This is a genomic window from Desulfuromonas soudanensis (assembly GCF_001278055.1).
GTDB lineage: Bacteria > Desulfobacterota > Desulfuromonadia > Desulfuromonadales > WTL > Deferrimonas > Deferrimonas soudanensis.
This window is the reverse complement of record NZ_CP010802.1, coordinates 396,686-453,763: the sequence shown is the minus strand read 5'-3', so window position 1 is coordinate 453,763 and position 57,078 is coordinate 396,686. Positions and strand designations below refer to the sequence as shown.

Below are 57,078 nucleotides of genomic sequence, written 5' to 3'. Positions count from 1 at the left end.
GTCGGTCTCCAGGGCCCTGACCCCGGCCTTCTCGAGGGCCTTGTTGAGATGGATCTCCTCGCTGGCCATGCTCTTGCTCTTCACCGCAAGCTTCACGCCCCGCGCTGCGGCAAGGTCGGCGATGTAGTCGTTGGCCTCGGCCGCGGTGCGGGCCAGGTGGACTCTGGCGCCGGACGCCTCGGCCTTGCCGATGAACTCTGCGAGGTAGCTCTGGCGATTTTGCCGGACATCGTCCTTCATCGCCGCGATTTCGGTGCGCAGTTCCTCGAAGTCGAGACCGGCAAAGGCGTTCTGGCGCGAGACGACGAAGGCGTCGCCGAACTTGTGCAGGGCGTCCTGCAGGCGGGGGGTGGCAATCGCCTCGCTGACACGGGTCTTGTATTTGCGGCTTCTCTCTTTGTTCATGTTGTTTCCCCTTGAATATCGGACCGATCGGTCGGATCGGACCGATCGGTCGGATCCTTTATTCCTACATCTCGAAGAAATCGCCGGAAATCCCTTCGACGAGCAGGATGTGCAGCTCGCAGGGGCCGTGGACGCCGATGGTCAAAACCCGCTCGATGTCGGCGGTGCGACTCGGACCACTGATATAAGCCAGGTAATTACGGGGCGCCAGCTGGTGAAAGCGCCGCAGGATCGGCACGGCGGCCAGGCCGTCGGCGACGATGGTCGCCGGGTCGAGAAGGACGAAGTGGCGCTCGGGGAGGGTGGTGGCGAGGCGGATCGCCTCGGCGGTACTCTCGAGAACGACGCTGCCGGTGTCGGCGAGGGCGAAGTTGGCACCGGTAACCCCGGCGGCGGCGGAGGCCGCCTGAGGGCGCAGATCCCCTTCGATCACCTGGCAGCCGGCGAGGCGAAGTTTCTCCCCCAAGTCCTCCCGCTGGCTGCTGGCAAAGGGGGGGAGAAGGAGGGGGCCGCCGGCCCGTTCGGCAATATAGGCGACCGCTCCGGCGATATCGGAGAAGGCGACCACCTCGGCGCCGATTCTGCCGGCGACCTGAACAAACTGCTGTCGTAACGCGTCCTGGGACATGGGACCTCTCTTCCGACGAAGGGCACCGCCCTCCGCCTATTGTCAATTGGTCTTACCACTTTTGAGATATCCTAGCCAATTGCCCTTTTCAGGTCAAGTCTAAAAAACCGTTATTTTCACATCCGACCCCCGAAAGAGCCCCCTTACGCCGCGGCGGGCCGTGCAATCCGCCCCTGCGCTCCAGCCGGACATCGCCGGCAAAAGTTCCGCATCCCTTGCAAATCGGCTGAATTGTGCTTCAAGGAAGAGAGGTGGAACGGTTTGAGTCAACCATGACAAATTTGACTTCTTTTTGAATCAGAAGCTATATTGTTGTTTTATTTCATTTTATTTCCCAATCAGGAACCGTTTGACTCGATATTAAGTCAGAACCCTACTTCTCTTTGCAGCCAGAATCGACTAAACAGCAGTTTTAAAACAGCTTTCCCAATTGGAACGACCCTTGCTCTTATAAGTTACCATCTTTCCCCACCGCAAGCCGGAGGTCCCTTATGTCCGAAGTTTTCTTGTTAAACGCTCTGCGTACCCCGTTCGGCTCCTTCGGCGGCGCCCTGGCCGATGTGCCGGCACCGACCCTGGCCGCCGGGGTGATCGGCGCCCTGCTCAAGGATCAGCCCTTTGCCTTCGACCGGATCGACGAGGTGATTCTCGGCCAGGTCCTGCAGGGCGGGAGCGGCCAGGCCCCGGCCCGCCAGGCGATGCGCCAGGCCGGACTCCCCGACAGGGTTCACGCCATGACCATCAACAAGGTCTGCGGCAGCGGACTCAAATCGATCATGCTCGCCGCCGACGGCATCCGCCTCGGCGAGTCGCAGCTGGCTCTGGCCGGCGGCATGGAGAGCATGTCCCTTGCTCCCTACGCCCTGCAAAAGGCCCGCTTCGGCCAGCGCATGGGGCACGGCGAAATCCTCGACCTGATGATCTACGACGCCCTGCAGGACCCCGACTCGGGGCGGCACATGGGGGAGATCACCGAAGCCTGGGTCGCCGGCTACGGCCTCACCCGCCAGGAGCAGGATGCCTTTGCCGCCCGCTCCTACCGGCGGGCCCGCGCCGCCGTGGTAGACGGCCGCTTCGAGAGGGAAATCGTCCCGGTGGTGAAGAGCGGCCGCAAGGGGGAGGTCACCGTCGATCGCGACGAGGAACCGTTCCGGGGGGACCCGGAGAAACTTTCGACCCTGCGTCCGGCCTTCAGCAAGACCGGCACCCTCACCGCCGGCAACGCCTCGACCATCAACGACGGCGCCGCCCTCGCCCTCCTCGCCGGAACCGATGCCGTCCGGGAGTACGGCCTCAATCCCCTGGCGAAAATCGCCGCCGCGGCCACCAACAGCCTTGCTCCCGAGCTCTTCGGCGAGGCGCCCGTCGAGGCGATCCGCCGGGTCGTCGCCAGAGGCGGGATCTCTCTGGATCAGGTCGGTCTCTTCGAAATCAACGAGGCCTTTGCGGCCGTGCCGCTCATCGCCATCCGCCAGCTCGGCCTCGACCCCGAGCGGGTCAACGTCAACGGCGGGGCCTGCGCCATCGGCCACCCCGTCGGCGCCAGCGGGGCCCGTCTGCTGACCACGTTGCTGCATGAGATGCAGCTGCGCCGGGAGCGCTACGGCATCGCCACCCTCTGTATCGGCGGCGGCGAGGCCGTGGCCGTCCTCATCGAACTTCTCTAGATTCCAGGAGCTCCGAGCCACCATGAAACCGATCTACACCGAGGCAAAAGAGGCCCTCAAAGGGCTGGTGCACGACAACATGACAATCGCCGCCGGCGGCTTCGGCCTCTGCGGCATCCCGGAGAACCTCATCGTCGCCCTGCGCGATTCGGGGGTCAAGGGTCTGACCGTGGTGAGCAACAATGCCGGAGTCGACCAGTTCGGGCTCGGCCTCCTCCTGCAGACCCGCCAGATCAAAAAGATGATCTCCTCCTACGTCGGCGAAAACGCCATCTTCGAGAAACAGTATCTCAGCGGCGAACTCGAGCTCGAACTGACCCCGCAGGGGACGCTGGCCGAGAAGCTACGCGCCGGCGGCGCCGGCATCCCGGCCTTCTTCACCCGGACCGGCTACGGGACGGTCCTCGCCGAGGGGAAACCGGTGCAGAGCTTCGGCGGCAAGGAGTACGTGCTCGAAGAGAGCATCGTCGCCGACCTCTCCATCGTCAAGGCCTGGAAGGCCGACCGGGCCGGCAACCTGATCTTCCGCTACACCGCCAGCAACTTCAACCCGGCCTGTGCCAAGGCCGGCCGCCTCTGCGTCGCCGAGGTCGAGGAAGTAGTGGAAATCGGCGAAATCGACCCGCACCAGGTCCACGTTCCGGGGAACTACGTCGATCGCATCCTCATCGGCGCCCGGCACGAAAAGCCCATCGAACAGCGCACCCTGGCCGGCCAGGTATCGGTCAAGGGGTTTTCGCCGATCCGGCAATGGCAGGCCCAGCGCATCAGCCGGGAGTTTACCGACGGCATGTACGCCAACCTCGGCATCGGCATGCCGACCCTGGTCGCCAACTACATCCCGGAGGGAATCAACATCACCCTCCACGCCGAAAACGGCCTCCTCGGCGTCGGCCCCTTCCCCAGGGAGGGAGAGGAGGACGCCGATCTGATCAACGCCGGAAAGCAGACCGTCACCTGGCTCCCCGGGGCGGCCTTCTTCGACAGCTCCGAGTCCTTCGCCATGGTGCGCGGCGGGCACATCGACCTTTCGGTCCTCGGCGCCATGCAGGTCTCGGGAAGAGGCGACCTGGCCAACTGGATGATCCCCGGGAGCATGGTCAAGGGCCCGGGGGGAGCGATGGATCTGGTTTCGGGGGTGAAAAAAATCATCATCATGATGGATCACTGCGCCAAGGACGGCTCGGCCAAAATCCTCGACGAATGCACCCTGCCCCTGACCGGCAAAGAGGTGGTCGACATGATCGTCACCGACCTGGCGGTCTTCAGCGTCGCCCGTGGCCGGGGCCTGACCCTCCTCGAACTCCCCCCCGGGGCAACCCTCGAGATGGTGCGGGAAAAGACCGGCTGTCCCTTCGAAATCGCCGCCAACCTCAAGCATTGGTAAGGAGAGAGACCATGCCCAAAAAAATTGCCATCGTCACCGGCGCGGCCAGCGGCATCGGCCTGGCCGTTGCCCAGTCGCTGGCGGCCACCGGCCACCAGGTCGTCATGGCCGACATCAACCAGGAGACGGGGAGCCGCGAGGCGGCAGCGATCGGCGCCCTCTTCGTCCGCACCGATCTCTCTTTGCGGGCCGACTGCAAGAAACTGGTCCAGACGGCCCTCGACAACTTCGGACGCGTCGACATCCTGATCAGCAACGCCGGCATTCAGCACGTCAGCCCCATCGAGGAGTTCCCCGAAGACAAATGGGACTTCATGATCGCCCTGATGCTCACCGCCCCCTTCCTCCTCACCCGTTATTGCTGGCCGTCGATGAAGGAGAACGGATGGGGACGGATCATCCACATCAACTCGGTGCACGGCCTCATTGCCTCCCCCTTCAAGAGCGCCTACATCTCCGCCAAGCACGGCGTTTCCGGGCTGACCAAGACCACGGCCCTCGAAGGGGGTCCCTTCGGCATCACCGTCAACTCCATCTGTCCGGCCTACGTCCGCACCCCCCTGGTCGACGGGCAGATCGCCGACCAGGCCAAACTCCACAACCTCTCTCCCGAGGAGGTGATCGAAACGATCATGCTGAAAAACGCCGCCGTCAAGCGCCTCATCGAGCCGAGCGAAATCGGCGATCTCGTCCTCTATCTCTGTGCCGACAAGGCCGCCTGCTTTACCGGCTCGATGCTGACCATGGACTGCGGCTGGACCGCCACCTGAGATCGACCCCCTTCCGAGGCGAGGATCCATGGACAAGGAACTGCTCGAAATCGTCTTCGACAACCTCTACAACGGCATCTACCTGGTCGACGGCCAGGGTGTGACGATTGCCGTCAACCGCACCTTCGAGGAGATGTCGGGCTTTACCAACGCCGAACTGGCGGGAAAAAGCCTCTACGATCTGGTCGGCCCGGACAACTACTTCACCGGGTCGGCCAGTCTGCTGGTGCTCGAGCGCAAAAGCCCGGTCACCGCCACCTACTCGACCAAGACCGGCCGCAAGCTGCTGGTCAAGGGGCGGCCGATCTTCGACGACCGGGGGAAAATCAGGCTGATCGTCAATACCATCTGGGACCTCACGGTGGTCCAGTACAGCCAGAAAATCGATGCCGATACGGCCCGCAGCCAGTTCCTCTCCGAAGAGGACATCATCACCTGCAGCGAGCGGATGAACGAGGTCATCGACCTCGCCCTGCAGGTGGCGATTACCGATTCGACCATCCTCCTCTCCGGGGAGTCGGGGGTCGGCAAAAGCCTCCTCGCCAAACTGATTCACCGCTCCAGCGAACGCAAGGGCAAGCCCCTGATCCAGGTCAACTGCGCCGCCATCCCCGAATCCCTCATCGAATCGGAGCTCTTCGGCTACGAAGCCGGCGCCTTCACCGGGGCCGACCGCCGGGGGAAGCCGGGCTTTTTCGAGCTGGCCGACGGCGGGACAGTCTTTCTCGACGAGATCTCCGAACTGCCGATCCACATCCAGTCCAAGCTCCTCTGGGTCCTGCAGGACCGCAGCTTCTTCAAGGTCGGCGGGCGGGAGGCGACGACCGTCGATGTCCGGATCATCGCCGCCAGCAACAAGGATCTGGCCAAACTGGTGGCGACGGGGGGCTTTCGCGAAGACCTCTATTACCGGCTCAACGTGGTGCCGATCCCCCTCCCCCCCCTGCGGGAGAGGCGGGAGGACATTCCGGTGCTGATCCGCTACTTTCTCGGCAAATTCAACCGCAAGCACCGTTGCTACAAGGAATTCTCCCCGGCCCTGGTCCGCCAGCTCGCCGCCGGCCAATGGCCGGGAAACATCCGCGAACTGGAAAATGCCGTGGAGCGCCTGGTGGTGACGTCGCGCAGCGACCGGATCGAACCGACCCGGGCCTTCGGCCTGGCCAGCGACCCGCTTCTTCACCCCGGCCAGACCCTCAAGGAGATGGTCGCCGGCTATGAAGCCGAGATCCTGCTCAAGGCGCAGCAGGAATACGGCACGACCCGCAACATCGCCGCCGCCCTGGGGATCAGCCAGGCCACCGCTTCGCGCAAACTGCAGCAGGCGCTCGAGGACAAGGAGAGGTCGGCAAAAGCCGAAAAATAAAAAGACAGCGTTTTATTTTTTGCTTGACCGGTTAAAACCCTTCGCTTATGGTAAGGGAAATAATTGGCCTTACCAATCACCACTTTTTACGGCACCCCCGATCCCGAGGTGCCCTGAGGTCGCGGCAGACCCCCCTGCCGGCGCTTATTCAACCCTGACAAAAGGAGTCGCACGATGAAAAGATCTGGCCTGATCCTCAGCTTGATGGTGGCCCTCTCCCTGGTCCTGGCGCCAGGCGCCTTTGCCGCCAAGCGCGAAAAGTTCGGCGCCGACAAGCGTCACGAGGAAGTCAAGAAGGAGCTGCGCACCATCAAGACGAGCAAGGAAGAGTTCAAATGGAAGATGGTCATGCCCTGGTCCAAGGGACTCCTCTTCTACGACATGGCCCAGCACTTCGCCGACAGCGTCGCCCTCGCCTCCGGCGGCCGCCTCGAAATCAAGCTCTTCTCCGCCGGCGAACTGGTCGGCGCCATGGAAAGCTTCGACGCGGTGAGCAAGGGCTCCGCCGAAGTCGGCCACGACTGGCCCGGCTACTGGAAAGGGAAGAACGAAAACTTCGTTTCCTTCGCCTCCGTCCCCTTCGGACTCGACACCGAAGGCTACAATATCTGGCTCTACGAGCGCGGCGGCCTCGAGCAGATGCAGGAGCTTTACGGCCGCTACAACCTCTACGCCTTGCCGGGGGGTAACGGCGGGCAGGAGATGGGCTTTTTCTCCAACAAGAAGGCGACCAAGATGGCCGACTTCAAGGGGATGCGCGTCCGCACCCCGGGGTGGTACATGGATATCATGAACAGCCTCGGCGCCTCCGTCACCCCCCTCCCCGGCGGCGAGGTTTACCTGGCCCTGGAGCGCGGCGTCATCGACGCCGCCGAGTTCAGCTCCCCGGCCATCAACTTCCCGATGGGTTTTGACGAAATCACCAAATACGTCATCGAGCCCGGCGTTCATCAGCCTTCGGTGCAGTGCGCCCTCTTCTTCAACAAGGATGCCTACAACAAACTCCCCGCCGACCTGAAGTGGATCGTCGACATCGCCGCCAAGGAGACCCAGCTCTGGTCCACCGCCTGGCAGGAAAACCTGAACATCGATGCGATCAAGCTCTTCAAGGAGAAGGTGGAATTCGTGCGCATGGACGACGAGGCCATCACGGCCTTTGCCAAAAAAACCAAGGAATACCTGGACGATCTCAAGACCAAACATCCCGACGTGAAGAAAACCCTCGACTCCCAGGAGAAGTTCAAAGAGGATTTCTCCCAGTGGCGGGAAGTTCGCAGCGGCCTGACCCCCTGGCCCCTGGAGGATTTCATCAAGGGCAAAAGGCTCCAGTAATCAGCGTTGAACAAGGGCGGGGGCAGAGCGCCCCCGCCCTCTTCCCAAAAGAGGAAGCGTACCATTAAACCAATGCGAGGCTCTCATGCTCCAGATTGCCAAATGGATAGATTCTCTCAACGAGAAGATCGGATTCTGGTCTTCGTTCCTGATTCTCCCCCTCATCGGCGTGGTCGCCTACGAGGTGGTGATGCGCTACGGATTCAACGCCCCGACCGCCTGGGCCTTTGAATTGACCGTATTTATCTACGGCGTCCATTTCATGCTCGCCCTGGCCTATGCCCACAAGCACGATGGCCATGTTTCCATCGATATTTTCGAAGCGCGACTCTCGCCCCGCCCCCGGACCATCCTGCGCATCGTCGCCAACCTGGCGTACTTCATCCCGACGGTCGGTCTGCTGGCCGTGTGGTCGATCATCTATGCCAACACCTCCTGGCAAGGGCGGGAACTTGCGTCCTCCTCCTGGGCGCCGGCCATCTATCCCTATAAAATACTCATGGCCATCGGCTTTGTCCTCCTGCTTTTGCAGGGAATCTCGAAGTTGATCCAGGATTTCCGTTCCCTCCGCAACTAATGGATCAGCAGCAGGTCCGCCTCTGGAGACGTCTTTTATGACCCCCGAAATTCTTACCATTCTCATGTTCCTTACGCTGGTCGCCTCAATCGCCATGGGGCACCCCCTGGCGATCACCCTGGCGGCCGTGGCCACCATTTTCGGCTTGATCGACTACGGCTTCAACGTCCCGGCGCTCCTCGACCTCTTCGTCAACAACGCCTGGGGAATTTTCCTCAACTACACCCTTGTCGCCGTCCCCCTCTTCATTTTCATGGCCCAGGTCCTCGACCGGTCCAAGGTCTCCGAGGGGCTCTTCGATGCTCTCTATATCGTCCTCGGCGGTCTTCGCGGCGGTCTCGGCATCGCCGTCGTCGTCGTGTCCACCGTCTTTGCCGCCACCACCGGGATCATCGGCGCCTCCGTCGTCGCCATGGGACTGATGGCCGGCCCGGCGCTGCTGCGGCGCGGCTATGACCGCAGCCTGTCGGCGGGGATCATCTGCTCCTCGGGGACGCTGGGGATTCTCATTCCGCCGAGCATCATGCTCGTCGTCTACGGGGGCCTGACGGGGATGAAGGAAACCTCCGTCGGCAACCTTTTCGCCGCAGCCATCCTTCCGGGACTCTTTCTCTCCGGCCTCTACCTGCTCTACGTCGCCGTTCGCTGCGGAATCAATCCGAAGCTCGGACCGCCGATCCCCCTGGAAGAGCGCACCTTTTCCGCCGCCCAGAAAATCACCATGACCATGAAAAATTTCGTCCCCCCCTTCGGCCTGATCCTGATCGTCATGGGGACCATTCTGGCCGGCGTCGCCACTCCGACCGAGGCCGCCGCCCTCGGATGCGTCGGCGCCCTGATCCTCGCCGCCTTCAGCCGCAAGCTCAACTGGGACGTCATCACCCAGGCGTCCCTGTCGACCGCCCGGACGACCGCCATGATCATGGCCCTCTTCATCGGCGGCAAACTCTTCAGCGTCGTTTTTCTCAGCATGGGGGGGGGCGATGTCGTCGCCGACACCCTGCTCGGCATGGACGTCAGCCCCTACGTGGTCCTGGCCATCATGATGGCCGTCGTCTTCTTTCTGGGGATGTTCATCGACTGGGCCGCTATTCTTCTGGTGGTGGTGCCGATCTTCACCCCCATCGCCATGGACCTCAACTTCGACCCCCTGTGGTTCGCCATGCTGATCTGCATCAACCTGCAGACGTCCTTTCTCACCCCCCCCTTCGGCTACGCCCTCTTTTATTTCAAGGGGGTCGCCCCGCCGGAATACACCATGGGGGACATCTACCGCGGGATCGTCCCCTTTGTCGGCATTCAACTCGCCGGCCTGGCGGTGATGGTCGTTTTTCCCGAGATCGTCACCTGGCTCCCCGGCGTCTTCTTCGGCGGAAACTAGAGTCCCGGACGAAGACGGGACAGGTCCCCAAACGACATCTATGACTGCGGAGTGAACTCATGTTGCCGAAAATCAGAAAAATCGTTTACGCCACCGGCCTCGGCCCCGCCGCCCCGTACGTCTTTCGCTACGCCCTGGCCCTGGCCCGCCTGCACAAGGCGGAAATCGTCGCCGTCAGCGGCATCGAACCGCTCTCTCCCTTCGCCCAGAGCCTGGTGGAGCTGCACATCTCCCACGCCATGTCGGAAGAAATGCACAAAAAGGGACGGGAAGCGGTGAAGGAGAACCTGCGCCGCCGTATCCGCGCCCTCTGCGAAAAGGAGGAGAACGGCGATGGGCCCGAGGGGTGCGGAGTGAGCGATATCCGTATCGTCGAGGGGCAGCCGGCCCAGGTCGTTCTCGCCGTGGCCGAGGAGATCGACGCCGACCTCATCGTCATGGGATCGCACCGCCACACGGTCCTCGGCGAAGCCGTTCTCGGCAACACCACCAGCAAGGTCCTCCACGGCACCGGACGGCCGGTGCTGGTAGTGCGCATTCCCGAAGGGTACAGGGAAGAAGGTTTTTAAGCCCTCTTGCCCCTCACCCCATGCCGTAGCCCCCGAACATATTCAGGAAGCCAAGGACGCCATGATTTCACAGACCGCCATCGAGCACCTGATCGAAAGGTTGGGGAAGGAAAACGTCTACCACGAAAAGGAAGACCTTCTCGTCTACGGCTACGATGCCACCCCGGGGGTCCACCACCTCCCGGAGGTCGCCGTCTTCCCCACCAGCACCGAAGGGGTGCAGGCGGCCATCGAGATCGCCCGCCGCGAAGGGCTCCCCATCGTCCCCCGCGGCACCGGCACCGGCCTCTCGGGAGGGTCCGTCCCCGCCGAAGGGGGGATGGTCCTGTGCATCTCGCGCATGGACAAAATCCTCGAAATCGACGAGGAGAACCTCACCGCCACGGTCCAGGCCGGGGTCGTCACCCTCGATCTCTTCAACGCCGTCGCCGCCAAGGGGCTCTTCTACCCCCCCGATCCCGGATCGCAGAAGACCTCGACCCTCGCCGGCAACGTCGCCGAAAACGCCGGCGGCCTGCGCGGGCTCAAGTACGGCGTCACCCGCGACTACGTCATGGCGCTGACGGCCATTCTCGCCGACGGCTCGATCATCAGGACCGGCGGCAAGGCGGTCAAGGACGTGGCCGGCTACTCCTTCCGCGACCTCCTCGTCGGCAGCGAGGGGACCCTGGCCTTCATCACCGAGGTCACCGTCAAACTCATCCCGCCGCCGCAGGACAAACGCACCCTCCTCGCCTACTTCGACGACATTCGCACCGCCGGAGAGGCGGTGTCGAAAATCATCGCCGCCAAGATCATCCCGGCGACGCTGGAAATCATGGACAAAATGACCATCAACTGCGTCGAGGACTACGCCGCCATCGGCCTCCCCCGGTCCATGGCCGCCCTCCTCCTCATCGAGGTCGACGGCCATCCTGTCGTCGTCGCCGAAGAAGCCGCCGCCGTCGAGGCGATTCTCAGGGAGGTCAGGGCCGCCGAGATTCACGTCGCCAAGGACGCCGCCGAGGCCGCCAATCTCGCCGCCGCCCGCCGCACGGCGCTGTCGGCCCTGGCCCGGGTTTCCCCCACCACCCTTCTCGAAGACGCCACCGTCCCCCGCTCGCGCCTCGCCGAAACCTTTGCCGAAATCGAGCGCCTCACCGAAAAGTACCGCCTCAAGGTCGGCACCTTCGGCCACGCCGGCGACGGCAACCTGCACCCGACGGTCCTCTGCGACGAGCGCGACCACGACGAGATGGAGCGGGCCCACGCCTTCTTCGCCGAACTCTACGACATGGTTCTTTCCATCGGCGGCACCGTCTCCGGCGAGCACGGCATCGGCCTGGCCAAGAAGGGGTACCTCAGGCAGCAGGTCGGCGACGGCGGCATCGCCGTCATGAAACGGATCAAGGCCGCCTTCGACCCCGAAGGGATCTTCAACCCCGGCAAGATCTTCGACGACGAGGGGCCCGGCGCCAGGGTCAACGTAGAGGAGGGCTTCCGTGTCTCCCGATAAGCCCCTGGGCAATTTCGCACCGAAAGATGCGCCGAGCTACGAATCGATCATCCAGTGCATGCGCTGCGGCTTCTGCCTGCCGACCTGTCCGACCTACGCCCTCACCGGGCGGGAACGCTCCAGCCCCCGCGGCCGCGTCGCCCTGGCCCGGGCGGTGGCCGAGCAGAAACTCGAGTTCACCCCGGCGATAAAAGAAGAGGCCTTTTTCTGCCTCGACTGTCGCGCCTGCACCACCGCCTGCCCCTCGGGTGTGCACGCCGGGGAGATCATGGAGACCTGTCGCGCCCAGGTTCAGAGCATCTACCCCCTGGAGGGGATGCAGAAGGCCTTCCGTTCCTTCATTCTCGAAAAGATGCTCCCCTCTCCCGAGCTCCTCGAGACGGCGATGATCCCGGCCCGCATCTACCAGAAACTCGGCATCCAGTGGCTCCTCCGCCACAGCGGCGCCCTCAAACTCGCGCCGAAGTGGATGGAGAAGGCCGAGGGGATGATCCCCGAGCTGCACAAGCCGCTGCGCCTGCAACTCCCCGAGGTCATCCCCGCCGGCGGCGCCAGGCGCGGCCGGGTCGGCTACTTTCTCGGCTGCGTCATGAGCCTGATGTACGCCGAGGTCGCCCGGCAGACGGTGAAGGTGTTGGCCCACCAGGGGTTCGAAGTCGTCACCCCCAGGGACCAGAAGTGCTGCGGCGCCCCCCACCTCACCGAGGGGGACCGCGACACCGCCCGCGCCCTCATGCTGCACAATCTCGAGCTTTTTCTGGCGCAGGACTTCGACTACATCGTCACCGACTGCGCCGGCTGCGGCAGCGCCCTCAAGGAATACGAGGAGATGCTCGAGGGGCGCGCTGACCACGGCAAACTTGCCGCCTTCCGCGCCAAGATCCGCGACGTCTCCGAACTCCTGGCCGAAGTCGGGGTGCGCAGCGAGGGGCTCAAGCCGGTCAACGCCTCGGTCACCTACCACGAGCCCTGCCACCTCTGCCACGCCCAGGGGATCAGCGCCCAGCCGCGAAAGGTGATTCGGGCGATTCCCGGAATCGACTTCCGCGAAATGAAGGAAGCGAGCTGGTGCTGCGGCTCGGCGGCGACCTTCGGCCTCAAGTTCACCGAAGAGAGCCAGAAGATACTCGACCGCAAGCTCTCCAACGTCGTCGAGACTGGCGCTGAAATCCTCGTCAGCGGCAACCCCGGCTGCCAGCTGCAGCTCGCCTGGGGGGTCAAAAAGGCCGGCCTCGACACGAAGGTCATGCACATCATTGAACTTCTCGGCGAGGCGACCCCCGACTAGAGTTCTTCTGCCCTAAAAGCGTTGCGTCGTCGCGGCGTCGCGTGAGGCAAAGGTCCTGATTTTTTGGTGAGCGGTCACCCCCTGAAAGGGTCGCCTGCCATGACCTTGGGAAAAACCAAGGGCGGGTTTCACGCGACGACGCGACGACGCGACGAAAATCTTTTTCTGTAAAGATGAAAAGCCCGGCTTCCCTTTGTGGAACCGGGCTCTTGGCTTCGTCCCCCTTGACTTTTCCGGTGCTCGGCGTGACACTTGTCCGCCTGTGAACATTCATTTTCAACGGAGAGACTTGAGAGAGCTGAGAGCCGGAGAGGACTCCTGATTTTGAAGACTTTTCTGGTGTCATCTTCCTTCTTCCTTCTTCCTTCTCCCCCCGAAAAACAATAATTCCCTGGAACCGGCCCCCACCGACCGCCCTGGAGTGTTATGACCAATTTGATCCTGATCGGAGTTTTTGTCGGGCTCGGCCTCCTCTTTCGAAGGCTGGAGGCGTTCCCCAAGGAATCGGCGCAGGTGCTCAACATGTTCGCCCTCTACGTTTCACTGCCGGCGCTGATCCTCCTCAAGATGCCCCAACTCGAACTGGGGAAGGAGGCGCTCGTGGCGGCAGTCGTCCCCTGGGGGATGCTCCTTCTTTCCGTGGTCCTGATCCTGTTGGCATCGCGGCAGTTCGGCTGGAGTCGCGCCAAGACCGGTGTGCTGCTCCTCGTCGTGCCGGTCGGCAACACCTCCTTCATGGGGGTGCCGATGGTCAATGCCTTTTTCGGGTCGGCCGGCATTCCCTACCTGATCGTCTACGACCAGATCGGCACCATGCTGATCTTCTCCCTCTACGGCTCGCTGATCCTCGCCATGTACGGCAGGGAGGGGACCCTTAAAATCTCCTCCGTCGCCCGCCGGGCGCTGACCTTCCCGCCGACCATTGCCGCGGTGGTCGGCCTGGCGCTGCGCCCCTGGCCCTATCCCGAAGCGATCGCTTCGGCCCTCCACGGCGTCTCCCTGAGCCTGACGCCCCTGGTTATGACCGCCATCGGCCTGCAGTTGCGCTGGCGGCTCAATCCCAGCGTCTTTGCCCCCTTGAGCTATGGGCTCTTTATCAAATTGCTCATCGCCCCCCTGGCGGCGCTGGTCGTCTGCCGCCTGCTGGGGATGAACGGCCTGGCCGTCGACATTGCCGTCTTCGAGGCCGGCATGCCGCCGATGGTGACCGCCGGCGCCCTGGCGGTGGTGGCGGGAATGGAGAGCGAGCTGGCCATCGCCCTGGTGGGGGTCGGGATCATCGCCTCCTTTGCGACCCTGCCGATCCTTTATCTCTTGCTGTAGCGCCCGCCCCAAGGACTGTCTCCAGAAGACTGGCTACGAAAAAAAAGGCCGCCTCTCCATCGGGAGAGGCGGCTGTTTTTTCGACATAAACCGGAGGTGGTTCTGGCGGCCAGTGTCCTAAATGAGGAGGCCGGCGACGATTCCGGCGGTTTCTTCGGTGATGCGCCGACAATTGGTCAGATGTTCGCGGCTCTTCCACTTGAAATCACGGGAGAGGGCGCTGCAGCAGGTCGCCCGGTTGCGCTCCTTGAAGGCTGCCACCAGGGCGGCGCTCTTTTTACCTTCTCCCCGCAGCCCGAGAGCCATGACGCCGCCGGAGATGGCGCCGCACAGGCACTTGCTGCCGCCGATGCCGCCGCCGAAGGCTTCGGCAACCGCCATCAGCTGCGGATCGTCGATCCCCGTGGTCGCCTGCAGCACCGCCTGGGTGCAGTTCTTCCCGCCGGCAAAGAGCCGTCCGGCCTTTTCTGCCGCCGATTCGTCGAACGCTTCGGCGCGCTTGATTCTGAATATCCTGGCCAGCATGATTTCTCGCGGAGGAAAATGGAGTTCGGGGTGGGAATCTAATGAAATGTCCAGGGGCCATGGTAACCGCTCCCAGCCCAGGCGTCAAGAGCCTTCCCGGTACTGGACGCACCTCAGCTCATATTGCCGCACTCGAGGCAAACCAGCTCGTTTTGCATCACAAGCCCCCTCTGGGTGCAGTTTCCCCCCGAGCCGCGGGCGAATCGGCGAGGCTTTGTCGCTTCGATCCATTCCGGCAGAAAGAGGGCGTATTCGTGCCTCTTCCGTCTTCTCGTCGGCAGATCCTCGGCGTTTTCACACCGGCGGCAACGGATTTCGATGAGACCCGTTTCCCTGTTGTACCGCTCGGTGATCTCCTCCTCTTCCATCGCCTCTCCTATCAGGTCCGGCACCCGGACAAAGGCTTCCTCCCTCGGATCGCCAGTCAGGGCGCGGCGGGTTTTTCATGCCTTGCCCAGGTCTCGTCGGGATCAAAGACGGTCAGGGCGCCGGCTGCTTCGGCTGTCCCTTCCCCGAGATCTTTTTCATAGATCACCCCGGCCTGGTTAACGATGAAGGTCATAATCCCCGAAGCCCCGTACTTGGCCGGATAGGCGACCAGGGCGAAGCCGAGGACCATCTTGCCGTCGGCGACATAATCGAAAGCCCCCCCGTCGGCATGCGGCCCCTGCCCCTGGAGAATCTTGAAATAGTAGCCCTGAAAGGGTTCCGGAGGGTCTTTTTCCAGAACGCCCTCATACCCCTTGGCAATCGCCCTGGCGATGAGGGGGCCGAAAGGACTCTCTTTTTCCCCCTCCGCGGCCGGCCAATAGAGCCCATCCTTCTTCCCCTGGCTGCTGGAGAGCTTCTGGGCGAACTCCTGGGTGCCGCCGTTGAGCTTCATGCAGGCATACTCCCGCTGGGCGTCTGTATAGGCCTGCATCACCTCGAGGGTGTGCAGCTCGTTTCTGCCGATCCGCCGGTTGAGGATTTCCTCCTTTCCGGCCTCGGTATCAAAAAGCCAGGCCTCCCCCCGAGCAACAACGGGGATCGGGAAAGGATAATCCTTGCTGCCGACGAAAAGCACCGCCTTCCCTTCCGCCACCGTTTCGAGCCTGTGCTTCTCCGTGTATGCCTGCAAAAAACGTGATCGGCCGTATTGATCGGCGACCGGGTCGCCGGAGGAAACAAGATCCTCGGCTTCGGGGCCGAAAAGAGCCAGCAATTCGGCATCGTCATTGTTCCGGGTCGCCGCAGCCAGGGCATCCGCCGCCTGCTGCGGAGAGTCAAAACGTTTCTGACCCGCACCCTCGCCGGCCAGAGCGGGAGCGATCATGAGCATGAGCAGGATCGAGAGCAAGGGGATCCACCCTAACGTTTTGAAAAGGGATGCTTGCCGTCCTATCATTTGCGCCTCCTTCGGCTGAAAGGGAGTGAGGTTTATGGTTTTTTCGGATCACCGACCCCTGCGTCCCTAGTCGTCACTGCCGCTTCTCTTCCCACGACCATCCCGGTCATCGGCAGTCCGGCCTTGTCGGCTGGTCCGTCCGCGTTCGCTCGAGTCTCGTTCCCTCCTCCCCTCCCCGACGCGGTCGAAAACGTTGTCGCGGCGGGGCGTTTGCCGTTCGACCCTGGTCCGTTCGACCTCCTGGCGGTCGCCAGTGACCTTTTTTGTTCGTTCCTGCACCTTGCTCTGATCACGGTCGCGCTCAGAGCGGTCACGGTCAGTCTTGACGGCCCGCTCCTGACGCTCGACCTTGACTGCCGGAGACCGTTTAGACGGCGGATTCTGCACCCGTGGCCCTTCCTGCCGGTCACGCTCGACTCTCGCCCGATCATTCCCCCCCCTTTCCCGCTCGGACCTCGCCCGGTCGAGCCCTCCGTCCCTGCTTCTCACCCGATCGCCTTGTTCGGGAAAACCACGGCGGTCGCGGCCGAAATCCCTCGAATGTCCGGGGTACTGACCATATTTTCGGGCGGTGCTCTTATCGCGGTAGGCGACACCGCGCCGATGATCGGGGGCATGGTGCCAGCGGTCGGTCCTGGTAATCCACCGGTCGTGCCTGACATATCTTGGCCGCTTGTGCACATCGACATAAATAATGCGGCGGGGCCAATCGAAATAGCTCCAGGAGCCGAAGGTGAAACTGAAGTAGGTGCCGGGCCAGTAATTGATCCCGACTCCGAGGCTCACGCCTGTGGGCCCCCAGTAATAGGGGGGGTAGTCGGGATACCACCAGGAACCATAGACATAATAGGGATCATAGTACGGCACGTAGATCACCCTGGGGGCGGCCGGCTCGATGATGATCGTCTCCCTTTCGACGATGACCTTCTGCTCCGAGGTCGTCGCCAGATGCCCCTGGGCCAGGGCCTGACCCCGCAGTTCCTGGACCATCCCCATGACCTCCCCCTCCTGGGCGAGAAAGGCGTTGCCGAGATGGGTGGTCTCGGTGATATGTTCGCTCATCAGTGCCAGAACGGAGGGGAAATGACAGAGCGCCTTGACGCTGGGATCCCAGTCCCGGCTCAGGAGCGCATCGTCCAGAGCCTCCCCTTTGAGTCCCTGATTCCGGTTGACCCAGCGGTCAGCCTCGATGACTTCAATGGGGTAGGTCGAGGCCATCAGGATCTGAGAGAGAAGAGCGTCCGGATAGAGGGCGATGGGCGCCAGCATCTGGGCAAGCTCCTCGCGGCTGTACTGTCCGGACGGCTCCTGGTCGCCGTATTCCTGAACATAACCGTCCTGGGCCAGCGCTTGCGGCGCCGGAAAGAAGAGGCAGAGAGCGAGAAGAGGGCTGACGAAAAGTCCGATGATCCGTTTGAAGAGGGTGTTTTTCCTCATGACGACCTCCTGAATGCCGGTGCTGCTCCCCATGTTTTCGATCCCCGATTTCAGTGGCGGAAGAAAAGTCACTGCTGTTGCTGAAAACAACAATAACCCCGAAATAAGGATGAAATGGGGAAGAAATAGGGAAATCGCTTCCCGTTCATGGAGGACCTGCCGATTCCGAAAAAAACAGTGGTGACTCTTCAGCGGCGGGACGAAGGCTTGCCCTTCTCCTGTTGCGCCGCCAGCCGGTCGGAAAGCGTCCCGACCGCAACGGCAAAGGCCTTGGAACGGTTCCAGGCCAGAAGGGCCCGGAAATTGGCATATACAAGGTACGCCGGTCCGCCGGGACCCTCGGGGAGGATCAGCGAGGCGTCGAGATCGCGCCGCGGCAGGGCCTTTCCGTTTTGGCGCCGCACCCCGAGGGCCTGCCAACCCCTAAGGGGGAGACTTTTTTCCAGCCCGGTCAGGTTAAGGTCGAATCTCTCCGGCACGAGAACGGGACGCCCCCAGGTCAGGCCGTCCTGCCACCCGACCCGGGCGAGATAATTGGCCGTCGAGGCCAGTACGTCCGGAACAGAACTCCAGATGTCGATGCGACCGTCGCCGTCGGCATCGACGGCATAGCGAAGAAAAGAAGAAGGCATGAACTGGCATTGTCCCATGGCCCCGGCCCAGGAGCCCTTCAGATCCTTGAGGGAGATATGTCCGGCATCGAGAATGCGCAGGGCATCGAGGAGTTCCCGGCGGAAATAGGCGCTGCGCCGCCCGTCGTGGGCCAGGGTGACCAGGGAACGGATCACAGGATAGCCTCCGGCGTGTTCGCCGTAGCTGCTCTCGATCCCCCACAAGGCGACGATGAAGCGCCTCCTGACGCCGTACTTTCGTTCCACCCGGCCGAGCCAGGTCGGATAGCGGCTCAACATCCTGGACCCGTTGACGATCCGCTTCTCGTTGACCCGGTCGGCGACATAGTCTTCCAGAGTCTGCGTCGACTCCGGCTGGGTGCGATCGAGTTCGATGACTCGCGGCAGCGGTTCTTCGATATCGGTTAGCGCCGCCTCCACGGTTTCTGGCGAGATTCCGGAGGAAATGGCTTCCGTCCGGAGCTCGTCCAGCCAGACGGCAAAACTGCTTTCCGCCCCCAAAGCCGGAGCGCCGCTGGCCGACAGGAGGCAAATACAGGTGATGATCGGACCGAGAATACTCATGGGATGGGCCCTCCGATTCCGGCGCGGGGAGATTGATGAAAGGCTAAGGGCGGGGTGCGATCGCAGACCTTCTCCTTAGTGTAACTAATTTCTGTCAACTGTCAGAGTTGACGCAACTTTTCGGCTCCGGAGAACCGTGGAATACGCTGAGGGTGCGGTGAATTCCCTATTATTGGAGTATTTTGTTTTCGTCCGTTCAACCCACCTTCCCCCGGGATTCCCAATTTCCTTGGTCATTAAAAACAACATAAACACCTTTATATGAGATAACTATTTGATAAAACGCCTTTTTTAATCGAATAATAATATCCAGATAGAGTAATTATAAAACAATGTTATTATTTTCTTGACAGGGCGATTCCCTTCTGTTTAATTTGGATTACAGTAATTCATAATTATGAATTACGCCATCAAACCATTCACTTCATCCGGGATCTCCTATGAGTAAAAACATTCAGATTGCCTCGCCAGCTCTTTACCAGGAAGTTGCCGCACGCCTCAGGGAGCGAATCTATACCCAGGACCTGAAACCTGGCGATGCGATCGACGAACAGGCTTTGGCTGCCGAATACGGGATCAGCCGCACGCCGATGCGCGAAGCCCTCAAGGTTCTCCATGCAGAGCGCCTCGTTGTTCTCGAACCGCGACGTGGCTGCTTTGTCGCCGAGCTCAAGGAACAGGACATCGATGAACTTTTTCCCTTAATGGCTTTGCTGGAGGGGCGCTGTGCCTATGAAGCGGTCAAAAAGGCCAAACCAGCAGACATAAGGCGGGTGGAGGAATTACACAAGAAGCTTGAAAAATACGCGGCGGCGAACGATGTCGATAAATATTTCGAGCAAAACTGTCTGTGCCACGAACTGGTGCAAAAGCTCGCGGGCAATTACTGGCTGGAGCGAGTCATCAATGATTTGCGGAAATTTCTGAAATTACTCCGAGGGCGGCAGCTGCAACTGCCGGGACGGTTACAGGAGTCTCTCTCCGAGCACCGCATGCTGCTGGCCGCCTTTCAGAACCGCAACCCTGCGGCGGCTGAAAAAATCATGCACGATCATCTGGTGAATCAGCATGCCGCCCTGATCATTTTTGACAGGGAGAAAAAGAACAAGGCCGTATAGGTGCCGGTATCGCCGATGCCGGTTTTTGCGATCACACAAAACAGAAAGGGATGATGTCATGGGCTACAGATATTTAGTACTTGGATTTCTGCTGGCGGCGTTCACGGTGATGGGCCTCAATGTTACGACTCCGGCCTTTGCTGAAACCAAGACGATCAAGATTTCCCACCAGTTCCCGGGCGGAACCATCGATGAGGGGGATTTTCGCGATCGCCTCTGCCGGAAATTCGCCCAGGAGGTTGAGAAGCGGACCAACGGCGAATTGAAGTTTGAAATTTACCCCTCAGGTTCGCTGGTGAAATCCAAGCAACAGTTCAATGCCATGTCCATGGGATCGCTGGATATGTCCCTGTACCCGCTGGCCTATTCCGGTGGTCAGATTCCGGAAACCAACATCACCCTCATGCCGGCCCTCATTACCAGCTACGAACAAGGTGCGGCCTGGAAGACTGCCCCGATCGGCAAGGAACTGACCCGGATCGTTGAAGAAAAAGGCGTGAAGATCCTGACCTGGGTCTGGCAGGCCGGCGGAATCGTTTCGAAGGACAAGCCGATCATCGTCCCGGACGATGTCAAGGGACTTAAAACCCGTGGCGCGGGCAAGGCGATGGACGAGATGCTTGCCGCCGCCGGCGGGGCGATCACCAGCATCCCCTCGAACGAGGTCTACAACGGCCTGCAGCAGGGAGTGCTGGATTCCGCCGTCACCTCGAGCGGATCGTTGGTCAGCTTCCGTTTGTATGAGCAGGCCAAACATGTCACCACAGCACGGGACAAGAGCTTCTGGTACATGTTCGAGCCGCTGCTGATTTCGACGGCCACCTTCAACAGCCTGACGCCGGAACAACAGAAGATCGTAATCGAGGTCGGGGCCTCCATGGAATCCTTCGCCATCGCCGAGGCCAAAAAGGACGACGAAGAAGTCGCCAAGGCCTATGCCGCCGGAGGCGCGACCGTGCACGACATGGACGAAGCGGCCTTCCAACAATGGCGCAAAATAGCCAAAGCCAGCGCCTGGAAATCCTTCGAGGAAAAAGTCAAGAACGGCAAACAGCTCATAGAAATGGCGGAATCCGTCAAATAGAATAATGACAGCGCCGCCCCGCAGTCGGGGCGGCGCTTTTTTCGGGAGAAGGCGAAATGAAGACATGCTGGCGTGGTTTCAGCCGCGCGGTGGGGCAGGTCAATACCCTGATGGGATACCTCTCCGCGGTCATGATTATCATCTGTACTATGGCTCTGACCTACGAAGTCGTCGTCCGTTACTTTTTCAATGCACCGACGAGTTGGAGCCTCGAATTCAACATCTTTATGCTGGTGGCCTCGACCTTCCTCGCTGCGGCTTATACTCAGATCAAGCGCGGCCACGTCGGCATCGGGATGTTGGACAGCATCATGTCGGCACGCTGGAACCGCTGGCGCTACCTGGTCGCTGACCTGGCCTCTCTGATTTTTTGCAGCTTCGTCAGTTATTACACCTGGAAATTCTTCTATATGGTCTGGGATCAAGGGTGGGTCACCGAATCGCCCTGGGCCCCGAAGCTCTGGATTCCCTACTTCTTCATGGCCTTTGGCCTGACATCTCTTAGCGTCCAGTGCCTGATCCAGATCATTGACGAGCACCTGGTTTCGCTGGAAAAGGGAGAATGAGCATGGGTGTTTTCGAACAAGGCCTCTTGTATGCGGCGACAACGTTGATCCTGCTGTTCAGCGGCATGCCGATCGCTTTCGCCCTCGGCGGGGTAGCCGTAGCGTTCATGCTGATCTTCATGCCTGCCATGAATATCCAGATGATCCCGGAAATCCTCTTTTCGGAACTGGACAATTTCACCCTGCTGGCCATCCCCCTGTTCATCCTGATGGGGGCCGCCATCGGCAAGACCCGCGCCGCCGAAGACCTATACGGATCGGCGCATCGCTGGATGTACAAACTCCCCGGGGGCCTCGGCGTCGCCAATGTCATCGGTTGTTCGGTCTTCGCCGCCATGTGCGGTTCGAGCCCGGCGACCTGCGCCGCCATCGGCGGCATGGGGATCCCGGAGATGCGCAAACGCGGGTATTCGTCGGGGCTGGCTTCGGGACTGATTGCCGCCGGCGGCACCCTCGGCATCCTGATCCCGCCGAGCGTCACGCTGATCATCTACGGCGTCATTGTCGAGGTCTCCATCGGCCAGTTATTCATTGCCGGGATCATCCCCGGGGTCCTGCTGACGCTCTTCTTCGGCTTTTACGTCATCTACGCCATCCAGAAAGAGAAAAAGTTCGCCTTGACCTCTGACGAAGGGAGCATAAGCCGCGAATTGCTGCAGGAGGAGAGTTTCACCTGGAAGCAGCGCTGGGAAACCCTGCCGCGTCTGGCGCCGTTTCTGATTCTTATCGTTCTGGTGATGGTGGCCATGTACGGCGGCTTCGCCACCCCTTCGGAAGTGGCCGGAGTCGGCGCCTTGGCGGCCCTGGTCATGGTCGTGGCGATCTACGGCGTCTACCGCTGGGAGGATATCAAGGTGATCCTCAGCGGGACGGCCCGCGAGAGCTGCATGATCATGGTGATCATTGCCATGGCTTTTTTGTTCACCTATGTCATGAGCTACCTGCACATCACTCAGAGTGCCGCCGAATGGATGGTCTCGCTGGACATGTCCAAGTGGGTCTTCCTCTTCTGGGTGAACATCCTGCTGCTGGTGCTCGGATTTTTCCTGCCGCCTGTGGCGATCATTCTGATGGTGACGCCGGTCATCATGCCGGGGATTCTGGCCCACGGGTTCGACCCCATCTGGTTTGGGATCATGCTGACCATCAACATGGAACTCGGCCTCATCACCCCGCCGGTCGGACTCAACCTCTTTGTCATCAACGGCATCGCTCCGGACATCACCTTCAAGGAGATCACCTGGGGTGTCCTGCCTTTCATTATCATCATGGGTCTGTTCATCGTCGTGCTCGCCGTCTTTCCGGACGTCGCGATGTGGCTCCCCAAGCTGCTGTATAAGGGAGGATAGATGAACCCGCGATCATGGACCACGCAGGCCGACAGCCGCCGCCGACGTCTGAAGCGGGCCGGCGAAATATGCCGCGGCAAAGTGGTGCCGGCCGATGCCGTGACGGCGCTGCTCGAAGCCATACTCGAGCCGGGAGACCGGGTCTGTTTGGAGGGAGACAACCAGAAGCAGGCGGATTTCCTGGCGCGGTGTCTGTCCCGGGTGAATCCGGAGCGAGTGCATGACCTGCACATGGTGCAATCGGTCATCGCCCTGCCGGAACATATCGAACTCTTCGAGCGGGGCATTGCCCGGCAGGTCGACTTCAGTTTTTCCGGGCCGGTCGGGACGCGCATGGCGCAGCTGGTGGCGGAGGGGAAGATCCAGATCGGCGCCATCCACACCTATCTCGAGCTCTTCGGACGCTACTTCATCGACCTGACGCCGCAGGTTGCGCTCATCGTCGCCCACAGCGCCGACCGCGAGGGGAATCTCTACACCGGGCCCAACACCGAGGACACCCCGACCATCGTCGAAGCGACGGCGTTCAAAAGCGGCATCGTCATCGCCCAGGTCAACCAGATCGTCGACAAGTTGCCGCGCGTCGACATCCCGGCGGACTGGATCGATTATATCGTCGAGGCACCCACCCCCCACTTCATCGAGCCCCTCTTCACCCGCGATCCGGCCCAGATCGGCGAGATCAAGATCCTGATGGCGATGATGGCCATCAAGGGGATCTACGCCGAATACGGGATCAATCGCCTGAACCATGGCGTCGGCTTCGATGCGGCGGCCATCGAACTCCTGCTGCCGACCTATGCGGAGAGTCTGGGTCTGAAGGGGAAAATCTGCCGGCACTGGATGCTCAATCCCCATCCGACCCTGATCCCGGCCATCGAAGCGGGTTTCGTGCAGAGCGTCTATTCGCCCGGTTCCGAGTTGGGGATGGAAGCTTACGTCAGCGCGCGTCCCGACGTCTTCTTCACCGGTTCCGACGGCAGCCAGCGGACCAACCGCGGCCTGAGTCATGTGGCAGGCCACTATGCCTGCGACCTGTTCATCGGCTCGACTCTGCAGATGGATCTCGACGGCAACAGTTCGACGGTGACCCTCGACAGAATTACCGGTTTCGGCGGCGCGCCCAACCTCGGCTCCGATGCCCGCGGCCGAAGGCATGGCCAGCCGGCCTGGCTCAAGGCTGGCCGACAGGCCCAGGAGCGGCCGGCAGCGATGCCGCGGGGTCGGAAACTGGTTGTACAGATGGTGGAAACCTTCCGCGAGCAGATGCAGCCGACCTTTGTCGAACGGCTCGATGCCTGGGAGGTCATGGAGAAAACCGGCATGGACCTCCCGCCGGTGATGGTCTATGGCGACGATGTCAGCCACATTGTCACCGAGGAGGGGATTGCCAACCTCCTCCTCTGCCGGACTCTCGAAGAGCGCAATGAAGCGATCCGCGGGGTGGCCGGATATACTCCCGTCGGCCAGAAACGGTCGCGCGGCATGGTCGAAAATCTGCGGGACCGGGGGATTATCCAACGCCCGGAGGACCTCGGAATCGATAAACGCCTGGCCACCCGCGACCTCCTGGCCGCCCGATCCATCAAGGAACTTGTCCACTGGTCCGGTGGGCTTTACCAGCCACCGCAACGTTTTCGCAACTGGTAGGCGGACAAGCCGGTGATTGCTTAAAAAAGGACTCGCAATGGAACATCTGAAGTTCGAATTTCAAGCCTCGGCGCAGGGGAGAATCGGGCGTCCCGTAGTCCTGGTCGGGGTTGTCTCCTCGGGGAATCTCGAAGTCATGGTTGAACACGCTGACTTCAACGGCTGCTGCCAGATCACGGTGAGCACCTCCGCCCGGGGTTTTGGCACGATCTGGCAGGCCGTCCTGGAGGATTTTGCGGCCCGCCATGATCTGGCCAACCTGAGGATCTCCATCAATGACGGAGGAGCTTCACCGGCGGTGGTCAGCCTGCGCCTGGATCAGGCCGTGGAAGAGTACCAGGGGAGGACGTCATGAGCGACCTGTCCGGCCTGAGACGGGGCCACAGCTATTATGAAGCCAACGCCCGGGGTCGTATCGCCCGATTGCTGGACGCCGACAGCTTTGTGGAAATTCTCGGCCCGGCCGAGCGCCTCACCAGCCCTCACCTCGAGTCCCTCGGACAGCCCTGCGCCTTTGATGACGGTATCGTCATCGGCCGCGGCCGTTTGAACGGCAACCCGGTCCTGATCGCCAGCCAGGAAGGCGGCTTCATGGGCGGGTCGGTCGGAGAGGTCCATGGCGCCAAGCTGACCGGCCTGCTGGAACTGGCGGCCAAGGAAAAACCGTCGGCCGTTCTGCTGCTTCTTGAATCCGGCGGGGTGCGCCTCCACGAGGCCAATGCCGGACTGATCGCTATTTCCGAGATCATCCGCGCTCTGCTTGCCGCCCGGGGGGCCGGGATTGCGGTCATCGGCCTGATCGGCGGAGTCTACGGCTGCTTCGGAGGCATGGGGATCGTGGCGCGATGCTGTGACAGCCTGATCATTAATGAAGAAGGTCGTCTCGGGTTGTCCGGACCGGATGTGATCGAAACCACCATGGGTGTCGAGGAATTCGATGCCAGCGACCGCGCCCTGGTCTGGCGCACGATGGGCGGCAAACACCGTTACCTGCTCGGGGAGGTGCAACGCCTGGTGGAGGACGATATTGCCGCCTACCGCCAGGCGGTGACGGAGACCCTCGCCCAACCGGTGCAGGCCTTGTCATTGCCGGGACTGGAAGAGGAACACCGGACCCTCAAGCACCGTCTGACACGTTATGGCGCCTGCCAGGACAGCACTGAAATCTGGGGCGACCTCGGGTTTGACGACCCGCCGCAATTACCCCTGCTGGATATCGAGAGTTTTCTGCAGGCGGCCAACCGGGTCTGTCGGAGGGAATCATGACCATCACGGCATTGCTCAACGAACTTTTCCCCTCAGGCCATGCGGTCACGGCCGCGGACGGAGTGATCACCGGCCTGGCCACAACCCCCAAAGGCGAAATGGCCGTGCTGGGGACCACCGACCATCTTGCGGTGGGCGTGGAGACCGCCTTGGCCCTCGCCGACTTCGTCCTGGAAATTGTCAGGGACCGGCCTGGCCTCCCCATTCTGATGCTGGTCGACACTCAAGGCCAGCGCCTGAGCAAAAAAGATGAACTGCTCGGCATCAATGGTTACCTGGCCCATCTGGTGAAATGCCTCGAATTGGCCAGAATGAACGGTCACCGGCTTCTGACCCTGGTTTATGCCGAGGCGGTCAGCGGGGGCTTTCTCTCCTTCGGACTGATGGCCGATGAAATTCATGCCCTTCCCGAGGCCAGGGTGCGGGTGATGAACCTGCCGGCTATGGCTCGGATTACCAAACTCCCCCTGGAACTTTTGCAGGAGTTGAGCGGGTCTTCGCCGGCCTTTGCTCCGGGAGTTGAAAGTTTTTTTCGCCTCGGAGGAGTCCAGGAAATCTGGACCCGACCCTTGGCCGAACAGTTGAACAAGGCGCTCGATCGGCCCCCTGGCGGCGACAGCCGACGGGAGGAAGGACTGGCCCGCCAGGGGAGAAAATTGGCCGGACCGGTCTCTCGCCTGGTGACCGCGGCCTAGAAATTGTCCCGAATCGTCCGGGGGAGAAATGACCCACCCCTGCGACTTAACCGACAATCGACTTATTTCAGGAGGTGCCTGTGATTCCACAGATCAAAACGATTGCTTATGCCACCGGACTGGGCACTGGAGCCCCCTATGTCTTTCGTTACGCCCTGAGTCTTGCCCGGCAGTACGATGCCAAAATCGAAATCGTCTGCGGCATGGCACCCCTCAACACCCAGGCGCAAAGAATTGCCGACACCTACCTGGGGGATAAAAAGTCCGATGAATTTCACCGCCAGGCCCGCGAACGGGTCAAGGGGGAGATTAAAAATCAGGTGGAAGCGATGTGCCGATCGGCAATTATCGATGACCCCGACGGATTCAAGTATGTCGGCACCATCAACGTGATTGAGGCCACACCCGACCAGGCCGTTCTGCAGTGCGCTCAGCGCGTGGGCGCCGATGTCATTGTCATGGGGACCCACCGCAGAACCATGGATCAGGGGGCGCTCCTCGGATCTTGTGCGGTCAAGGTCCTGCACAAATCCACCATCCCCGTCTTTCTGGTCAGGATTCCCGAAGGGTACGCGGATCTGCCGAGCAAGTCGGGAGCCCCGGAGATCATTGAATTTTGACCGGAGTCCGTTGACGTCCATTGGTCGGGTGGCCTGACAAGCCAGCCCTCCTCGGAGAAACTAACGGAAATCCCGAGAATTCAACCGGCAGAGAGGAAGGAGCGAAGGAAATTTCCCTGGGCGATATTTGTTGTATACAAGAATAACTTTTTGGTATACAAAGACTGGGCGATATTCAGAAACCGGAATGACGGCAGTGTCCGCGGGTATCGTTTGACATCCCTGGCCGAAAATCTGCAACTCAATGGGTGAATCGAATGAACAGCATCGCTTACGCTTTAATGGCCTACGGGCTCACCGCCCTGATATCGCTGGCAGTGGTGGGGCTGATCGTCGTCATCAACCGCCTGATGGGGAAATCCGATTCCGGCAACGAGCAGGAGGCTGACTGATCATGGACCAACTCATCCATCTTTTCCCGGGCATTGGCTCCTTCTTTGTCGATGAACCGCTCGTTGCCATCTCCCGAGTCGTTTTGATTGTTTTCGGCATGGTCCTGGCCTACTACGGTTTCAAACGCACTCTGGAACCTCTGATCATGGTCCCCATGGGTCTCGGCATGATTGCCGTCAATTGCGGCGTCCTTTTTCTCGACGGCGGTGCCACGGGAAACATCATTCTCAATCCGCTGGCAAGCGACCCCGACACCCTGATCAACCTCCTGCAGGTCAACTTTCTTCAGCCGGTCTACAATTTCACCTTCAGCAACGGACTGGTGGCCTGCCTGGTCTTTATGGGCATCGGTGCCATGAGCGACATCAGCTTTCTCCTCATGCGTCCCTGGGCCTGCATCATCGTGGCCATCTTCGCCGAAATGGGAACATTCGCCACCCTGGTTATCGGGCTCAAGCTCGGGCTGCAGCCCGGAGAGGCGGCCGCTGTGGCCACCATCGGCGGGGCTGACGGACCCATGGTCCTCTTCACGTCCCTGATGCTCGCCAAGGACCTCTTCGTTCCGATTTCCATCATCGCCTACCTTTACCTGAGTCTGACCTATGTCGGCTATCCCTACCTGGTCAAGCTCCTTATCCCCGCCAGATATCGCGGCATTGAAACCGATTTTGAAATGGGCTTCGTCTCCAAAAAGAAGAAATTCATCTCCATCCTGGTGATCAACACGGTCCTCTGCCTGCTCCTCCCCGTTGCGGCACCGTTGATCATGTCCTTTTTCATCGGCATGGCGATCAAGGAGGCGGAAATCGAGCCTTTGCACGCCCTGCTGGAAAGCACCATCCTCTATGGCGGGACCTTCTTTCTCGGGCTCCTTCTCGGTGTCCTTTGCGATGCCAAAACCATTCTCAACCCCAAGGTGGGCATCCTCGTCGTCCTCGGCATTGTCGCCCTGACGATCTCGGCTCTGGGCGCCATCCTTGGCGGTTGGATCATGTACCTGGTCACCAAACGCAATTTCAACCCGGTCATCGGCATTGCCGGAGTGTCCTGCATGCCCACGACCGCCAAGATCGCCCAGAAGATTGCCATGGAAGAGAATCCCTACTGCATGATCATGCCCTTAGCGATGGGCTCCAGCCTCAGCGGACTCATCGTATCGGCCATCGCCGCCGGGGTTTTCATCTCCACCATCGGCATGCTGACCCCCTGAGGTTCTGTCCGTCGGTTTCATAATTCGATCCCGTTTTAGTGCCCGAGTCGGTCTTGATCCTTTGTCTCAAACAAGGAAAGCGGCAATGAAAGAAACAAAAAGGTGGGACACGCGGAAGACCGATTATCTGGAACGGATGAGCGGTGCGACGCCCTATATCCACAACGGCAAGGTGGTGGCGGCCGCAGAGACCACCCGGGTCCTTGAAGCCGTCATCCGCCCCTTCGATCGGGTCAATATTGAAGGGAATAATCAGAAGCAGGCGGATTTTCTCGCCGAAGCGCTGAGTAAATGCGATACCCGGCGCATCCATGATCTGCATATGGTGCAGTCGGCCGTGCCGCTGCCGGTGCACCTCGACCTGTTCGAGATCGGCATCGCCAAAAAACTGGATTTCGCCTACAGCGGACCGATGGGAGGGCGCCTGGCCGAGGCCATCAAACAGGGGAAACTCGAACTTGGCGCCATCCATACCTATCTGGAACTCTTCGCCCGTTACTTTATCGACCTGACGCCTCGCGTCTCCCTGATCTGCGCCTATGAGGGGGATGCCGACGGCAACCTTTACACCGGGTTCAACACCGAAGATACGCCCGCCATCGTCGAGGCCACCAAATTCAGCCAGGGGATCGTCATCGCCCAGGTCAACAAACTGGTGGACAAAGTCACGCGGGTGGATATCCCCGGCGAATGGGTGGACATCGTCATCGAATCGCCGAAACCCTTCTTCCTCGAGCCCCTCTTTACCCGCGATCCGGCCAATATCACCGATACTCAGGTGCTTATGGCGATGATGGCGATCAAGGGAATTTACGGTGAGTACGGCGTCAAGCGCCTCAATCACGGCATCGGCTTCAACACGGCGGCGATCGAACTGATCCTCCCCACCTACGGAGAAGAACTGGGCCTTAAGGGGAAAATCTGTACGCAGTTTGCCCTGAATCCGCACCCCACCCTGATTCCGGCCATTGAGAGCGGCTGGGTGGAATCGATCCATAGTTTCGGCGGCGAACTCGGCATGCAGAAATATTGCGAGGCCCGCGGAGACGTCTTTTTCCTCGGTCCCGACGGCACTATGCGTTCCAACCGGGCCTTCAGCCAGACCGCCGGTCATTATGCCTGCGACCTGTTCATCGGCGGGACCCTGCAGATCGACAAGTACGGCAACAGCAGCACGGCCACGGCGACGCGTGTGGCCGGTTTCGGGGGCGCCCCCAATATGGGTTGTGACGCCAAGGGTCGTCGCCACCCGAGCGACGCCTGGCTCAAATGCGGTGCGGAGTTCACTTCCCAGCAGGAGTACCTCGGACCCATGCCTCGCGGCAAGCGCCTGGTGGTTCAGATGCTGGAGAGTTTCGGGGAGAAGATGGTCCCCTCCTTCGTCGACGAACTCGATGCCTGGAAACTGGCCAAAAACGCCAAACTGGCGCTGCCGCCGGTGATGATTTACGCCGATGACCTGACCCACATCCTCACCGAAGAGGGGATTGCCTTTCTGCACAAATGCCGCAATCTCGAAGAGCGGATGGCGGCCATCCGTGCTGTCGCCGGCTATACGGAAGTGGGCCTGGCGGCCAAACCGGCACAAACCCAGGCGTTGCGGGACAGGGGGATCATCCGGACTCCCGAAGACCTGGGCATCGACCGGAGCCGGGCCAATCGTTCGCTTCTGGCCGCCAAGAACATCAGAGAACTCGTGGATTGGTCCGGCGGGCTTTACGATCCACCCGCCCGGTTCAGAAATTGGTAGCAACCGGAGGTCCTGCATTATGGCAAAACAGCTGCATGAACTCATCTTTGAGTTGAAAGCGGAAAAACCCCGGGACTTTCCCGCGGATTTCCTCCATTTCGGCGTGGTCGGTTCCGGTGACATGGAAGTCATCATGGAGCCCCGGGACCTCTGCGGTGCGGTCAGGGTGAAAATCGTCACCCCGGTCACCGGCTATGCCGAAGTGTGGCGGCGCGTCCTGGAGCGATTTGTCAACGACACCGGAGTGGCCAACGCCGTCCTTGAGATCAATGACAACAACGCGACTCCGGTCGTCGTCTCGCTGCGACTGCGCCAGGCGCTGTCGGAAATATCCGGGGAGGATCGGGATGTCTAGCCGATGGGACAGCCTTCAGCAACGCAGTTTCCTCGAGTGCAGCGCGCGCACCCGCGCCCTCGGCCTGGTGGATGCCGGCACCTTCACCGAACTGGCCGGACCCAGGCACCGGTTTTCCAGTCCGCATCTCCCCCTGCTCGGCGAGGCGGTGGAATTCGATGACGGCATCGTCACCGGCGTCGGCCTGCTCGGCACAAAACCCCTGTTCGTGGCTTCCCAGGAAGGGCGCTTTATCGGCGGATCCGTCGGCGAAGTGCACGGAGCGAAGCTGGTCAACATTGTGCGCCTGGCCCGCAAGGCCTACGACAGGATGCTGGCCGCCAACCCGGAGCTCCCCGAGGCAAAGCGCCCGGCGGTGGTCATCTCCTTCGAAACCGGCGGCGTCCGGCTGCATGAAGCCAATGCGGGTCTGCTGGCGCACGCGGAACTGATGGATCAGTTTCAAGACTGCAAGGGGAAGGTGCCCATCGTCTCCTTGATCGGCAGCCGGGTCGGTTGTTTTGGCGGCATGGGTTTCGTGGCGGCGGCCACCGACGCGATTATCATGAGCCAGTTCGGACGTCTCGGGCTGACCGGCCCCGAGGTCATCGAAGAAGAATTGGGGAAAGACGAGTTCGATGCCTCGGACCGGGCCCTGGTTTACCGGACCACCGGCGGCAGGCATAAATACATCATGGGCGACTGCAATTTCCTGGTGGCCGACTCCATCGCCGCCTTCCGCGCCGCCCTGCAGAAAGTCCTGGCCAAACCCTATGCGGAGATAGCGGCCCTGAGCTGTATCGGCAGCCTGGAAAAGATCCGGGCTCAGCTCAGGTGGGTTGACCTTTGTGTCGCCACCGCCCCGAAAGACGCCAGGGATGTCTGGAGAGCCGCGGGGAATGAAAATCCCGACGACCTGACGGATATGCCACTCGACGAGTTTCTGCAAACGGTCAAACGCCTCACGAACCTCTGCTAGGGGGATAACATGGAAGATCTGATCGGCCAGGGGCGTGCCGCCCTAGAGATGATCGTGGATCCCGAAAGTTTCCGGGAGGGGGAAGTCGGTGACCTGCGGGTGACCGACGAGGATTTCGGCGCCAGCGCCGTCATCGGCACCGCCGCGCTCAACGGCGAGGCCTGCACGGTCATTGCCAGCGACGCCATGACCGCCAATCCCAAATTCCCCGTGGTCTACGCCGGCATCATCGGCCTGGAAGAGGGGTATAAAATGGCCCTTGCTGTCTACCACAGCATCAGGGCCGATCGCGACCGGCCCCTGGCCGAAAAACGCCCCCTCCTTCTGATCGTCGACACCCCCGGCAACGGCCCCGGCAAGCAGGAGGAGATCTTCGGCATGAACAAGGCCACCGGTGCCTACCAGCTGGCGCTGGCCGAAGCCCGCAAAGCGGGGCATCCGATCGTGGCGATCGTCGTCGGGCGGGCCATCTCCGGCGGATTCCTCTGCCATGGCCTGCAGGCCGACCATGTCTTGTCCCTCGGCCCCCAGTTCCATACCATGATCCACGTGATGCCGATCACCAGCATTTCCCGCATCACCAAGCTCGATATCGAGTGGCTGCAGGAACTGGCCAGGGACAACCCGGTCTTTGCCGCCGGCCCGGACTTCTTTTATCAGCTTGGCGGTGTGGAGGAGCTCATCGACAGCATCGAAGCCATGCGTGAGCGGGTCATTGCCCATGTCGCTGAAGTGCGGGGGAAAAAACTCGCCGGCAGGGACGAGGAGCTCGGTCCCTGGGGACGGGGTCTCCTGGCCGCCGAAAGAGGGAGCCGTCTGACCCGGCGCAAGGTTATGCAGACAATGGATGACGAGTTTGCCGCAGTATCCGGAAGATATCTGTCTTAACCTGCTGGGGCTCGGTTCCTCTAACGGGACGCTGGGAAAGGATGGGGCATGTCGGACCTGTTGAAAAATCTTGCGGACATGGTGGATGAATTCGCTACGGCGCCGACCCTGGAAACGGTGGACCGGCGCACCCTCGCCGACAAGGGGATTGCCGGCGCGACGGCCGCGCACGTCATCGAGGAGATTCATACTCCCTACAATCTGGCCTTCGTGAGTTTCACCACCGGGTCCACCGCCTTCCAGAATATCGTCGGCGTCACCCATGCCGAACTCCCCGAAAGAGCCAGGGCGTCCCTCAAGGCCTTCCGGCTGGCGGGGGTCTCCCCCGGCAGTCATCTCCTGGTCTCCTACGCGCCGTTGGTGAATGTCTTTCCGACGGCGGCCCTGACCGAATTCGGCCTGACCTGGAACTTTCCCCAACGCTCCAGCCGCGATGCCTTCATCCTGACGTTGTGCAGGGACAAGCCGGCCGTTGTCCTGGGTGAATCCAGTTTTATACGCGCCTCGCTGGAAGAAGCCCGCACCCTCGGGCTGGCAGACCGGATCCCCCGCGACCTGATCCTCTTCACGGCCGGCACGACCCTCGACCTGGAACTCCTGCCGATCGCTGAAACCTTTGGCTGGCAGGTGCACGATCTCTACGGCTGCCAGGAATTCGGCTGGCTGACCCTGGACGGCATCCCGCTGCGCGACGATATCGGCCTCATCCCCTCGTCCCACCAGGAGCATTTCAGCGAACTTGTGGTGGGCGGACTGCCGATGGGGGACAGCTTTCCCATCAGCGCCTCCGGCCATGTCTGCCGGGTGGCCGGACAGCCCGCAGGAGAAATCATCACCTATCGCCGCCAGCGCACCCATCCGGAATATGAAGTCTATGTCAGTGCCACCACTCTCGGTTCGGCAGAAACGGTGGGCCGCGTTGCCAGGACGATCCTGCGCATCAAGGGGCGGGTCGTGAAGGTCCGGCCCGATCTGAAGCTCGGTGCACCGGAGAGCGTCCTGGAGCTGGTGCCGGCCCTTGGCGCGCGGGGCTGTTGCCCGGAGGTGGCGGCCGTCTTCACCGGACCCGGGAAGACCCGGATGTTTGATCTCATGGTCCAGGCCCAGCTCGAACTGCAACAGACGGCCAAAACAGACCCGACCTGGCACAAGACCCGCTGAACGCCACGGCTTAAAAACTCACGATCGAGGGAGAGCATGAACCTGAAGCGGCACACCCTGCTGGACATCACCGACAGCGGACGAGACGCCATTCTCGCCGATTTGGCGGGAAGCGCCCCCGACGGACCGCTGCTCAGGGAACGCTATGCACCCGTTCTGCTGCCGGAAATGGCGGGGGCACGGGTCCCGGGCGTGGTCCGCCGGGAAGAGGGGCCCCTGCGCCCCGGTTGGATCCCGGTCGGCTTCAGTGCCCCTCTCCCCGGTCGAGACGGGCGTCTGCGGGTCGCCGCCTTTGTCCGTCGGGAGGATATCGCGACGACAACGAGTCCCTACGAACTCCTGTTATGGCCCGGTCCCCCACCCCGCAATCCATGCACCGGGGCCCTTGCGGCGGCCAGGAGAGAGGCCCGGGCCTTAGGTCTTTGTCTCGGAGTCTGGGGTTCGGCCGCATCGGAGCTTTATACGGGATTGCCCTGCACCCACCAGGACTCGGACCTGGACCTCCTGGTGGCGCCTGCCCCCCGGGAGGCGCTCTTTGAATTTCTCTGCAAAATCGCCGACATCGAAAGGGACTTTGCCCTGCGCATCGACATCGAACTCGACCTGCCCAATGGCTACGGGGTGCACCTGAAGGAACTCTTCGGCGAGGGACAGACGGTTCTCGGCAAAAGCCTCGCCGATGTCGCCCTCTTTCCCCGGGAAAGGCTATGGACGGAACTGCCGCAGGAGGAGTTGCCAACCAGCCTGCCCATGACAGGGGGTGGCCATGGCTGAGCAGATCCAGGAAGAATTCGGCCGTCAGGCCACCCGTATGGCTTCGGCGCCGGCGTTTCAGGATGCCCGGACCCTGCGAAGCATCGGCGCCGCCCTCGGTCCGGCCCCGGCCGGTCGGGTTCTGGAGATCGCCTGCGGACCCGGCATCGTCGCCGAAGCCATCGCTCCGCTCGCCTCCGAACTGGTCTGCCTGGACGCCACCCCCGAAATGCTGGCCCTGGCCCGGGCGCGTCTGGAGAAATCCGGCCGGTCCAACGTGACCTTTTGCGAGGCTTTCGCCGAGGCCCTCCCCTTTTGCGCCGCCGAGTTCGACGTCATCGTCACCCGCCTGTCCTTTCACCATTTTACCGATATCCAGGCGGTTCTTGCCGAGTGCCGCCGTGTCCTGCGCCCGCAGGGGAGGTTGATCGCGGCGGATATCCTCTCCTCCCCGGACCCGACGGAATCGAGGCTGCATAACGCCCTTGAACAGTTGCGCGATCCGACGCATGTGCACATGTTCTCAAGGGAGGAATTTCTGGCCGCCCTGCGTTTCGGCGGCTTCGAATCGACGGCGGAGGAAGATTGGCAACAGCCGCGCAACTTTTCCGAATGGGCGCGAATCGTCTCGGTGCCGGGACGCACCGAACCGATCCGCGAGGTCATGGGGGCCTTGTCCCGAGCCGGTCTCCAGGCGGGAATTCAATTGCACGAAGCCGATGGCGACCTCCGATTCACCCACAGCTGGATCCTTGTCACCGCCGTATCCGGTATAACGGAGAACGGATAACAGGGAGGATTTTTATGCCTGTCCTTCGTCCTTGAACTGACTCGAATAATAACTCACAGGAGGTTAATTGTGGAAATCAAAGCAAGAATGCCGGGTAAAGTGGAAGCGATAAACGTCAATGTCGGCGATAAGGTGGAGAAGGGGCAGAAAGTCATCGTCTGCGAAGCGATGAAGATGAAGAATCCAATTCCCAGCCCCTGCGACGGTACGGTTACGGCGATCAAGGTCGTGGCCGGTGCCCGCATCAATGCAGGGGACGTCCTTCTGATCATCGAATAACAGGCCCGAGCCTCTACGGCCGGTTCAACATCGGCTCCACGGGGCCATGCCGAGAAACCTTAAAACGTGAGGTCACCCATGGTGAAGGGGCCAATCCCGTTACGTCGTTCAGAGCGACTGCGGGAAATAATCGAGGAGCGCATTGCCACCGGTATCTACCTGCCGGGCATGCCGCTTGACGAGACGGAACTGGCGACGGAATTCAAGGTATCAAGGACGCCGGTTCGCGAAGCGCTGATGCAACTGGCTTTTTCAGGGCTGATCGTCATGCAGCCGCGGCGCAGTGCCGTCGTCGCCGAAGTCAGCCCGCAGCGCATCTGCGAAATGTTCGAGGTGATGGCCGAACTCGAAGCGATGTGCGGGCGGCTTGCTGCCCGGCGCATGACCGATGCTGACCAGCATGCCTTGCTTGAAGCCCATCAGGCCTGCAAGGAGGCCGGAGAAAAGAACGACCCGGATGAATATTACCGGCGGAACGAAGAGTTTCATTCCGCCCTCTATGCGGCCAGCCATAACGGCTTCCTGATCGACGAATGCAAAAACCTCAAACGTCGGGTGAGTGCCTACCGGCGCCTTCAGCTGCGGGTAAGGGACCGGATGAGAACCTCCCATGAGGAGCATACCGAAGTCTATATGGCGATCGTCACCGGTGACGGCGAACTGGCGGCAAACCTCCTTAAAGATCATATTATCGTGCAGGGCGAACGTTTCGCCGATCTGATCTCAACCCTGTAGTGGGTTGGATTCAGTTTAGGCCTGTCGTTTCCCGGGGAGGACCACCATGAACAAACAGCCGAAAACACATCCCGGCCCAAGGTTTTTCCCCCGGCCGATCGATCGTCCTTCCCCCCGGTCCATCGGCCTGGCCGCCCTGCAGTCCCTCCATCAGGAGCTGAGCGCCTACCCCAAACCCGGGCTGGTCAGCCCTGTCGACAGCGGCAGCCACAGTGACATGGACGCCGCCACCTTTTTCCGCAGTCTCTTTTCCCTGCGCGGGTATTTCCGCGAGATTGCCCTGGCCGGCATGGGCAACGCCCCTTTTGCCGCCTTAAAGGAGCTCGGCATCGCTGCCGAAGAGCGGATGCTCAAAGCAACGCGGGGGGTCAACACCCATCGCGGGGCGATCTTCAACCTCGGGCTTTTGGCCGCCGCCGCAGGGCACCTTCGGAACGCCGACCTGTCGCTGCAAAACGAGGCACTGGCGGTAGTCGTCCGTGAGCGCTGGGGGGAGGCCATCCGCCTGCATGGCACCCGGTTGCCCAGGATCAGTCACGGCAGTCAGGTCGCCGCAAATCACGGCGTCGGGGGTGCCCTCCTCGAGGCATCCTCCGGTTTCCCCCACGTGTTCAAGGTCGGCCTGCCGGCGCTGCAAAAAAGTCTCCATCAAGGTGCCGACCCGAACAGCGCCGCGGTCCAATGCCTGTTCGCTCTGATGGAGGTCCTCCCCGATACGAACCTTCTCTATCGGGGGGGAGAGCAGGGGTTGACCTTCGCTCAGGAGTCGGCCCGGGCCTTTCTCGCCGCCGGCGGGGTTCATCGTCCCGGCTGGCAGCTTCATGCCGGCGCCATCCATCGCGAGTTCGTCGCACTCAATCTCAGCCCGGGGGGGAGTGCCGACCTTCTCGCCGCGACGCTGTTCGTTTACCGCCTGCAATCTTAGGCTCTGGCAAAACGGCGGCGAGCCCGCAGCCGTTTTGAAACACCCCTGAAAAGGATGAAGCATGAAAGGGCTTGGCATTCTCTGCTCCGGACAGGGGAACCAGCATCCGGAGATGTTCGACCTGTTGGACGGGGACGAAGCGGCCGGCAAGGTTCTCCATCTTTCCGCCAATCTCCTGGGGAGCCCTCCCGATGCTCTGGCCAGGAAAGCGGATCCCCGGGAGCTCTTCCGGAACGCGCTGGCCCAGCCGCTGATCTCCTCCCTGCAACTGGCCACCTGGGCAGCACTGCGGAACCGCCTGCCGACGCCCCGCGTCTTCGGCGGCTACAGCCTCGGCGAGCTCCCCGCCTATGGCTGTGCCGGAGCCCTGAGCACAGAGGAAACCCTGTCCCTGGCAACCCGGCGGGCGGCCCTGATGGATGCGGCCTCTCCTCCGGCCTCCGGCCTCTCCGCCCTGCGCGGGCTGGGACGTGCCCAGATCGAGGGACTCTGCCGTGAAACCGGGGCCGAGATGGCCATCGTCAACGGGCCAGACCATTTCATCGTCGGCGGATCCGAGGAGATCCTGACCCTTCTCGAGTCCCTCGCCCTGGAAACGGGCGCCCAAACCGTGCGACGCCTGCAGGTCGGCGTCCCCTCCCATACCTCGGTCCTCGCCGAAGCCGGCCGGGGCTTTCACTCCCTGCTGGAAGCCTCCGCCCTGACCAACCCGCCGGTTCCCATTCTGGCAGGGATCAGCGGCGCGGTGGTTCGGCGCCGCGAGGAGGGCATCGCTGCCCTGACGCAGCAGATCTCCCAGACGCTCAACTGGGCGGCGTGCATGGCCGCGGCCTGGGAGATGGGCTGCAGGGTCTTTCTCGAATTGGGCCCGGGGACGGCCCTGACAAAAATGGTTCAGGACGTCTACCCGGAGGCCAAGGCGCGCTCGGTGGATGAATTTCGTTCGCTTAAAGGGGTGACAAGCTGGGTTCTGAAACATTGCGGATAGAAGGCGGGGTGGACAGATGTCCTTGATGACGATCATGGCGATTCTTCTCGGCGGCGTCTTCGCCGGCTTTCTCACCGGGCTGCTCGGAGTGGGCGGGGGAGTCGTGATGGTGCCGACTCTCTATCAAATTTTTCTCGCCCAGGGCGTAACCACGCGCACAGCCTTTATGACCGCCGTCGCCACCAGCCTCTTTGTCATGATTTTCAGCGGCGCCTATGCCGCCTACATCCATCGCCAGAATGGTCTGCTCGACCGAAATCTTGTTTTGTGGACCGGCTTGGGGACGATCTTCGGCGCCATATTCGGTGCCCATTTACTGATCGTCAGCGACGACCGATGGGTGCGTTTCGGTTTCGGCATTTTCCTCTGGGCGGTGGCGGCGTCGATGTATCTCCCCACGGCCAAGGAGCGCCTTAAGGGTCACATCCCCTCCACCGGCTATAAAGCTGGATTGGTTTTGACCGGCATTTTGATGGGGATCGTTTCCGGACTCTTCGGGATTGGCGGCACGACGCTGGTCGTCCCGGCGCTGGTGGTTTTTTTCGGCGTCACGATCCATCAGGCCATCGCCACGGCCACGGCCTTGATCGTGGTCACCGCCCTCTCGGGGGCGAGTTCCTACCTGCTGGCCGGTTTCAATGACCCGCAAACCATGATTCCCGGCGCCGGGTGGGTGCATCCGCTGGCGGCATTGGTCATGATCCTGGGCGCCTTTACGGCCAGCCGCCTGGGCATTCGCATCGCGATGCGCATTCCCCGTCCCCAGCTCAAGGGCCTCATGGTCGTCTTCCAGTTGATTGTCGGCGCCCGGTTTATTTTTTTCTGATTCTTCGACCCTCAGGGAGGTGACACCATGGCAAAAGCGATGCGGATTCATGAAACCGGCGGGCCGGACGTCTTGCGCTGGGAAGAGGTCAGCATAGCGCCTCCGGGCCCCGGCGAAGTGCATTTGCGCCACAGGGCGGTGGGACTGAACTTTATCGATGTCTATCATCGTACCGGGCTCTACCCCCTGCCCTTGCCGGCAATTTTAGGCCTTGAGGGAGCGGGCGAAGTCCTGGCGGTGGGCGCAGATGTCAGTGATGTGCAGCCTGGCGACCGGGTGGCCTATGCCGGCGTACCGCACGGGGCCTACGCCACCGAGCGGCTGATCCCGGCCCATCGCCTGGTCAAACTGCCGCCGCAGATCAGCGACGAGCAGGCGGCGGCCATGATGCTGCAGGGGATGACCGCCCAGTACCTGCTGCGGCGGACCTATCCCGTGCGTGCCGGGGACACTATTCTCCTGCATGCCGCGGCGGGGGGCGTCGGGCTGATCGTCTGCCAGTGGGCCAGGGCTCTCGGGGCCACCGTTATCGGAACGGTGGGGAGCCGGGAAAAAGCGGCCTTGGCGCAGGCCCATGGCTGTACCCATACCATCCTCTATCATGAAGAGGATTTTGTCGCCCGGGTCAAGGAGCTCACCGAGGGGCGGGGAGTGTCGGTCGTCTACGATTCCGTGGGCAAGGATACGTTCTTAAAATCCCTGGACTGTCTGCGGCCGCTCGGCATGCTCGTCTACTTCGGCCAGTCTTCCGGGAAGGCCGAAGCGCTCGATCCCGGACTTCTCGGCGCCAAAGGTTCGCTCTTTCTGACCCGCCCCTCGCTGATGGCCTATACCGCCAACCGGGAGGATCTCCTCGCCAGTGCTGCCGAATTGTTCAGCATCGTCATTTCGGGAGCAGTCAAAATCGAGATCAACCAGACCTATGCCCTTCGCGATGCGGCGCAGGCTCACTCCGACCTGGAATCACGGAAAACGACGGGATCGACCTTGCTGATTCCCTGAACCGGCGATCCCTGACCTGCAATTCAGCAATGAAAAAAGAGCCTCCGAATCGTCAAGATTTGGAGGCTCTTTGTCTTCCTGCCCGATTTTTCCAATCATCCGTCAACCCCGGCACGCAGAAGCCAGGGGTCTAATATCCGGCTATTCCCCGGAGCTGAATCCCGTCTGAATCTCCGCCAGTTTGCGATAGAGATCGAAACGGCTGGCGGTGAGCCGGTTCCCCTGCTCCATGAGCTCGCCGGAAACCTCGGGATCGGCCTTCTGCAGGACCTTGTAGCGGTTCTGCTTGAGGGCGTAGTCGGAGAAGGAGATGGTCGGCTCCGGACTGTCGAACTGCAGGGGGTTCTGCCCCGCCGCGGCCAGCGCCGGATTGTAGCGGAAGAGGGGCCAGTGGCCGGAGGCGACGGCCTGCCGGCAGGTGTCGACGGCGGTGGTCATGTCGATACCGTGGGCGATGCAGTGGCTGTAGGCGAGGATCAGCGACGGCCCGTCGTAGGCGTCGGCTTCGAGGAAGGCCTTGACAGTCTGGGCGGGGTTGGAGAGGGAGACCTTGGCGACGTAGATGTTGCCGTAGGTCATGGCGATGAGCCCCAGGTCCTTCTTCGGCATGCGCTTGCCGCCGGCGGCGAACTGGGCCACGGCGCCGAGTGGGGTCGCCTTGGAGGCCTGGCCGCCGGTGTTGGAGTAGACCTCGGTGTCGAGGACGAGGACGTTGACGTTCTCCCCGCTGGCCAGGACGTGGTCGAGGCCGCCGTAGCCGATGTCGTAGGCCCAGCCGTCGCCGCCGTGGATCCAGACGGACTTCTTCACCAAATAGTCGGCCAGGGAGAGGAGCTGTTTCGAGTCGGCATCGTCCTTTTTTGCCAGCGCCTTCTTGAGGTCGGCGACGAGGGCGCGCTGGTCAACGATCCCCTCCGGGGTGCTCTGGTCGGCGCCGGCGATACCAGCCGCCAGGGAGGAATCGACGCCGGCCCGGCCGAGGAGCTCGAGGGCGTACTGGTTGAACTTGTCGATGGTCAGGCGGTAGCCGAAGCCGAACTCGGCGTTGTCCTCGAAGAGGGAGTTGCACCAGGCCGGGCCGAGGCCGTCCTTGCGGGTCGTCCAGGGGGTAGTGGGGAGGTTGCCGCCGTAGATCGACGAGCAGCCGGTGGCGTTGGCGACGAGCATCCGCTCGCCGAAGAGTTGGGAGCAGAGCTTGACGAAAGGGGTCTCGCCGCAGCCGGCGCAGGCGCCGGAGAACTCGAAGGTCGGCGGCAGGAGCTGACTCCCTTTCAGGCTTCCGCGGTTGATCAGGGCGGCATCGGTGTCGGGGAGAGCGAGGAAGAATGCCCAGTTGGCCGCTTCCTGAAGGCGCAGCGGCACCTGGGGAGCCATGTTGATCGCCTTGCGCCCCTCGACGGTCTTGCTCCTGGCCGGGCAGTTGTGGACGCAGGCGCCGCAGCCGGTGCAGTCCTCGGGCGCGACCTGCAGTGCGAACTTTTTGCCGGCAAGCTCCTTCCCCCGGGCGTCGCAGGACTTGAAGGTTGCCGGGGCGCCGGAGAGAGCGGCCGGCTCGATCACCTTCATGCGGATGGTGGCGTGGGGGCAGACGAAGGAGCAGATCCCGCACTGGATGCAGAGCTCGGTGTCCCAGACGGGGATTTCGATGGCGATGTTGCGCTTCTCGTATTTGGCGGTGCCGGTGGGAAAGGTGCCGTCGCAGGGCATGGCCGAGACGGGGACGGCGTCGCCGAGGCCGTCGATGATCGGCCCGAGGGTGTTGCGGACGAAGGCGGGAACCTCTGCTCCGAGGCCGGGCTTCATGGAAAGAGTGCTGTCGGCCAGGGCCGGAACGGCGACCTCATAGACGTTGTCGAGACCGGCATCGACGGCCCGGTTGTTCATGTCCACGACCCTCTCGCCGGCCTTGCTGTAGCTCTTGAGAATGGCGTCGCGGATCTTCTCCACCGCCTTGTCGACGGGGATGATCCCGGAGATCTTGAAGAAGGCGCTCTGCATGATGACGTTGATGCGCGAGCCGAGGCCGATCTCGTTGCCGAGACGCACGCCGTCGATGACGTAGAATTTGAGTTTTTTGCCGATGATCTGCTTCTGCACTTCGACGGGGAGCCTGGCCCAGACCTCGTCTTTGCCGAAGGGGGAGTTGAGGAGGAAGGTCCCCCCCTCCCTGGCGTTTTTCAGCATGTCGTACTGCTCGAGAAAGGCGAACATGTGGCAGGCGACGAAATCTGCGGAGTCGACCAGATAGGGGGAGCGGATCTGCTCCCCGCCGAAACGGAGGTGGCTGGTGGTCATGCTCCCGGCCTTCTTGGAGTCGTAGACGAAGTAGGCCTGGACGTTGTTGTCGGTGCTCTCGCCGATGATCTTGATGGAGTTCTTGTTGGCGCCGACGGTGCCGTCGCTGCCGAGGCCGAAGAACATCGCCGCGTAGGAGCTCGCCGGAATCTTGAAGGTCTCGTCCCAGTCGAGGCTGCTGCCGGTGACGTCTTCAATGATGCCGATGACGAAGTGGTTCTTCGGCTTCTCTTTTCCGAGGTTGTCGAAGACCGCCTTGACCATCGCCGGAGTGAATTCCTTGGAGCCGAGGCCGTAGCGGCCGCCGACGATGACCGGGTAGCGCGGCAGGGAAAGGATCCCCTCCTCCATTGCCTCGCCGATGGCGGTGCGCACCTCGTGGTAGAGCGGCTCGCCCTGGGAGCCGGGCTCCTTGGTGCGGTCGAGAACGGCGATCTTCTTGACGCTCTTCGGCAGCGCCGCGGCGAAGTGCGCCAGGGGGAAGGGGAGATAGAGGCGGACCTTCAACAGACCGACCTTCTCCCCCCGGGCGGCGAGATGCAGCACGGTCTCCTCGACGCAGTCGGCGCCGGAACCCATGATGACGATGACGCGTTCGGCGTCGGCGGCGCCGACGTAATCGACGAGGTTGTACTGACGGCCGAGGCGCTTAGCGAACTTGTCCATATGTTTCTGAACGATGGCGGGAATGGCGGTATAGAATTTGTTGACGGTCTCGCGCCCCTGGAAGTAGACGTCGGGATTCTGGGCGGTGCCGCGCAGCACCGGGTGCTCGGGGGAAAGGGCGCGGGCGCGGTGGGCGCGCACCAGCTCGTCGTCGATCATGTGCCGCATGTCGTCCGGGGTCAATTCTTCGACCTTCTGGATTTCGTGGGAGGTGCGGAAGCCGTCGAAGAAGTGCATGAAGGGGACGCGGGACTCCAGGGTCGAAGCCTGGGCGATGAGGGCGAAATCCATGACTTCCTGGACGTTGTTGGAGCAGAGCATCGCCCAGCCGGTCTGGCGGCAGGCCATGACGTCCGAGTGATCGCCGAAGATGTTGAGGGCCGCCGCCGAGATGGCGCGGGCGCTGATGTGGAAGACCGTGGGGGTGAGCTCGCCGGCGATCTTGTACATGTTGGGGATCATGAGGAGCAGCCCCTGGGAGGCGGTGAAGGTGGTGGTCAGGGCGCCGGCCTGCAGAGCGCCGTGCACGGCTCCGGCAGCCCCCCCTTCCGACTGCATCTCCACGACCTTCGGGACCGTCCCCCAGATGTTTTTCTGGCCGACGGCGCTCTTGGCGTCGGAGATCTCCCCCATCACCGAAGAGGGGGTGATCGGATAGATGGCGATGACCTCGTTGGTGGCGTGAGCGACGTGGGCGGCGGCGGTGTTGCCGTCGATGGTGACCATTTTCCGGGACATCGGGTACTCCTTTGCGTTTGAATGGATGGACGGGGTCCGCCTGACCAAAGGCCATTTGACGCCGAGACGGGGAGGCGCAGAGAGGGCAAGTATCGGAGAAACACCTTATTGAAGGTTTTCTCTGCGTCCTCAGCGCCCTCTGCGACTCTGCGTTGAAATTTCGTTGGGGATTATGCGTAGGTGGCGCTGGCGTGGCGTTTTTCTAAAGCTGGATGCTCTTCGCAGAGCTCGAGACTGCGGCGCAGAAGTTCGGAGATGCTGGTGTGGCTGCTTCTGGCGCGTTCGACGAGAAGGCGCATCTCCTCGTCGTCGACGCGACAGGAGACGATGAACTTTTTCGGTTGCTTGACGGTGCGTCCCATAACTCTGCCTCCCTTGGAGCCTGTCGACAGACTCCTCGATCTTTTTCTCGGTTTCAGGCGGCCTGGCGGGCGAAGTCCCGGCGGCTGAAGGAGTATTCGAAATGCATGTGGTCGGTGTAGGTCCCGGCGAGGATGGCGGCCACGTCTTCGGTAAAGACCAGCTCCTCGTCCGTGGGGATGACGATGACCTTGACCGGTGAATCGGCCCTGGTGATGATCGTCTCGCGCTTCCGGGTCATGGTCTGGCGATTCTTTTCATGGTCGAGATGAATGCCGAGGAACTCGAGTCCCTCGAGGGTCTTCTCCCGCACCAGAGGGCTCATTTCGCCGACCCCGGCAGTGAAGACCACTGCGTCGAGGCCGCCGAGAGCGGCGGCGTAGGACCCGACGTACTTGCGCAGCCGGTACCCTTCGATCTCGATGGCCAGCCGGCTGCGCTCGCACCCCTTTTCGGCGGCGGCGATGACGTCGCGCCGGTCGGTGTAGGCGCCGGTGATACCGAGTATCCCCGACTTCTTGTTGAGGCAGGAGTCGAGCTCCAGGGCCGTGAGCCCCTCGCGTTCCATGATAAAGGCGGGGATGGCCGGATCGATGTCGCCGCAGCGCGTCCCCATCACCGCCCCCTCGAGGGGGGTCAGTCCCATGGAGGTATCGATGGAGATTCCTCCCTTGATGGCGCAGTGGGAGACGCCGTTGCCGATGTGCATGGTGACCAGTCGGCAGTCGGCAGGGTCCTTGCCGAGAATGGCCGCCGCCCGCTTGGAGACGTAGAGATGGCTGGTGCCGTGGAATCCGTAGCGTCGCACTCCGTGTTTTTCGTACCATTCGTAAGGAAGGGGGTAGGTGAAGGCGTGTTTCGGCATCGTCTGGTGAAAGGCCGTATCGAAGATGGCGACGTGGGAAACTTCGGGAAGGACCGCCTGGGCGGCTTCGATCCCGGCGATATTCGGAGGGTTGTGCAGGGGCGCCAGGTGCTGCATCTCCTTGATGGCGTTCAGGACGGCGTCGTCGATGACCACCGAACTGGCGAACTTCTCGCCGCCGTGGACCACGCGGTGCCCCACGGCCGAGACTTCGGAAATATCCTTGATGACCCCATGGGCGGCACCGACCAAAGTCTTCAGAATCAGCTGCACCGCCACCTTGTGATCGGGACACTCATGCTCCTGGCGGAAAGTCTCCCGCCCCGGCACCTCATGCACGATGAAGGAATTTTCGATCGTGACCCGCTCCACCATACCCTTGGCGATGACTTCCTTGCGCTGCCAGTCGAAGAGCTGGTATTTCACGGAGGAACTGCCGCAGTTCAGGGCGAGAATTTTCATGGCATCAACTCCTTGGAAGCGGACTGAGGTACAGCGGCATTCGCCTAATGTGGTAAGACCACTTTGCCAAGCTAAAACATGCCGTATACCGGTGTCAAGCAATAAGTGTCGGAAAAATGGAAACCGCGGGGGAAATTAGCCCTAAGTACCATATATCACAGATATTACTTCCCCTTCGCCAGGGCCGAAAGACTCCGCATTAAAGGGGAAACCTCCCCTTGTCCCGATTCGCCAGAGGCAAATTGCGGTAAGTGGTCAGATCCTTATACCATTGATTGGTGCAGCTGAAATACGAAAGGCCCGTCACTCCTTGGAGTGGCAGGCCTTTGGTTATAACGGCTGCCTCGGTGCGTCGCCTCCTTCAGGGAGGAATCCGTCAGTCGTGGCGCTGCGTCGCCTTGAAGCGTTTGAGCCACCCCTGCAGCTCCTCTTCCTCATGCTCGAGCTCGAAGGCATTGATCAGGCCACGGCGAACCGCCAGCGCCACCGCCCGGTTGCGCAGATTGAAGGCCTCGCCGAATTTTTCGCCGTGGAACTGTTCCTGGTCGAGGCCGAGCTTGTTGTAGAGGGAATTGAGGCGGCTCTGCACCCCGCGCCGGGAAAGATAGCGACGCTGGGCGATGAGGTTGTCGGTGAGTCCCAGGGAGATGTCGACCAGGGCTTCGTACTCGATGTCCGAGAGGGCGGTCTGGCTGTGTCCGGTCCGACCCTGTACCTTGCGGACCTCGGGGTCGACCCAGCACTGGTCGTCAATGAGAACGGTGCGGATGGCCGTCGAAATCCGCTCCCGGGGGTTGGACTTGAGGATGTAGCCGTAAACCGTTTCGGGGGGGACGATCCGCGCCAGGGAGCGAACGTACATCTCGTCCTTGAACTGGCTCCACAGGACGATGCGCGCCTCGGGCTTTTTCTCCCACAGTTCCCGGGCGAACTCGATGCCGTTGAGTTCAGGCATCTGGATGTCGCTGACCACCAGCGGCAGCTCTTCCCGGAGGGCCATCTCGAGGGCCACCTTTCCGTTGTGAGCGCGCTCGATAAGGAAGGGTTCGTCCCATTCCCGCAGGATCTGTTCGAGAAATTCGAAATCCTTGGGATTGTCCTCGGCGATGAGGATGGTGAGGGTTTTCATCGGGTCTCCTTTTCCCCTTCGAGAGGGAGGGTCAGTTCAAAGCGGGTCCCCGTCGAAAACCGCGACGGGCTCCAGGCGACGGTGGCGCCGATCCCCCGGGCCCGCTCCCGGATGTTGTAAAGGCCGCGTCCTCCGCGGCCGAAGCGCTCTGCCGGTTCGAAGCCGGTGCCGTTGTCTTCAACGGAGAGGACGACCGTATCGCCGCGGCGGTCGAGGTTGACCTCGTAGCGGCTGGCGCCGGCGTGCTTGATGACGTTGTGAATCGCCTCGACGGCGATGCGGTACAGGGAGAGGAGAGCCAGGCGGGAAAGGCCGGCAGTCTCGACTTCCGGGGCGCTGTAGAGATGGTACCGGGGGAGGGTTCCCTTGGCGAGGTGGCTCTCGAGGTGCGATTGAAGGGCGGCGCCGAGACCGAGGATGTCGAGGGTCTGGGGGTGAAGATCGTCCATCACCTCCCGCAGATTGGCCATGGCCCGCTGCAGATCCTCGGCGAGGGCGGGAGCCCCGGGACAGTCGATCCCCTCGAGATCGCGGCGGATCGCCGAGAGATCGGAAAGAGTCTGGTCGTGAATGTCCATGGCGATGCGCCGCCGCTCCTCCTCGGCTCCCTCGAGGAGCTTTTCCGTTCCGACGACCCGGATCAGGCGCTCGGTCATGCGGTTGATGGAGAGGGTGAGGCCGTCGAGTTCGTCGCGCACCTTCGGCGGCGGGGTGGGGGGAGAGAGATCGCCGGCGGCGATGCGGCCGGCGCTTTCCGAGAGGCTCTGAATCCGCCGCAGAATGCGGCGGGCGAAATAGAGGGAGAGGAAGATCCCCACCAGGATGGCGGTTCCGAGAACGACGATGGAGACGAAGGCGGTACGGGCCACCAGTTCATCGATGTCCTGATTGTGTACGCCGCGCAGTTTCTGCCGCTGATTCTGGCTTGCCTCGGCCAGGGTGCTGAGCTGGGGACGGAGCAGGGCGACGGCATCGAGAATCCGCTGGGCGTCCAGGCCGTTTTCGGGATTGAGATCGTACTGCGCCTGCTTCAGCAGGGCGAGGGTCTGATCGGGGAGGGGGAGCAACTCGGTGATGCGCTGCAGCGCCGCGGAGAGATAGCGGTAGAGTTCGGTCACTTCCGCGAGGCTGCCGACCTCAAGATAGGGGTCGCGACCGAGGTGCTGCGCAAAGCCCTGCATTCGCTGCGTTGCCAGATCGGCCTCGGCAAGGGCGATGAAGACCGTTCCGAGCCTCCGCGCTTCCTGACGCTTCACCGACAGGTCCCAGTAGGTGTACTGGAGAAAGCTGAGAAGAAGGGTCATCAACAGCAGGATGGTGGCCGGAGCGAGAATGATCTGATGTTTGAGTGCCAGGCGCATAAGGCAAAGTTATCACAGGATTTTGATAAATACACTGTGCTTTTGCACAGGGAGCGGCGACCGCAAAAAAGAGTCGAGAAGAAATGAGCGGAGGAAAAAGCCGCACCTTAAGCCCCGTCTCTCTGCGCCGATGCTCAAGTGCCGCCCCCAAAGGCTTCTTCAGCCTCGAGCCGCAGCAACTGGGGGAAATCGAGGTACCGGGGAGAATGATGAAAGACCAGGAGGCGCGCCGCCCGCGCCCTGCGGCCGATTTCTCCGGCCAGGGCGGCGGTGAGATGGTTGCGCTCCACCGCCCGGGAATGGTCGCGCCGAGCGAAGGTGGCTTCGATCGCCAGGAGGTGGGCGTCGGCCGCCAACGCCTCGATCGCCCGGAGGTTTTTTTCCGAGGGGGAGGCGTCGGTCACGTAGCAGACCTTCATTCCCCGCTCGGTATGGGCGATCTGCCGGCAGAGTTCCTCCAGCTCCACCGCCTGCGACCCGCCGGCGGCAAGGGGGACGGAGACGACCTCCCCTCCCCCGTCCCCCTGCCGCACCCGGTCCTTGAAGCGATTCAGCCAGGGACCGGGGGCGTAGCCGCGGCTCTCCAGGGCGTCCTTGTGCACCGCCACGTGCAGCGGCTCCTCGAGAAGGAAGGCCAGCGAGACGATTCCGCCGTGGTCCAGGGGGATACACCGCACCCGCCAGACCGGAGTCTCCATGAGGATCCCGCCGAAGCAGAGCCAGTCCCGCCCCGCTTCGGCCCGAAACCCCCCGGCCGCCCGGAAACGGACTTCGACCCCCGCCTCCTCTCCCCACTCGCGCACAATTACCGTCAGCGGATAGCTCTCGATCAGGTTCCAGGTGTAGCCGGCCAGGCGGTGACCGATCTGGGCAGCAAACCCCGGCGGACCGTAGAGAAGCAGGGGCCTCCGGCTGCAGAGAAAGTTGCGCAGCAGGAGGTCGAAGCCGATCAGATGATCGATGTGGCCGTGGGAAACGAAGACAGCCGAGAGTTTGAGGATTTGGCGGGTGCTCAGGGAATGGAGATCGCCGCAATCGAAGAGGAGAGCCTCGCCGCGGTGAGCCAGGCGCACGTAGAGAGCCGGATCGCCGAAGGGGCCGTTGACCAGCGTTGGGTAGAACACGGATCGCATGATTCTCTCCACCCCTCCCGGCCACGGCCGAAAAGGCGCGGGCCCCGGAATCGTCCGGAGCCCGCGCCCTCGATCATCTCAAACGGGACGCCGTTACTGCGCCCGGACCGCGGCATAGAGGAGACTCTCGCCGCGCCGGATCAACAGTCGCAAAACCTGGCCGCTCTTCACCTGGGCGAGGGCGGCACGGTAATCCTTGAGGGCGGCGATCTCCCGGCCGTTCATTTCGAGGATCAGGTCGCCGGGACGCAATCCGGCCGCGGCCGCCGTCCCCGAAGGATCGATACCGGTAATCAGCACCCCCTTCCCCTCCTCGATTCCGTACTGGCGTGCGATTTCAGGCGTCAGGTCGGTGACGGCGATGCCGAGAGCCCCCTGGCCCGCCTCCTGGACCTGACCGCCCTCCACCTCTTCCTCGAGACGACCGACGGTCACCGTCAGTGTGCGGGTCTTGCCGTTGCGAAAGACCTCGATTCTGGCCAGGGTGCCGACGGGGGTGTCGGCGACCTGCCGCGGCAGATCGTTGAGGGCGTCCACGGGGTTGCCGTTGAAGGAAAGGATGATGTCTCCGCGCTTGATCCCCCCCTTTTCCGCCGGGGAGTCCTTGGCCACTTCGGAAACCAGGGCGCCGGTGGCGTCCTGGAGACCGAAGGAAGCGGCCAACTCCTCCGTGACCGTCTGGACGCTCACCCCGAGCCAGCCGCGGACGACGTGCCCCGTCTTCTTCAGCTGGTCGATGATGTTCTTGGCGGCGTTGACCGGAATGGCGAATCCGATCCCCTGGCCGCTGGCGACGATGGCGGTATTGATGCCGACCACCTTGCCTTCGGTGTTGAAGAGCGGCCCTCCGGAATTGCCGGGGTTGATCGAGGCGTCGGTCTGGATGAAATCATCGTAAGGGCCGGCGCCGATGACCCGCCCCTTGGCCGAGACGATGCCGGCGGTGACCGTCTGTTCGAGTCCGAAGGGGTTGCCGATGGCCATCACCCATTCGCCGACCCGCAGGGATGCGCTATCGCCGAGGTCGGCCACGGGGAGATCCTCGCCGGTGTCGATCTTCACCAGCGCCAGGTCCAGTTTACGATCGAAGCCCTTGACGGTGGCGACGAAGGTTCGGCCATCGGCGAGCTTGACCTTGATCTCGTCGGCACCATCCACCACGTGGTCGTTGGTCAGGATGTAACCGTCGGCGGAGATGATGAAACCGGATCCGAGGGAGCGCTCCGGCCGCATCGGCCCGGGCTGCCCCTGAAAGAAACGGTCGAAAAATTCCTCGAAAAATTCATTGCCGGGGGTGCGGGGGCCGGGAAGGGCCGGACGACGCACCTTCGCCTTCTTGCTGGTGCTGATGTTGACCACCGCCGGCTTGAGCTCCCGGGCCAGGGAGACGAAATCAGGGAGGACGGCCGTCGTCGCCAGGGACGGCGACGGCAGCGCCAGAGCCAACACCCCCGCCACCAACAGGATCCATCTGTTACCGTTGTTCCACATGAAGTCACTCCTCTCGAGAAATTGCAATCCTGCCCTATTTAATCATCGGGACCCGACTTGTCAATGGCTCGGCTGCAGCAAACCGCAACGGGGGGAGGCCCCGGCTCCTCCCCGCCCTTCTCCGCCGACCGGCCCCGCCCCCTTCTCTGCGGCGAGATTGAGGTTGTCCTATCCTGACCGGACAGGTTATAATCTTCCTCTTGCCTGGAAAAAGGAGTCGCATGTGTTAGCACCATTGATTCTGACCCTCGGCGACCCGACGGGGGTCGGCCCGGAAATCATCCTCAAGGCCCTCCTTTCCGGGGGACTGGACAACCTCCGGCATCCGCTGCTGGTCGCCGGCGATGTCGCCGTGCTGCAGAAGGCGGCCGATCTCTTCGGCGCCGAGACCGCCCTGAGCCCGGCAAAGGGGTTGGGCAGCCACCGGCTGAGGGTCGGGACGCGCACCCTGGAGATCAAGGCCCTCTCCCGGCTCCCCGCGGATAAGCTTGCCTACGGCAAACCCGACACGGCCTGCGGCAGGGCCATGGTCGCCTACATCGAGTGGGCCTGCGACCGCTGCCTGGCCGGCGAAGGGGCAGCCATGGTCACCGCGCCGATCAGCAAGGGGGCGATCCACGCCGCCGGGAGCCCTTTCCCCGGTCACACCGAACTTCTCGCCGAACGCTGCGGCGTCGACAAGGTGGTGATGATGCTCGCCGGGGAGCGCCTCAAGGTCTGCCTGGTCACCACCCATCTGGCCCTGGCCGAGGTGCCGCAGGCGCTGAGTGCCGGGGACATCCTCGAGACGATCCGCATCACCGACGGCGCCTTCCGCCGCCACTTCGCCCTGAAAACGCCGCGCATCGCCGTTCTGGCCCTCAACCCCCACGCCGGGGAGGGGGGGATGTTCGGCGACGAGGAAGGACGCCTGATCGCTCCGGCCATCGCCGAAGCCGTCCGCGGAGGGATCGCCGCCACCGGCCCCCACAGCGCCGACACCCTCTTCCACTTCGCGGCCCGCGGCGATTACGACGCGGTGGTCTGCATGTACCACGACCAGGGGCTCATCCCCCTGAAGCTCCTCCACTTCGACGACGGCGTCAACGTCACCCTCGGACTCCCCATCGTCCGCACCAGCGTCGATCACGGCACCGCCTACGACATCGCCGGCACCGGCAAAGCCAGCGAGGCGAGCCTCCTGGCGGCGGTGAAAATGGCGGAACAGATGGCCCAAAGCGGTCTCCCGTCACCCCCTACCCGTCACGGATTAAACAATGGTTGACAAAATCGTCATCAAAGGCGCCTGCGAGCACAACCTGAAGAACATCGACGTCGAGATCCCCCGGGAGAAACTGGTGGTGATCACCGGCGTCTCCGGCTCGGGAAAATCGACCCTGGCCTTCGACACCATCTACGCCGAGGGGCAACGCCGCTACGTGGAGAGCCTTTCGTCCTACGCCCGGCAGTTTCTCGAGCAGATGGAAAAGCCCGACGTGGAGAGTATCGAGGGGCTCTCTCCTGCCATCTCCATCGAGCAGAAGACCACCTCGAAGAACCCCCGCTCCACCGTCGGCACCGTCACCGAGATCTACGACTATCTGCGCCTCCTCTTTGCCCGGGTCGGCACCGTGCACTGCCACGGCTGCGGCAAGGAGATCGCCTCCCAGACCGTGGAGCAGATGGTCGACCGCATCATTGCCTTTCCGGAGAAGACCCGCCTCCTCCTTCTGGCGCCCATCATCCGCGGCCGCAAGGGGGAATACCGGAAGGAACTCAGGCAGCTGCAGGCCGACGGCTTCGTGCGGGTGCGTATCGACGGCGTCATGCACGAACTCTCCGAACCGATGGAACTCGACAAGAAAAAGAAGCACACCATCGAGGTGGTCGTCGATCGCCTGGTCATCAAGGAGGGGCTGCAGGGGCGCCTGGCCGACTCCCTGGAGACCGCCCTGCGCCTGGCCGACGGCATCGTCCGGGTCGAGGTGATCGACGGCGAGAGTCAGCTCTATTCGCAGCAGCACGCCTGCGTCGACTGCGGAATCTCCTACCCGGAGATCACACCGCGGATGTTTTCCTTCAACAATCCCTACGGTGCCTGCCCCGCCTGCACCGGACTGGGAACCCGGATGTACTTCGACCCCGACCAGGTGGTCCCCAACCCCGCCCTCTCCCTGCGCGAAGGGGCCATCGCCCCCTGGGAAAGCCGCAGCGGCGTCTATTACCAGCAGCTCCTCGAGGCCCTTTCCGACCACTACGGTTTCGACATCAACACCCCCTTCGAGAAGCTCCCGGAGAACCTTCGCCGGATCCTGCTGACCGGCTCGGGGAAGGAGGAAGTCCGCTTCTTCTTCGACCAGGGGGGGCGTCGCCACTTCTACAACAAGGTCTTCGAAGGGGTGGTCACCAACCTCGAGCGGCGCTACCATGAGACCGACTCGGAGGCGGTGCGGGAGAACCTCGAACGGTTCATGAACGTCATGCCCTGCCCGACCTGCAACGGCGCGCGGCTGCGCCCCGAGACCCTCTTCGTGCGGGTGGCCGGCAAAAACATCTGCGAGGTCACGGCCCTGGCCATCAGCGAGGCGGAACGTTTCTTCGCCGACCTGCACTTTTCGCCGAAGAAGGCGGAGATCGCCCGGCGCATCCTCAAGGAGATCCGCGAGCGCCTCTCCTTTCTCGCCCATGTCGGCCTCGACTACCTCTCCCTCGACCGCAATTCGGGGACCCTCTCCGGCGGCGAGGGGCAGCGCATCCGCCTCGCCACCCAGGTCGGCTCCTCGCTGGTGGGGGTCCTCTACATCCTCGACGAACCGTCCATCGGGTTGCACCAGAGGGACAACCGCCGCCTCCTGGAGACGTTGAAACGACTGCGCGACCTCGGCAACACCGTGCTGGTCGTCGAGCACGACGAAGAGACGATCCTCGAAGCCGATTACGTTCTCGACATGGGACCGGGAGCGGGGGTCCACGGCGGCGAAGTCGTCGCCCAGGGGACACCGCAGGAGATCCTCGCCAATCCCGCCTCCCTCACCGGGCGCTACCTCTCGGGAGAACTCTCCATCCCCCTGCCGGCGCAGCGCCGCACCACCGATCGTTTCCTGCAGATCAAAGGGGCCCGGGAAAACAACCTCAAGGGGGTCGACGTCGCCATCCCCCTCGGGGTCATGACCTGCGTCACCGGGGTCTCGGGGTCGGGGAAATCGACCCTGATCATCGACACCCTCTTCAAAACCCTCTCCCAGCGCCTCTACCGCAGTCGCGACAAGGCCGGCAAGGTCGACGAACTCCTCGGTCTCGAACTCCTCGACAAGGTCATCGACATCGATCAGTCCCCCATCGGCCGCACCCCCCGCTCCAACCCCGCCACCTACACCGGGGTCTTCACCGACATCCGCGACCTCTTCGCCCGCCTCCCCGAGGCCAAGGTGCGGGGGTACAAACCGGGGCGCTTCTCCTTCAACGTCAAGGGGGGGCGCTGCGAGGCCTGTCAGGGGGACGGCATCATCAAGATCGAGATGCACTTTCTCCCCGACATCTACGTCCAGTGCGAAATCTGCAAGGGGGCGCGCTACAACCGCGAGACCCTCGAGGTCAAATACAAGGGGAAAAGCATCGCCGAACTACTCGACCTGACGGTCAACCAGGCGGCGGTCTTCCTCGAGAACATTCCGCGGATCAAGAACAAGCTGGAGACGATCCGCGACGTCGGCCTCGGCTATATCAAGCTCGGCCAGAGCGCCACCACCCTCTCGGGGGGGGAGGCGCAGCGCGTCAAACTCGCCAAGGAGCTCGGCAAGCGCGCCACCGGGCGCACCATCTACATCCTCGACGAGCCGACCACCGGACTGCACTTCGCCGACATCCAGAAACTGCTCGACGTGCTGCAGCGCCTGGTCGACACCGGCAACACGGTCCTGATCATCGAACACAACCTCGATGTCATCAAGACGGCCGACCACGTCATCGACCTCGGCCCGGAAGGGGGGGGCGGGGGAGGAGAGGTCATTGCCTGCGGGACCCCGGAGGAAGTGGCCCTCTCGTCGCGCTCCCACACCGGCCGCTATCTCCGTCCCTACCTGCACCTCTAGTCCCCTGTCGGACTAAAGGACCCTCCGAGGCCTGGGGACCACAGGTGTCTTAAAAGGGCCACGGTTCCTCCGGCAGCGAGGGAGGGCCTGCGGTCAAAAAACCGGCACCCGCCGCCAGAGGGCAGAGTCGCCAAGGGTGCGTTTTTGCGGCCTATTTCTCATTAGATCCAGGCGCCCACCGGCAATTGTCCGGAATCTTTACCCTCTCTCCAAAGCTTGTTGATTTACCCGATGTTCGGCACAGATCCTGCAAAGTTTTCAACCCAGCTTCCGGGTTCACCTGATCGACCCGTCCTTTTGCCCAATGCAAATACGGAGTCTGTATGCTGCTCAAAGCCTTAGCCGTTCTGCTCATCCTCTCCCTCCTTTCGGCCTGCGCCCAGCAGGCGGTCTTTCTGTCCGATCCCCCCGGCGCCCAGGTCTTCATCGACGGCCGGGCCATCGGCACCACGCCCTGCAACTACAAATACAGCAACGGCGCCGGCGGGAGCCTCGAGGTGACCCTGCAGAAACCCGGGTACGACCCCCTTCGCCACGACGTGCAGGCCGACGAGGTCGACAAGGCCGCCCGCAACAGCTGGGTGGCGGCGGGACTCCTGATCCCCATGGGGAGCCCGCTCTTTCTCGGCACCTTCTTCACCAAAAAGCTCAAGGACACCTACGAATTCGTGATGAAGGAATCGACCCCCCTGCACACCGCCGGCATCGACAAGGCTCCGGTGCCAACCCCCTTCTGACCCTCCCCGGGAAACAGCGACCCTTTTGCGGGAGGCCCTCGGGCCTCCCGCTTTTCGTTCTGCGCACCTCCTCTCCGCCTTTTCGCGGCGCCCGGCGCCGGAAGGGACCCTCCCTCCGAGGTTGACAAGCCGGCGGTAATCGATACAATGGGTTACGTTTTAACCCCCATTGGCACCTGCCCGAAAAGGAGTTGCATCATGGCCGACCTGCACGGCAGCAAGACCGAAAAAGATCTCCGCGAAGCCTTTGCCGGCGAGTCCCAGGCGAACCGCAAATACCTGGCCTTTGCCAAGGAAGCCGACCGGGAAGGGCATCCCCAGGTCGCCAAGCTCTTCCGCGCCGCGGCGGCGGCGGAAACCGTTCACGCCCACGCCCACCTCCGCGCCCTGGGGGGGGTCGGCTCCACCGAGGCCAACCTCCGCGAGGCGATCGGCGGCGAAACCCACGAATTCACCGAGATGTATCCGGGAATGATCAAGGACGCCGAGGCCGAAGGGTTTGCCGTCGCCCTGCGCTCTCTGACCTTTGCCAACGCCGTCGAAAAGACCCACGCCGCACTCTACCAAAAAGCTCTCGACAACCTCGGCCGCAATTCCTCCGTCGACTACTACGTCTGCCAGGTCTGCGGCCATACCCTCGAAGGGGTTCCCCAGGGTCCCTGTCCGGTCTGCGGCGCCGCACCGAGCGCCTTCCACAAAATCGATTGACCCCACCCCCTTCAAGCACCCAGGCCGGGCCCGGGGGGGTCCGGCCTTTTTTCTCGGCGGCCGACAAGTCCGCCGACGACCAGATCCCCGCAGCGAACCGGCTTCAAGGGTCCAAAGAGGTCATATCATGGACAAATGCCCGATCTGCAAAGAAATAGCCAGGGGGAAATACTGGTGCAGCGCCTGCAAGACGGTCTTCGTCTGCCCGGCGCCGACTTGCGGTGCCGAGATCAGCAAGCGTGACGCCGCGGAGTGCCCGCGCTGCGGCCTCCTCTTTGCCGACTACATCGCCCACCGCAAGATGTACCGCCAGTGTCCCAAATGCAAAAAACGTCAGGGCCTGTCCGAACCCCAGTGCAAACACTGCCGCTACTGGTTCAACTGCCCGACCTGCGGCCATCGTGTCCCCTCGACCAGCATGCTGACCTGCCCCCGCTGCGCCACCAGTTTGCACTGAGTCAACCGGGCGATCCCGCCCCCATCCTTCTGCGGAGGCTCCGTGCTCGATCTCTTCCTCGGGAGCCTGCTCATCCTGGCCTCTCTCTATTCCGCCGGACACACCCTCCTGCACAAGCGCGATCCGCGGGCGGCCCTCTGCTGGATCGTGCTCTGCCTCTTTGCTCCCGGATTGGGACCCGCCCTCTACTGGCTCCTCGGGGTCAACCGGATCCGCACCCGGGCCCGCGACTGGCAGATCCGCGGCCAGGGGATGCCCTGGGCCGAAGCCCCCCGGTGTTCCTGGGACGCGGAAATGTCCGGAACCCTCCCCTTTCGCGCCGAAAACTTCGCCGCCCTTCTCAGCCTCTCCGACACCGTCACCCGCCGCCCCCTCCTCGAGGGAAACCGCCTCTTTCCCCTCCACAACGGCGAAGAGACCTATCCCGCCATGCTGCAGGCCATCGACGAAGCCCGCAGCTCGGTGTTCCTCTCCACCTACATCTTCGACAGCAACGGCAGCGGCCAGCGCTT

At 62.3% G+C, this 57,078-nt stretch carries 55 protein-coding genes (2 of these 55 only partly in view); 41 read left to right on the top strand and 14 right to left on the bottom strand.

The genetic code is table 11. From position 1 onward, the window contains the following. Positions 1-405, bottom strand: the start of a protein-coding gene (ldhH, locus tag DSOUD_RS02065) for an L-lactate dehydrogenase (quinone) large subunit LdhH (protein WP_082351011.1). 1,743 nt of this gene lie to the left of the window's left edge; only the first 405 of its 2,148 coding nucleotides appear in the window; its start codon is at positions 403-405; its stop codon lies off the left edge, out of view. Between the two features lie 64 nt (positions 406-469). Then, on the bottom strand, positions 470-1,033 hold the full coding sequence (locus tag DSOUD_RS02060) for a LutC/YkgG family protein (protein WP_053549438.1): 564 nt from the start codon (positions 1,031-1,033) through the stop codon (positions 470-472). Positions 1,034-1,524: 491 nt separating this feature from the next. Between DSOUD_RS02060 and DSOUD_RS02055 the strand changes: the two genes are divergently transcribed. The 11 genes from DSOUD_RS02055 (at position 1,525) to DSOUD_RS02005 (ending at position 14,188) form a co-directional block, all read left to right on the top strand. Then, positions 1,525-2,700, top strand: coding sequence for a thiolase family protein (locus tag DSOUD_RS02055; RefSeq protein ID WP_053549437.1), 1,176 nt, complete (start codon positions 1,525-1,527; stop codon positions 2,698-2,700). 22 nt (positions 2,701-2,722) lie between these two features. Beyond that, on the top strand, positions 2,723-4,087 hold the full coding sequence (locus DSOUD_RS18955; RefSeq protein WP_053549436.1) for a 3-oxoacid CoA-transferase: 1,365 nt from the start codon (positions 2,723-2,725) through the stop codon (positions 4,085-4,087). A gap of 11 nt (positions 4,088-4,098) precedes the next feature. Then, complete coding sequence (locus DSOUD_RS02045) at positions 4,099-4,857, top strand: 3-hydroxybutyrate dehydrogenase (RefSeq protein WP_053549435.1); 759 nt, start codon at positions 4,099-4,101, stop codon at positions 4,855-4,857. A gap of 28 nt (positions 4,858-4,885) precedes the next feature. Then, positions 4,886-6,223 carry a sigma-54 interaction domain-containing protein gene (locus tag DSOUD_RS02040; protein WP_053549434.1) on the top strand — a complete coding sequence of 446 codons (1,338 nt, stop codon included), beginning with the start codon at positions 4,886-4,888 and terminating at the stop codon, positions 6,221-6,223. A gap of 174 nt (positions 6,224-6,397) precedes the next feature. Then, positions 6,398-7,555, top strand: a complete 1,158-nt coding sequence (locus DSOUD_RS02035) for a TRAP transporter substrate-binding protein (protein WP_053549433.1) — start codon at positions 6,398-6,400, stop codon at positions 7,553-7,555. 85 nt (positions 7,556-7,640) lie between these two features. Next, the gene (locus tag DSOUD_RS02030; protein ID WP_053549432.1) at positions 7,641-8,132 is read left to right on the top strand and encodes a TRAP transporter small permease subunit; all 492 of its coding nucleotides are present in this window, start codon (positions 7,641-7,643) and stop codon (positions 8,130-8,132) included. 37 nt (positions 8,133-8,169) lie between these two features. After that, positions 8,170-9,513 (top strand): TRAP transporter large permease, encoded by a 1,344-nt coding sequence (locus tag DSOUD_RS02025; RefSeq protein ID WP_053549431.1) that lies wholly within the window; start codon positions 8,170-8,172, stop codon positions 9,511-9,513. 59 nt (positions 9,514-9,572) lie between these two features. After that, positions 9,573-10,082, top strand: coding sequence for a universal stress protein (locus DSOUD_RS02020; RefSeq protein WP_053549430.1), 510 nt, complete (start codon positions 9,573-9,575; stop codon positions 10,080-10,082). A gap of 61 nt (positions 10,083-10,143) precedes the next feature. Continuing rightward, positions 10,144-11,577, top strand: a complete 1,434-nt coding sequence (locus DSOUD_RS02015; protein WP_053549429.1) for an FAD-binding oxidoreductase — start codon at positions 10,144-10,146, stop codon at positions 11,575-11,577. After that, positions 11,564-12,865, top strand: a complete 1,302-nt coding sequence (locus DSOUD_RS02010) for a (Fe-S)-binding protein (RefSeq protein ID WP_053549428.1) — start codon at positions 11,564-11,566, stop codon at positions 12,863-12,865. The genes DSOUD_RS02015 and DSOUD_RS02010 overlap by 14 nt, the downstream gene beginning before the upstream one ends. 426 nt (positions 12,866-13,291) lie before the next feature. Then, positions 13,292-14,188: an AEC family transporter gene (locus DSOUD_RS02005; protein ID WP_053549427.1), complete on the top strand. Its 897-nt coding sequence runs from the start codon at positions 13,292-13,294 to the stop codon at positions 14,186-14,188. 117 nt (positions 14,189-14,305) lie between these two features. Here DSOUD_RS02005 and DSOUD_RS02000 read toward each other — a convergent pair whose 3' ends face one another. The 5 genes from DSOUD_RS02000 to DSOUD_RS01980 form a co-directional block, all read right to left on the bottom strand. Beyond that, positions 14,306-14,713 (bottom strand): C-GCAxxG-C-C family protein, encoded by a 408-nt coding sequence (locus DSOUD_RS02000; protein ID WP_053549426.1) that lies wholly within the window; start codon positions 14,711-14,713, stop codon positions 14,306-14,308. 113 nt (positions 14,714-14,826) lie between these two features. Further along, positions 14,827-15,105, bottom strand: a complete 279-nt coding sequence (locus DSOUD_RS01995; protein ID WP_157671697.1) for a hypothetical protein — start codon at positions 15,103-15,105, stop codon at positions 14,827-14,829. Between the two features lie 32 nt (positions 15,106-15,137). Then, positions 15,138-16,052: a DUF2950 domain-containing protein gene (locus tag DSOUD_RS01990; protein WP_232426484.1), complete on the bottom strand. Its 915-nt coding sequence runs from the start codon at positions 16,050-16,052 to the stop codon at positions 15,138-15,140. 114 nt (positions 16,053-16,166) lie between these two features. Then, on the bottom strand, positions 16,167-17,537 hold the full coding sequence (locus tag DSOUD_RS01985) for a DUF3300 domain-containing protein (protein WP_157671696.1): 1,371 nt from the start codon (positions 17,535-17,537) through the stop codon (positions 16,167-16,169). Positions 17,538-17,725: 188 nt separating this feature from the next. Continuing rightward, positions 17,726-18,733 (bottom strand): lytic murein transglycosylase, encoded by a 1,008-nt coding sequence (locus DSOUD_RS01980; protein ID WP_053549422.1) that lies wholly within the window; start codon positions 18,731-18,733, stop codon positions 17,726-17,728. A 440-nt stretch (positions 18,734-19,173) separates the two neighbouring features. Here DSOUD_RS01980 and DSOUD_RS01975 point away from each other — a divergent pair, with 440 nt between their 5' ends. The 24 genes from DSOUD_RS01975 to DSOUD_RS01865 all read left to right on the top strand — a co-directional run bounded on the left by DSOUD_RS01975 (position 19,174) and on the right by DSOUD_RS01865 (position 40,094). Further along, the gene (locus DSOUD_RS01975; RefSeq protein WP_096335418.1) at positions 19,174-19,851 is read left to right on the top strand and encodes a GntR family transcriptional regulator; all 678 of its coding nucleotides are present in this window, start codon (positions 19,174-19,176) and stop codon (positions 19,849-19,851) included. Positions 19,852-19,909: 58 nt separating this feature from the next. Next, the gene (gene dctP, locus DSOUD_RS01970) at positions 19,910-20,935 is read left to right on the top strand and encodes a TRAP transporter substrate-binding protein DctP (RefSeq protein WP_053549421.1); all 1,026 of its coding nucleotides are present in this window, start codon (positions 19,910-19,912) and stop codon (positions 20,933-20,935) included. Between the two features lie 56 nt (positions 20,936-20,991). After that, complete coding sequence (locus DSOUD_RS01965) at positions 20,992-21,501, top strand: TRAP transporter small permease subunit (RefSeq protein WP_053549420.1); 510 nt, start codon at positions 20,992-20,994, stop codon at positions 21,499-21,501. Positions 21,502-21,503: 2 nt separating this feature from the next. Further along, positions 21,504-22,850 carry a TRAP transporter large permease gene (locus DSOUD_RS01960; protein WP_053549419.1) on the top strand — a complete coding sequence of 449 codons (1,347 nt, stop codon included), beginning with the start codon at positions 21,504-21,506 and terminating at the stop codon, positions 22,848-22,850. Next, positions 22,851-24,500, top strand: coding sequence for a malonate decarboxylase subunit alpha (gene mdcA / locus DSOUD_RS01955; protein WP_053549418.1), 1,650 nt, complete (start codon positions 22,851-22,853; stop codon positions 24,498-24,500). Between the two features lie 37 nt (positions 24,501-24,537). Then, positions 24,538-24,855 (top strand): malonate decarboxylase acyl carrier protein, encoded by a 318-nt coding sequence (mdcC, locus tag DSOUD_RS01950; protein WP_053549417.1) that lies wholly within the window; start codon positions 24,538-24,540, stop codon positions 24,853-24,855. Next, on the top strand, positions 24,852-25,766 hold the full coding sequence (locus DSOUD_RS01945) for a biotin-independent malonate decarboxylase subunit beta (RefSeq protein ID WP_053549416.1): 915 nt from the start codon (positions 24,852-24,854) through the stop codon (positions 25,764-25,766). Before mdcC (DSOUD_RS01950) ends, DSOUD_RS01945 begins: the two co-directional genes overlap by 4 nt. After that, complete coding sequence (gene mdcE / locus DSOUD_RS01940) at positions 25,763-26,461, top strand: biotin-independent malonate decarboxylase subunit gamma (protein ID WP_053549415.1); 699 nt, start codon at positions 25,763-25,765, stop codon at positions 26,459-26,461. Before DSOUD_RS01945 ends, mdcE (DSOUD_RS01940) begins: the two co-directional genes overlap by 4 nt. 80 nt (positions 26,462-26,541) lie before the next feature. After that, positions 26,542-27,081, top strand: a complete 540-nt coding sequence (locus DSOUD_RS01935) for a universal stress protein (RefSeq protein ID WP_053549414.1) — start codon at positions 26,542-26,544, stop codon at positions 27,079-27,081. A gap of 257 nt (positions 27,082-27,338) precedes the next feature. Continuing rightward, positions 27,339-27,473, top strand: a complete 135-nt coding sequence (locus DSOUD_RS18950) for a hypothetical protein (protein WP_269745862.1) — start codon at positions 27,339-27,341, stop codon at positions 27,471-27,473. 2 nt (positions 27,474-27,475) lie between these two features. Then, positions 27,476-28,684, top strand: coding sequence for a Na+-transporting malonate decarboxylase, carboxybiotin decarboxylase subunit (gene madB, locus DSOUD_RS01930; RefSeq protein ID WP_096335417.1), 1,209 nt, complete (start codon positions 27,476-27,478; stop codon positions 28,682-28,684). Positions 28,685-28,769: 85 nt separating this feature from the next. Further along, the gene (gene mdcA, locus DSOUD_RS01925) at positions 28,770-30,434 is read left to right on the top strand and encodes a malonate decarboxylase subunit alpha (RefSeq protein ID WP_053549412.1); all 1,665 of its coding nucleotides are present in this window, start codon (positions 28,770-28,772) and stop codon (positions 30,432-30,434) included. Between the two features lie 19 nt (positions 30,435-30,453). Then, a complete protein-coding gene (gene mdcC / locus DSOUD_RS01920) occupies positions 30,454-30,789 on the top strand; it encodes a malonate decarboxylase acyl carrier protein (protein WP_053549411.1) in 336 nt (111 codons plus the stop codon). After that, positions 30,782-31,747 carry a biotin-independent malonate decarboxylase subunit beta gene (locus DSOUD_RS01915; protein WP_053549410.1) on the top strand — a complete coding sequence of 322 codons (966 nt, stop codon included), beginning with the start codon at positions 30,782-30,784 and terminating at the stop codon, positions 31,745-31,747. Before mdcC (DSOUD_RS01920) ends, DSOUD_RS01915 begins: the two co-directional genes overlap by 8 nt. Before the next feature lie 9 nt (positions 31,748-31,756). Next, entirely contained in the window at positions 31,757-32,635 is an 879-nt protein-coding gene (gene mdcE / locus DSOUD_RS01910) for a biotin-independent malonate decarboxylase subunit gamma (protein WP_053549409.1), read from the top strand. A gap of 48 nt (positions 32,636-32,683) precedes the next feature. Continuing rightward, positions 32,684-33,796, top strand: coding sequence for an acyl carrier protein (locus DSOUD_RS01905; protein WP_053549408.1), 1,113 nt, complete (start codon positions 32,684-32,686; stop codon positions 33,794-33,796). Between the two features lie 36 nt (positions 33,797-33,832). After that, positions 33,833-34,570 carry a malonate decarboxylase holo-[acyl-carrier-protein] synthase gene (mdcG, locus tag DSOUD_RS01900; protein ID WP_053549407.1) on the top strand — a complete coding sequence of 246 codons (738 nt, stop codon included), beginning with the start codon at positions 33,833-33,835 and terminating at the stop codon, positions 34,568-34,570. Then, positions 34,563-35,339, top strand: coding sequence for a class I SAM-dependent methyltransferase (locus tag DSOUD_RS01895; RefSeq protein WP_053549406.1), 777 nt, complete (start codon positions 34,563-34,565; stop codon positions 35,337-35,339). Before mdcG ends, DSOUD_RS01895 begins: the two co-directional genes overlap by 8 nt. Positions 35,340-35,357: 18 nt before the next feature. Continuing rightward, entirely contained in the window at positions 35,358-35,618 is a 261-nt protein-coding gene (locus DSOUD_RS01890; protein WP_341475715.1) for a biotin/lipoyl-containing protein, read from the top strand. A gap of 78 nt (positions 35,619-35,696) precedes the next feature. Next, complete coding sequence (locus tag DSOUD_RS01885; RefSeq protein ID WP_053549404.1) at positions 35,697-36,353, top strand: GntR family transcriptional regulator; 657 nt, start codon at positions 35,697-35,699, stop codon at positions 36,351-36,353. Positions 36,354-36,399: 46 nt separating this feature from the next. Beyond that, the gene (gene mdcB / locus DSOUD_RS01880; protein ID WP_082351009.1) at positions 36,400-37,278 is read left to right on the top strand and encodes a triphosphoribosyl-dephospho-CoA synthase MdcB; all 879 of its coding nucleotides are present in this window, start codon (positions 36,400-36,402) and stop codon (positions 37,276-37,278) included. A gap of 61 nt (positions 37,279-37,339) precedes the next feature. Further along, a complete protein-coding gene (locus DSOUD_RS01875) occupies positions 37,340-38,266 on the top strand; it encodes a malonate decarboxylase subunit epsilon (protein WP_053549403.1) in 927 nt (308 codons plus the stop codon). Positions 38,267-38,282: 16 nt separating this feature from the next. Then, positions 38,283-39,092 (top strand): sulfite exporter TauE/SafE family protein, encoded by an 810-nt coding sequence (locus DSOUD_RS01870; protein WP_053549402.1) that lies wholly within the window; start codon positions 38,283-38,285, stop codon positions 39,090-39,092. Between the two features lie 27 nt (positions 39,093-39,119). Continuing rightward, entirely contained in the window at positions 39,120-40,094 is a 975-nt protein-coding gene (locus DSOUD_RS01865) for a quinone oxidoreductase family protein (protein WP_053549401.1), read from the top strand. A 141-nt stretch (positions 40,095-40,235) separates the two neighbouring features. On the opposite strand, the gene nifJ is transcribed toward DSOUD_RS01865, so the two are convergent. From nifJ to DSOUD_RS01830, 7 genes are all read right to left on the bottom strand, one after another. Beyond that, positions 40,236-43,793: a pyruvate:ferredoxin (flavodoxin) oxidoreductase gene (nifJ, locus tag DSOUD_RS01860; protein WP_053549400.1), complete on the bottom strand. Its 3,558-nt coding sequence runs from the start codon at positions 43,791-43,793 to the stop codon at positions 40,236-40,238. A gap of 170 nt (positions 43,794-43,963) precedes the next feature. Next, on the bottom strand, positions 43,964-44,155 hold the full coding sequence (locus DSOUD_RS01855; protein WP_053549399.1) for a ribbon-helix-helix protein, CopG family: 192 nt from the start codon (positions 44,153-44,155) through the stop codon (positions 43,964-43,966). A gap of 53 nt (positions 44,156-44,208) precedes the next feature. Further along, a complete protein-coding gene (locus tag DSOUD_RS01850) occupies positions 44,209-45,480 on the bottom strand; it encodes an acetate kinase (RefSeq protein ID WP_053549398.1) in 1,272 nt (423 codons plus the stop codon). Positions 45,481-45,856: 376 nt separating this feature from the next. Then, positions 45,857-46,609: a response regulator transcription factor gene (locus DSOUD_RS01845; protein WP_053549397.1), complete on the bottom strand. Its 753-nt coding sequence runs from the start codon at positions 46,607-46,609 to the stop codon at positions 45,857-45,859. Next, positions 46,606-47,970: an ATP-binding protein gene (locus tag DSOUD_RS01840; protein WP_053549396.1), complete on the bottom strand. Its 1,365-nt coding sequence runs from the start codon at positions 47,968-47,970 to the stop codon at positions 46,606-46,608. Before DSOUD_RS01840 ends, DSOUD_RS01845 begins: the two co-directional genes overlap by 4 nt. A gap of 134 nt (positions 47,971-48,104) precedes the next feature. After that, positions 48,105-49,103: a ribonuclease Z gene (locus tag DSOUD_RS01835; protein ID WP_053549395.1), complete on the bottom strand. Its 999-nt coding sequence runs from the start codon at positions 49,101-49,103 to the stop codon at positions 48,105-48,107. A gap of 93 nt (positions 49,104-49,196) precedes the next feature. Further along, complete coding sequence (locus DSOUD_RS01830; RefSeq protein WP_053549394.1) at positions 49,197-50,594, bottom strand: DegQ family serine endoprotease; 1,398 nt, start codon at positions 50,592-50,594, stop codon at positions 49,197-49,199. A 223-nt stretch (positions 50,595-50,817) separates the two neighbouring features. Here DSOUD_RS01830 and pdxA point away from each other — a divergent pair, with 223 nt between their 5' ends. From pdxA to cls, 6 genes are all read left to right on the top strand, one after another. After that, positions 50,818-51,858: a 4-hydroxythreonine-4-phosphate dehydrogenase PdxA gene (gene pdxA / locus DSOUD_RS01825; protein WP_053549393.1), complete on the top strand. Its 1,041-nt coding sequence runs from the start codon at positions 50,818-50,820 to the stop codon at positions 51,856-51,858. Continuing rightward, positions 51,851-54,664 carry an excinuclease ABC subunit UvrA gene (gene uvrA / locus DSOUD_RS01820; RefSeq protein WP_053549392.1) on the top strand — a complete coding sequence of 938 codons (2,814 nt, stop codon included), beginning with the start codon at positions 51,851-51,853 and terminating at the stop codon, positions 54,662-54,664. The genes pdxA and uvrA overlap by 8 nt, the downstream gene beginning before the upstream one ends. Before the next feature lie 323 nt (positions 54,665-54,987). Next, positions 54,988-55,401 carry a PEGA domain-containing protein gene (locus DSOUD_RS01815; RefSeq protein ID WP_053549391.1) on the top strand — a complete coding sequence of 138 codons (414 nt, stop codon included), beginning with the start codon at positions 54,988-54,990 and terminating at the stop codon, positions 55,399-55,401. 198 nt (positions 55,402-55,599) lie between these two features. After that, a complete protein-coding gene (locus DSOUD_RS01810; protein WP_053549390.1) occupies positions 55,600-56,109 on the top strand; it encodes a rubrerythrin family protein in 510 nt (169 codons plus the stop codon). Between the two features lie 127 nt (positions 56,110-56,236). After that, positions 56,237-56,566, top strand: coding sequence for a hypothetical protein (locus tag DSOUD_RS01805; RefSeq protein WP_053549389.1), 330 nt, complete (start codon positions 56,237-56,239; stop codon positions 56,564-56,566). A gap of 42 nt (positions 56,567-56,608) precedes the next feature. Beyond that, positions 56,609-57,078, top strand: the 5' portion of a protein-coding gene (gene cls / locus DSOUD_RS01800; RefSeq protein WP_053549388.1) for a cardiolipin synthase. Its footprint extends 958 nt past the window's final position; only the first 470 of its 1,428 coding nucleotides appear in the window; the start codon lies at positions 56,609-56,611; its stop codon lies off the right edge, out of view.

Bases quoted from the DNA above. Each gene is read 5' to 3' on its own strand.
- DSOUD_RS01915 (WP_053549410.1), top strand. From the start codon at position 30,782: ATGTCTAGCCGATGGGACAGCCTTCAGCAACGCAGTTTCCTCGAGTGC.
- DSOUD_RS02025 (WP_053549431.1), top strand. From the start codon at position 8,170: ATGACCCCCGAAATTCTTACCATTCTCATGTTCCTTACGCTGGTCGCC.
- mdcG (WP_053549407.1), top strand. From the start codon at position 33,833: ATGAACCTGAAGCGGCACACCCTGCTGGACATCACCGACAGCGGACGA.
- mdcC (WP_053549417.1), top strand. From the start codon at position 24,538: ATGGAACATCTGAAGTTCGAATTTCAAGCCTCGGCGCAGGGGAGAATC.
- DSOUD_RS01960 (WP_053549419.1), top strand. From the start codon at position 21,504: ATGGGTGTTTTCGAACAAGGCCTCTTGTATGCGGCGACAACGTTGATC.
- DSOUD_RS01845 (WP_053549397.1), bottom strand. From the start codon at position 46,609: ATGAAAACCCTCACCATCCTCATCGCCGAGGACAATCCCAAGGATTTC.
- DSOUD_RS01945 (WP_053549416.1), top strand. From the start codon at position 24,852: ATGAGCGACCTGTCCGGCCTGAGACGGGGCCACAGCTATTATGAAGCC.
- uvrA (WP_053549392.1), top strand. From the start codon at position 51,851: ATGGTTGACAAAATCGTCATCAAAGGCGCCTGCGAGCACAACCTGAAG.
- DSOUD_RS01905 (WP_053549408.1), top strand. From the start codon at position 32,684: ATGTCGGACCTGTTGAAAAATCTTGCGGACATGGTGGATGAATTCGCT.
- DSOUD_RS02060 (WP_053549438.1), bottom strand. From the start codon at position 1,033: ATGTCCCAGGACGCGTTACGACAGCAGTTTGTTCAGGTCGCCGGCAGA.
- DSOUD_RS02045 (WP_053549435.1), top strand. From the start codon at position 4,099: ATGCCCAAAAAAATTGCCATCGTCACCGGCGCGGCCAGCGGCATCGGC.
- mdcB (WP_082351009.1), top strand. From the start codon at position 36,400: ATGAACAAACAGCCGAAAACACATCCCGGCCCAAGGTTTTTCCCCCGG.
- madB (WP_096335417.1), top strand. From the start codon at position 27,476: ATGGACCAACTCATCCATCTTTTCCCGGGCATTGGCTCCTTCTTTGTC.
- DSOUD_RS01805 (WP_053549389.1), top strand. From the start codon at position 56,237: ATGGACAAATGCCCGATCTGCAAAGAAATAGCCAGGGGGAAATACTGG.
- DSOUD_RS01855 (WP_053549399.1), bottom strand. From the start codon at position 44,155: ATGGGACGCACCGTCAAGCAACCGAAAAAGTTCATCGTCTCCTGTCGC.
- DSOUD_RS01840 (WP_053549396.1), bottom strand. From the start codon at position 47,970: ATGCGCCTGGCACTCAAACATCAGATCATTCTCGCTCCGGCCACCATC.
- DSOUD_RS02020 (WP_053549430.1), top strand. From the start codon at position 9,573: ATGTTGCCGAAAATCAGAAAAATCGTTTACGCCACCGGCCTCGGCCCC.
- DSOUD_RS02040 (WP_053549434.1), top strand. From the start codon at position 4,886: ATGGACAAGGAACTGCTCGAAATCGTCTTCGACAACCTCTACAACGGC.
- DSOUD_RS02055 (WP_053549437.1), top strand. From the start codon at position 1,525: ATGTCCGAAGTTTTCTTGTTAAACGCTCTGCGTACCCCGTTCGGCTCC.
- DSOUD_RS01885 (WP_053549404.1), top strand. From the start codon at position 35,697: ATGGTGAAGGGGCCAATCCCGTTACGTCGTTCAGAGCGACTGCGGGAA.
- mdcA (WP_053549418.1), top strand. From the start codon at position 22,851: ATGAACCCGCGATCATGGACCACGCAGGCCGACAGCCGCCGCCGACGT.
- mdcC (WP_053549411.1), top strand. From the start codon at position 30,454: ATGGCAAAACAGCTGCATGAACTCATCTTTGAGTTGAAAGCGGAAAAA.
- DSOUD_RS02000 (WP_053549426.1), bottom strand. From the start codon at position 14,713: ATGCTGGCCAGGATATTCAGAATCAAGCGCGCCGAAGCGTTCGACGAA.
- DSOUD_RS01815 (WP_053549391.1), top strand. From the start codon at position 54,988: ATGCTGCTCAAAGCCTTAGCCGTTCTGCTCATCCTCTCCCTCCTTTCG.
- DSOUD_RS01865 (WP_053549401.1), top strand. From the start codon at position 39,120: ATGGCAAAAGCGATGCGGATTCATGAAACCGGCGGGCCGGACGTCTTG.
- DSOUD_RS01850 (WP_053549398.1), bottom strand. From the start codon at position 45,480: ATGAAAATTCTCGCCCTGAACTGCGGCAGTTCCTCCGTGAAATACCAG.
- DSOUD_RS01980 (WP_053549422.1), bottom strand. From the start codon at position 18,733: ATGAGTATTCTCGGTCCGATCATCACCTGTATTTGCCTCCTGTCGGCC.
- DSOUD_RS02015 (WP_053549429.1), top strand. From the start codon at position 10,144: ATGATTTCACAGACCGCCATCGAGCACCTGATCGAAAGGTTGGGGAAG.
- mdcE (WP_053549415.1), top strand. From the start codon at position 25,763: ATGACCATCACGGCATTGCTCAACGAACTTTTCCCCTCAGGCCATGCG.
- DSOUD_RS01975 (WP_096335418.1), top strand. From the start codon at position 19,174: ATGAGTAAAAACATTCAGATTGCCTCGCCAGCTCTTTACCAGGAAGTT.
- mdcA (WP_053549412.1), top strand. From the start codon at position 28,770: ATGAAAGAAACAAAAAGGTGGGACACGCGGAAGACCGATTATCTGGAA.
- DSOUD_RS18950 (WP_269745862.1), top strand. From the start codon at position 27,339: ATGAACAGCATCGCTTACGCTTTAATGGCCTACGGGCTCACCGCCCTG.
- DSOUD_RS02005 (WP_053549427.1), top strand. From the start codon at position 13,292: ATGACCAATTTGATCCTGATCGGAGTTTTTGTCGGGCTCGGCCTCCTC.
- DSOUD_RS01835 (WP_053549395.1), bottom strand. From the start codon at position 49,103: ATGCGATCCGTGTTCTACCCAACGCTGGTCAACGGCCCCTTCGGCGAT.
- mdcE (WP_053549409.1), top strand. From the start codon at position 31,757: ATGGAAGATCTGATCGGCCAGGGGCGTGCCGCCCTAGAGATGATCGTG.
- DSOUD_RS01810 (WP_053549390.1), top strand. From the start codon at position 55,600: ATGGCCGACCTGCACGGCAGCAAGACCGAAAAAGATCTCCGCGAAGCC.
- DSOUD_RS01985 (WP_157671696.1), bottom strand. From the start codon at position 17,537: ATGAGGAAAAACACCCTCTTCAAACGGATCATCGGACTTTTCGTCAGC.
- DSOUD_RS01875 (WP_053549403.1), top strand. From the start codon at position 37,340: ATGAAAGGGCTTGGCATTCTCTGCTCCGGACAGGGGAACCAGCATCCG.
- DSOUD_RS01870 (WP_053549402.1), top strand. From the start codon at position 38,283: ATGTCCTTGATGACGATCATGGCGATTCTTCTCGGCGGCGTCTTCGCC.
- DSOUD_RS18955 (WP_053549436.1), top strand. From the start codon at position 2,723: ATGAAACCGATCTACACCGAGGCAAAAGAGGCCCTCAAAGGGCTGGTG.
- nifJ (WP_053549400.1), bottom strand. From the start codon at position 43,793: ATGTCCCGGAAAATGGTCACCATCGACGGCAACACCGCCGCCGCCCAC.
- dctP (WP_053549421.1), top strand. From the start codon at position 19,910: ATGGGCTACAGATATTTAGTACTTGGATTTCTGCTGGCGGCGTTCACG.
- DSOUD_RS02030 (WP_053549432.1), top strand. From the start codon at position 7,641: ATGCTCCAGATTGCCAAATGGATAGATTCTCTCAACGAGAAGATCGGA.
- DSOUD_RS01965 (WP_053549420.1), top strand. From the start codon at position 20,992: ATGAAGACATGCTGGCGTGGTTTCAGCCGCGCGGTGGGGCAGGTCAAT.
- DSOUD_RS01895 (WP_053549406.1), top strand. From the start codon at position 34,563: ATGGCTGAGCAGATCCAGGAAGAATTCGGCCGTCAGGCCACCCGTATG.
- DSOUD_RS01830 (WP_053549394.1), bottom strand. From the start codon at position 50,594: ATGTGGAACAACGGTAACAGATGGATCCTGTTGGTGGCGGGGGTGTTG.
- DSOUD_RS02035 (WP_053549433.1), top strand. From the start codon at position 6,398: ATGAAAAGATCTGGCCTGATCCTCAGCTTGATGGTGGCCCTCTCCCTG.